General features: G+C 51.3%; 54 protein-coding genes and 2 pseudogenes. 19 read left to right on the top strand and 37 right to left on the bottom strand.

All coding sequences use genetic code 11. The features are described from left to right. The 9 genes from FDW92_RS23215 to yceD form a co-directional block, all read right to left on the bottom strand. Positions 1–266, bottom strand: a 266-nt coding sequence (locus FDW92_RS23215) for an aminotransferase class IV (RefSeq protein WP_249357168.1), incomplete at its 3' end; no start/stop codon positions are given. A 136-nt stretch (positions 267–402) separates the two neighbouring features. After that, on the bottom strand, positions 403–1644 hold the full coding sequence (gene fabF, locus FDW92_RS11120; RefSeq protein WP_003036260.1) for a beta-ketoacyl-ACP synthase II: 1242 nt from the start codon (positions 1642–1644) through the stop codon (positions 403–405). 85 nt (positions 1645–1729) lie between these two features. Continuing rightward, entirely contained in the window at positions 1730–1966 is a 237-nt protein-coding gene (gene acpP / locus FDW92_RS11115; protein ID WP_000103754.1) for an acyl carrier protein, read from the bottom strand. Between the two features lie 155 nt (positions 1967–2121). Continuing rightward, positions 2122–2856, bottom strand: a complete 735-nt coding sequence (gene fabG / locus FDW92_RS11110) for a 3-oxoacyl-ACP reductase FabG (protein ID WP_042309180.1) — start codon at positions 2854–2856, stop codon at positions 2122–2124. Between the two features lie 12 nt (positions 2857–2868). Further along, positions 2869–3798 carry an ACP S-malonyltransferase gene (gene fabD / locus FDW92_RS11105; protein WP_042309182.1) on the bottom strand — a complete coding sequence of 310 codons (930 nt, stop codon included), beginning with the start codon at positions 3796–3798 and terminating at the stop codon, positions 2869–2871. A gap of 15 nt (positions 3799–3813) precedes the next feature. Further along, entirely contained in the window at positions 3814–4767 is a 954-nt protein-coding gene (locus FDW92_RS11100) for a beta-ketoacyl-ACP synthase III (protein WP_006685075.1), read from the bottom strand. 77 nt (positions 4768–4844) lie between these two features. Next, entirely contained in the window at positions 4845–5924 is a 1080-nt protein-coding gene (gene plsX / locus FDW92_RS11095; RefSeq protein ID WP_072014758.1) for a phosphate acyltransferase PlsX, read from the bottom strand. A gap of 122 nt (positions 5925–6046) precedes the next feature. Further along, positions 6047–6220, bottom strand: a complete 174-nt coding sequence (gene rpmF, locus FDW92_RS11090; protein WP_003036242.1) for a 50S ribosomal protein L32 — start codon at positions 6218–6220, stop codon at positions 6047–6049. 16 nt (positions 6221–6236) lie between these two features. Continuing rightward, positions 6237–6758: a 23S rRNA accumulation protein YceD gene (gene yceD / locus FDW92_RS11085; protein ID WP_042309187.1), complete on the bottom strand. Its 522-nt coding sequence runs from the start codon at positions 6756–6758 to the stop codon at positions 6237–6239. 197 nt (positions 6759–6955) lie between these two features. Here yceD and FDW92_RS11080 point away from each other — a divergent pair, with 197 nt between their 5' ends. Beyond that, positions 6956–7540 carry a nucleoside triphosphate pyrophosphatase gene (locus tag FDW92_RS11080; RefSeq protein WP_042309189.1) on the top strand — a complete coding sequence of 195 codons (585 nt, stop codon included), beginning with the start codon at positions 6956–6958 and terminating at the stop codon, positions 7538–7540. Positions 7541–7622: 82 nt separating this feature from the next. Here the strand turns inward: FDW92_RS11080 and rluC are convergent, their stop codons facing one another. Further along, positions 7623–8576, bottom strand: a complete 954-nt coding sequence (gene rluC / locus FDW92_RS11075) for a 23S rRNA pseudouridine(955/2504/2580) synthase RluC (RefSeq protein ID WP_169742015.1) — start codon at positions 8574–8576, stop codon at positions 7623–7625. A gap of 574 nt (positions 8577–9150) precedes the next feature. Here rluC and rne point away from each other — a divergent pair. After that, positions 9151–12375: a ribonuclease E gene (gene rne, locus FDW92_RS11070; RefSeq protein ID WP_042309192.1), complete on the top strand. Its 3225-nt coding sequence runs from the start codon at positions 9151–9153 to the stop codon at positions 12373–12375. Positions 12376–12415: 40 nt separating this feature from the next. Here rne and FDW92_RS11065 read toward each other — a convergent pair whose 3' ends face one another. Then, a complete protein-coding gene (locus FDW92_RS11065; protein ID WP_042309194.1) occupies positions 12416–13351 on the bottom strand; it encodes a LysR family transcriptional regulator in 936 nt (311 codons plus the stop codon). 110 nt (positions 13352–13461) lie between these two features. Here FDW92_RS11065 and FDW92_RS11060 point away from each other — a divergent pair, with 110 nt between their 5' ends. Then, entirely contained in the window at positions 13462–14661 is a 1200-nt protein-coding gene (locus tag FDW92_RS11060; RefSeq protein ID WP_042309195.1) for an MFS transporter, read from the top strand. A gap of 77 nt (positions 14662–14738) precedes the next feature. Here the strand turns inward: FDW92_RS11060 and flgL are convergent, their stop codons facing one another. The 11 genes from flgL to flgB form a co-directional block, all read right to left on the bottom strand. Then, on the bottom strand, positions 14739–15692 hold the full coding sequence (gene flgL / locus FDW92_RS11055; RefSeq protein WP_042309196.1) for a flagellar hook-associated protein FlgL: 954 nt from the start codon (positions 15690–15692) through the stop codon (positions 14739–14741). A gap of 14 nt (positions 15693–15706) precedes the next feature. Then, positions 15707–17359 carry a flagellar hook-associated protein FlgK gene (gene flgK / locus FDW92_RS11050; RefSeq protein WP_042309197.1) on the bottom strand — a complete coding sequence of 551 codons (1653 nt, stop codon included), beginning with the start codon at positions 17357–17359 and terminating at the stop codon, positions 15707–15709. A gap of 64 nt (positions 17360–17423) precedes the next feature. Then, entirely contained in the window at positions 17424–18374 is a 951-nt protein-coding gene (gene flgJ, locus FDW92_RS11045; protein WP_137400624.1) for a flagellar assembly peptidoglycan hydrolase FlgJ, read from the bottom strand. Then, positions 18374–19450, bottom strand: coding sequence for a flagellar basal body P-ring protein FlgI (locus FDW92_RS11040; RefSeq protein ID WP_087857787.1), 1077 nt, complete (start codon positions 19448–19450; stop codon positions 18374–18376). The genes flgJ and FDW92_RS11040 overlap by 1 nt, the downstream gene beginning before the upstream one ends. A gap of 33 nt (positions 19451–19483) precedes the next feature. Next, a complete protein-coding gene (gene flgH / locus FDW92_RS11035) occupies positions 19484–20182 on the bottom strand; it encodes a flagellar basal body L-ring protein FlgH (RefSeq protein WP_016152630.1) in 699 nt (232 codons plus the stop codon). A 57-nt stretch (positions 20183–20239) separates the two neighbouring features. Next, the gene (gene flgG, locus FDW92_RS11030) at positions 20240–21022 is read right to left on the bottom strand and encodes a flagellar basal-body rod protein FlgG (protein ID WP_006685087.1); all 783 of its coding nucleotides are present in this window, start codon (positions 21020–21022) and stop codon (positions 20240–20242) included. Between the two features lie 13 nt (positions 21023–21035). Next, a complete protein-coding gene (locus tag FDW92_RS11025; RefSeq protein ID WP_042309200.1) occupies positions 21036–21791 on the bottom strand; it encodes a flagellar basal body rod protein FlgF in 756 nt (251 codons plus the stop codon). Between the two features lie 20 nt (positions 21792–21811). Continuing rightward, positions 21812–23047 (bottom strand): flagellar hook protein FlgE, encoded by a 1236-nt coding sequence (flgE, locus tag FDW92_RS11020; protein ID WP_042309201.1) that lies wholly within the window; start codon positions 23045–23047, stop codon positions 21812–21814. 26 nt (positions 23048–23073) lie between these two features. Further along, positions 23074–23772 carry a flagellar hook assembly protein FlgD gene (gene flgD, locus FDW92_RS11015; protein ID WP_042309204.1) on the bottom strand — a complete coding sequence of 233 codons (699 nt, stop codon included), beginning with the start codon at positions 23770–23772 and terminating at the stop codon, positions 23074–23076. An 11-nt stretch (positions 23773–23783) separates the two neighbouring features. Continuing rightward, complete coding sequence (gene flgC / locus FDW92_RS11010; RefSeq protein WP_006685091.1) at positions 23784–24188, bottom strand: flagellar basal body rod protein FlgC; 405 nt, start codon at positions 24186–24188, stop codon at positions 23784–23786. A 3-nt stretch (positions 24189–24191) separates the two neighbouring features. Further along, a complete protein-coding gene (gene flgB / locus FDW92_RS11005; protein WP_038639692.1) occupies positions 24192–24608 on the bottom strand; it encodes a flagellar basal body rod protein FlgB in 417 nt (138 codons plus the stop codon). A 157-nt stretch (positions 24609–24765) separates the two neighbouring features. Here flgB and flgA point away from each other — a divergent pair, with 157 nt between their 5' ends. From flgA to flgN, 3 genes are all read left to right on the top strand, one after another. Next, positions 24766–25425, top strand: coding sequence for a flagellar basal body P-ring formation chaperone FlgA (gene flgA / locus FDW92_RS11000; protein ID WP_042309340.1), 660 nt, complete (start codon positions 24766–24768; stop codon positions 25423–25425). 93 nt (positions 25426–25518) lie between these two features. Continuing rightward, positions 25519–25812: a flagellar biosynthesis anti-sigma factor FlgM gene (flgM, locus tag FDW92_RS10995; protein WP_042309206.1), complete on the top strand. Its 294-nt coding sequence runs from the start codon at positions 25519–25521 to the stop codon at positions 25810–25812. Positions 25813–25815: 3 nt separating this feature from the next. Continuing rightward, positions 25816–26238 carry a flagella biosynthesis chaperone FlgN gene (flgN, locus tag FDW92_RS10990; protein WP_069323314.1) on the top strand — a complete coding sequence of 141 codons (423 nt, stop codon included), beginning with the start codon at positions 25816–25818 and terminating at the stop codon, positions 26236–26238. 83 nt (positions 26239–26321) lie between these two features. On the opposite strand, the gene murJ is transcribed toward flgN, so the two are convergent. The 4 genes from murJ to rimJ form a co-directional block, all read right to left on the bottom strand. After that, positions 26322–27857 (bottom strand): murein biosynthesis integral membrane protein MurJ, encoded by a 1536-nt coding sequence (murJ, locus tag FDW92_RS10985; RefSeq protein ID WP_038639684.1) that lies wholly within the window; start codon positions 27855–27857, stop codon positions 26322–26324. Positions 27858–28055: 198 nt separating this feature from the next. Continuing rightward, a complete protein-coding gene (locus tag FDW92_RS10980) occupies positions 28056–28979 on the bottom strand; it encodes a Gfo/Idh/MocA family oxidoreductase (RefSeq protein ID WP_042309210.1) in 924 nt (307 codons plus the stop codon). Between the two features lies 1 nt (position 28980). Next, positions 28981–29628 carry a YceH family protein gene (locus FDW92_RS10975; protein WP_042309211.1) on the bottom strand — a complete coding sequence of 216 codons (648 nt, stop codon included), beginning with the start codon at positions 29626–29628 and terminating at the stop codon, positions 28981–28983. A 32-nt stretch (positions 29629–29660) separates the two neighbouring features. Further along, positions 29661–30245, bottom strand: coding sequence for a ribosomal protein S5-alanine N-acetyltransferase (gene rimJ / locus FDW92_RS10970; RefSeq protein WP_006685101.1), 585 nt, complete (start codon positions 30243–30245; stop codon positions 29661–29663). Positions 30246–30504: 259 nt separating this feature from the next. Here rimJ and mdtH point away from each other — a divergent pair, with 259 nt between their 5' ends. From mdtH to FDW92_RS10925, 9 genes are all read left to right on the top strand, one after another. After that, positions 30505–31713 (top strand): multidrug efflux MFS transporter MdtH, encoded by a 1209-nt coding sequence (mdtH, locus tag FDW92_RS10965; RefSeq protein WP_042309213.1) that lies wholly within the window; start codon positions 30505–30507, stop codon positions 31711–31713. A gap of 114 nt (positions 31714–31827) precedes the next feature. Next, positions 31828–32388 (top strand): lipoprotein, encoded by a 561-nt coding sequence (locus FDW92_RS10960; RefSeq protein WP_042309216.1) that lies wholly within the window; start codon positions 31828–31830, stop codon positions 32386–32388. Between the two features lie 105 nt (positions 32389–32493). Next, a complete protein-coding gene (gene pyrC / locus FDW92_RS10955; RefSeq protein ID WP_042309218.1) occupies positions 32494–33540 on the top strand; it encodes a dihydroorotase in 1047 nt (348 codons plus the stop codon). A 65-nt stretch (positions 33541–33605) separates the two neighbouring features. Next, positions 33606–33851 (top strand): DNA damage-inducible protein I, encoded by a 246-nt coding sequence (gene dinI / locus FDW92_RS10950; protein ID WP_006685106.1) that lies wholly within the window; start codon positions 33606–33608, stop codon positions 33849–33851. 341 nt (positions 33852–34192) lie between these two features. Next, entirely contained in the window at positions 34193–34447 is a 255-nt protein-coding gene (gene bssS, locus FDW92_RS10945; RefSeq protein ID WP_003036154.1) for a biofilm formation regulator BssS, read from the top strand. A gap of 114 nt (positions 34448–34561) precedes the next feature. After that, the gene (gene solA / locus FDW92_RS10940; protein ID WP_042309220.1) at positions 34562–35677 is read left to right on the top strand and encodes an N-methyl-L-tryptophan oxidase; all 1116 of its coding nucleotides are present in this window, start codon (positions 34562–34564) and stop codon (positions 35675–35677) included. Positions 35678–35731: 54 nt separating this feature from the next. Beyond that, positions 35732–35845 carry a YceO family protein gene (locus FDW92_RS10935; RefSeq protein ID WP_003036148.1) on the top strand — a complete coding sequence of 38 codons (114 nt, stop codon included), beginning with the start codon at positions 35732–35734 and terminating at the stop codon, positions 35843–35845. Positions 35846–36107: 262 nt separating this feature from the next. Continuing rightward, entirely contained in the window at positions 36108–36674 is a 567-nt protein-coding gene (locus FDW92_RS10930; RefSeq protein ID WP_042309222.1) for a cytochrome b, read from the top strand. 1 nt (position 36675) lies between these two features. Then, the gene (locus FDW92_RS10925; RefSeq protein ID WP_042309224.1) at positions 36676–37251 is read left to right on the top strand and encodes a YceI family protein; all 576 of its coding nucleotides are present in this window, start codon (positions 36676–36678) and stop codon (positions 37249–37251) included. 47 nt (positions 37252–37298) lie between these two features. Here the strand turns inward: FDW92_RS10925 and FDW92_RS10920 are convergent, their stop codons facing one another. Further along, positions 37299–38351 (bottom strand): rhodanese-related sulfurtransferase, encoded by a 1053-nt coding sequence (locus tag FDW92_RS10920; protein WP_042309226.1) that lies wholly within the window; start codon positions 38349–38351, stop codon positions 37299–37301. A 220-nt stretch (positions 38352–38571) separates the two neighbouring features. Between FDW92_RS10920 and FDW92_RS10915 the strand changes: the two genes are divergently transcribed. Together FDW92_RS10915 and mdtG are read left to right on the top strand one after the other, a co-directional pair. After that, the gene (locus FDW92_RS10915; RefSeq protein WP_038639653.1) at positions 38572–39492 is read left to right on the top strand and encodes a Kdo(2)-lipid IV(A) acyltransferase; all 921 of its coding nucleotides are present in this window, start codon (positions 38572–38574) and stop codon (positions 39490–39492) included. Positions 39493–39646: 154 nt separating this feature from the next. Continuing rightward, positions 39647–40867: a multidrug efflux MFS transporter MdtG gene (gene mdtG, locus FDW92_RS10910; protein ID WP_042309229.1), complete on the top strand. Its 1221-nt coding sequence runs from the start codon at positions 39647–39649 to the stop codon at positions 40865–40867. Between the two features lie 64 nt (positions 40868–40931). Here mdtG and FDW92_RS10905 read toward each other — a convergent pair whose 3' ends face one another. After that, complete coding sequence (locus FDW92_RS10905) at positions 40932–42263, bottom strand: sensor domain-containing diguanylate cyclase (RefSeq protein WP_042309341.1); 1332 nt, start codon at positions 42261–42263, stop codon at positions 40932–40934. A 689-nt stretch (positions 42264–42952) separates the two neighbouring features. Here FDW92_RS10905 and FDW92_RS10900 point away from each other — a divergent pair. Then, positions 42953–43330, top strand: coding sequence for a MysB family protein (locus tag FDW92_RS10900; RefSeq protein ID WP_038643106.1), 378 nt, complete (start codon positions 42953–42955; stop codon positions 43328–43330). Here the strand turns inward: FDW92_RS10900 and FDW92_RS10895 are convergent, their stop codons facing one another. The 3 genes from FDW92_RS10895 to mdoG form a co-directional block, all read right to left on the bottom strand. Further along, on the bottom strand, positions 43331–43558 hold the full coding sequence (locus tag FDW92_RS10895; RefSeq protein WP_042309230.1) for a YceK/YidQ family lipoprotein: 228 nt from the start codon (positions 43556–43558) through the stop codon (positions 43331–43333). 76 nt (positions 43559–43634) lie between these two features. Beyond that, entirely contained in the window at positions 43635–46163 is a 2529-nt protein-coding gene (mdoH, locus tag FDW92_RS10890; RefSeq protein ID WP_042309231.1) for a glucans biosynthesis glucosyltransferase MdoH, read from the bottom strand. Continuing rightward, entirely contained in the window at positions 46156–47691 is a 1536-nt protein-coding gene (gene mdoG, locus FDW92_RS10885; protein WP_087857802.1) for a glucans biosynthesis protein MdoG, read from the bottom strand. Before mdoG ends, mdoH begins: the two co-directional genes overlap by 8 nt. Before the next feature lie 270 nt (positions 47692–47961). Between mdoG and mdoC the strand changes: the two genes are divergently transcribed. Then, positions 47962–49122: a glucans biosynthesis protein MdoC gene (gene mdoC, locus FDW92_RS10880; RefSeq protein WP_042309234.1), complete on the top strand. Its 1161-nt coding sequence runs from the start codon at positions 47962–47964 to the stop codon at positions 49120–49122. 20 nt (positions 49123–49142) lie between these two features. Here mdoC and FDW92_RS10875 read toward each other — a convergent pair. The 6 genes and pseudogenes from FDW92_RS10875 to csgB all read right to left on the bottom strand — a co-directional run bounded on the left by FDW92_RS10875 (position 49143) and on the right by csgB (position 53014). Continuing rightward, positions 49143–50631: pseudogene (locus tag FDW92_RS10875) on the bottom strand (phospholipase D family protein). Between the two features lie 4 nt (positions 50632–50635). Further along, a pseudogene (ymdB, locus tag FDW92_RS10870) lies at positions 50636–51106 on the bottom strand (O-acetyl-ADP-ribose deacetylase); the annotation flags it as partial. Between the two features lie 100 nt (positions 51107–51206). Continuing rightward, positions 51207–51527 carry a type 1 fimbrial protein gene (locus tag FDW92_RS10865; RefSeq protein WP_042309240.1) on the bottom strand — a complete coding sequence of 107 codons (321 nt, stop codon included), beginning with the start codon at positions 51525–51527 and terminating at the stop codon, positions 51207–51209. Between the two features lie 148 nt (positions 51528–51675). After that, a complete protein-coding gene (csgC, locus tag FDW92_RS10860) occupies positions 51676–52008 on the bottom strand; it encodes a curli assembly chaperone CsgC (protein ID WP_042309242.1) in 333 nt (110 codons plus the stop codon). Between the two features lie 60 nt (positions 52009–52068). Continuing rightward, positions 52069–52518: a curli major subunit CsgA gene (csgA, locus tag FDW92_RS10855; RefSeq protein WP_042309244.1), complete on the bottom strand. Its 450-nt coding sequence runs from the start codon at positions 52516–52518 to the stop codon at positions 52069–52071. Between the two features lie 40 nt (positions 52519–52558). Next, the gene (csgB, locus tag FDW92_RS10850; protein WP_042309246.1) at positions 52559–53014 is read right to left on the bottom strand and encodes a curli minor subunit CsgB; all 456 of its coding nucleotides are present in this window, start codon (positions 53012–53014) and stop codon (positions 52559–52561) included. Positions 53015–53472 lie beyond the last annotated feature (458 nt).

The raw sequence follows: 53472 nt of genomic DNA, 5'->3' as shown, positions 1-53472 counted from the left end.
CCGCCGCTACCGCGGCTAATAATGACTTTCAAGACGCCACGCGCGTGTCCTTGCGCCAGGATTTTCATTTCATCTTGCAGCTCTGGCCATTGTTCGAAAGGGATCAGCAACTTTTGGCAAGCGTCTTGTAAACGCGCAAGATGCGCTGCAAAGAGGCAAATTTCACCGTCGATAATTCGCGCGGTAGTAAAACAACCATCACCAAATTGAGTCGCTCGATCGCTTGCGGCCAGCAGATTTTGCTCGCGGCCATTAATTAAGAACATGGAGGCTCCTTATATCTGGTCCGCTAGTTTGGCAGGATGAGTAACACAGGACAAGGGCGAAAAACCGAATAAAAAAAGGCCCGACAAGCGGACCTTTTCAGTTTTATTTCGTTGCTAACGCATCACCTGACGGGACTTAAATCTTTTTAAAGATCAAAGAACCGTTGGTACCACCGAAGCCGAAGGAGTTACACAGAGCATATTCCAAACCACTCACCTGACGCGCTTCGTGAGGAACGAAGTCCAGGTCACAACCTTCATCCGGGTTATCCAGGTTGATGGTTGGCGGAATAGCCTGATCGCGCAGCGCCAGGATAGAGAAAATAGACTCTACCGCGCCCGCAGCGCCTAACAGGTGCCCGGTCATGGATTTGGTTGAGCTTACCATCACACGGCTCGCTGCATCGCCAAAGACAGATTTCACTGCCTGGGTTTCAGCTTTATCGCCTGCAGGAGTAGACGTACCATGCGCGTTGACATAGCCGATCTGACCCGCTTCGATAGCCGCATCACGCAGTGCGTTGACCATTGCCAGCGCAGCGCCTGCACCGTTTTCCGGTGGTGACGTCATGTGGTAAGCATCGCTGCTCATACCAAAGCCAACAACTTCAGCATAGATTTTTGCGCCGCGCGCTTTCGCATGCTCGTACTCTTCCAGTACCACCATGCCTGCGCCGTCGCCAAGCACAAAGCCATCACGCTCTTTATCCCATGGGCGGCTTGCCGCTTGCGGGTTATCATTACGCGTAGACAGCGCACGTGCCGCGCCAAAGCCACCCACGCCCAGCGGCGTACTGGCTTTTTCAGCACCACCCGCAACCATCGCGTCTGCATCACCGTATGCAATGATACGTGCGGCATGACCGATGTTATGTACGCCTGAAGTACAGGCAGTCGCGATGGAGATGCTTGGCCCTTGCAGGCCGTACATGATGGTCAGGTGACCTGCCACCATGTTAACAATCGTCGACGGAACGAAGAACGGGCTGATCTTACGCGGTCCACCGTTTACCAAAGAGGTATGGTTTTCTTCGATCAGACCGAGGCCGCCAATACCGGAGCCAATAGCGGCGCCAATACGGTGGGCGTTCTCTTCCGTAATTTCGAGGCCAGAATCCTGCATGGCCTGAACGCCAGCGACAATTCCATATTGAATGAAAGCATCCATCTTGCGCTGTTCTTTGCGCGAGATAATGTCTTCACAGTTAAAATCCTTTACTAAGCCAGCAAATTTCGTTGCATAGGCGCTAGTATCGAAATGGTCGATCAGGCTGATGCCACTCTGACCGGCAAGGAGAGCTTTCCAGGTAGACTCTACGGTATTGCCGACAGGAGACAACATGCCCAGTCCGGTCACAACTACACGACGCTTAGACACGGTTGTCCTCCAGGGAGGGAAAATAATTCAAGTGGGATAAAAAGATAAAACTCAGGCGGTCGAATGACCGCCTGGAGATGTTCACTTACGCCTGGTGGCCGTTGATGTAATCAATGGCAGCCTGAACGGTAGTGATTTTCTCAGCTTCTTCGTCCGGAATCTCAGTATCAAACTCTTCTTCCAGAGCCATTACCAGCTCAACGGTGTCAAGAGAATCTGCGCCCAGGTCTTCAACGAAGGAAGCATTGTTGGTAACTTCTTCCTGCTTAACGCCCAGCTGTTCGCCGATAATTTTCTTAACGCGTTCTTCGATAGTGCTCATACTCTTAAATTTCCTATCAAAACTCGCTTTCGCGATGGTTTTCGTAGTGTATAAAATGTTGAAAAATTTGCAACTAAATCCCGGCAGGTCTTACCACGATTTTACGTTATTTTGAGGCCATTCCCACTAATAACGCAAATATTTTTCAATCGTGGTTAAACCATGTACATCCCGCCGTTGACGTGCAAAGTCTCACCTGTGATGTAACTTGCTTCGTCAGAAGCTAAAAATGCAACCGCACTGGCGATTTCCTGAGCGCCACCAAGGCGACCCGCAGGAACCTGCGCCAGGATACCCGCACGCTGATCGTCAGACAGCGCACGCGTCATGTCCGTTTCAATAAAGCCCGGAGCAACAACGTTTACAGTAATACCACGGGACGCAACTTCGCGCGCCAGTGATTTACTGAAGCCGATCAGACCTGCTTTCGCCGCAGCGTAGTTAGCCTGACCCGCATTTCCCATGGTACCAACCACAGAACCGATAGTGATAATACGCCCATGACGCTTTTTCATCATAGCTCGCATTACCGCTTTTGACAGACGGAAAACAGATGACAGGTTGGTTTCGATGATATCGTTCCACTCGTCATCTTTCATGCGCATTAACAGGTTATCACGAGTAATCCCGGCATTATTGACCAGAATATCGACTTCACCAAATTCTGCGCGAATATTTTCCAGAACAGATTCGATAGATGCCGGATCGGTCACATTCAACATCAGACCTTTACCATTTGCACCTAAGTAATCGCTAATGGCCTGCGCGCCGTTTTCACTGGTTGCAGTACCGATAACTTTCGCGCCACGGGCAACGAGTGTCTCAGCAATTGCGCGGCCAATTCCACGGCTTGCACCGGTTACCAGCGCGATTTTTCCTTCAAAATTCATGGGCTTCCTCTTTTATTGCTCTAGCGCCGCAGACAGCGCTGTCGGCTCATTCAGTGCCGAAGCGGTCAGGGTGTCAACAATACGTTTCGTCAAACCGGTGAGAACTTTACCTGGCCCCACTTCATACAGGTGCTCTACGCCCTGCGATGCCATAAATTCAACGGTTTTGGTCCACTGAACCGGGCTGTACAGTTGACGAACCAGCGCATCGCGAATCGCGTCTGCGGTAGTTTCACACTTCACGTCGACGTTGTTCACAACTGGAACAGTCGGCGCGTTGAAAGTGATTTTTTGCAATTCAACGGCCAGTTTCTCAGCGGCAGGCTTCATCAGCGCGCAGTGAGAAGGCACGCTGACCGGCAACGGCAGCGCACGCTTGGCGCCAGCGGCTTTACAGGCAGCCCCTGCACGTTCTACGGCTTCTTTATGCCCGGCGATAACCACCTGGCCCGGCGAGTTGAAGTTAACCGGAGAAACGACCTGCCCTTCGGCAGACTCTTCACACGCTTTAGCGATAGATGCATCGTCCAGACCAATAATCGCAGACATGCCGCCAGTACCTTCCGGTACGGCTTCCTGCATGAATTTGCCGCGCAGTTCAACCAGACGGACGGCATCGGCAAAACCCATTACGCCCGCACATACCAGCGCAGAGTATTCGCCCAGGCTGTGACCTGCCATCAGCGCAGGTGTTTTACCCCCCTGCTGCTGCCATACGCGATACAGTGCGACAGACGCAGCCAATAGCGCTGGCTGCGTCTGCCAGGTTTTATTCAGTTCTTCTGCCGGACCTTGCTGAGTCAGCGCCCACAGATCATAGCCCAGCGCAGCTGATGCTTCAGCAAAAGTTTCTTCAACAATTGGGTAGCTTGCTGCCATTTCAGACAACATCCCAACGGTCTGGGAACCCTGCCCCGGAAACACAAATGCAAATTGCGTCATGTTAAAATCCTTATACTAGAAACGAACCAGCGCGGAGCCCCAGGTGAATCCACCCCCGAAGGCTTCAAGCAATATCAACTGCCCGGCTTTGATACGCCCGTCGCGGACGGCTTCGTCCAGTGCGCACGGTACGGAAGCCGCGGACGTATTGCCATGTCTGTCCAGTGTAACGACGACATTATCCATCGACATGCCCAGCTTTTTCGCTGTCGCGCTGATAATGCGCAGGTTTGCCTGATGCGGCACCAGCCAGTCCAGCGCAGAACGGTCGAGATTATTGGCTTCCAGCGTTTCATCAACGATGTGGGCAAGCTCGGTCACCGCGACTTTAAATACTTCGTTACCCGCCATCGTCAGGTGAATCGGGTTATCCGGATTTACGCGATCGGCGTTAGGAAGCGTCAACAACTCACCGTAGCGACCATCAGCGTGCAGATGCGTGGAGAGAATGCCCGGCTCTTCGGATGCGCTCAGTACCACCGCGCCCGCGCCGTCACCAAAGATAATGATCGTTCCACGATCGGTTGGATCACAGGTACGAGCCAGGACATCAGACCCCACGACCAGCGCATGCTTCACTGCGCCAGACTTAACGTACTGGTCAGCAACACTCAGGGCATAGGTAAAACCCGCACAAGCGGCCGCAACGTCAAACGCCGGACAGCCTTTGATCCCCAGCATACTTTGGATCTGGCATGCCGCGCTTGGAAATGCGTGTGTGGATGATGTGGTGGCAACCACAATCAGACCAATTTCTTCTTTGTCGATGCCTGCCATTTCCAGTGCACGGTTTGCGGCGGCAAAGCCCATCGTCGCAACTGTTTCATTTGGCGCTGCAATGTGGCGTTCACGGATACCTGTACGAGTGACGATCCACTCATCAGATGTCTCGACCATTTTTTCCAAATCGGCGTTAGTACGCACTTGTTCAGGCAGATAGCTGCCGGTACCAATAATCTTCGTATACATGTACGCTCAGTCACTTTTTGGTTATATACCGCCACGAGCAAAACGCCGGTACGCTGGCAGCATTCACAAACGCACTGTTATCTGTGCGCCCGTGAGTTTGCGCTTTCGCCATCGTCCAGCAGTTCGAATCCAGCTGGGTATACAGATTCCAGGCGAGCGGCAATTCGCTGAGGAACTTGTCGCTGCACCGCCTGCACTGCCTGTTCAATCGCGACCTCAAATGCTCGCTGATTAGCCGCACCATGACTCTTAATCACCGTGCCGCGCAATCCTAACAGACAGGCGCCATTATACTGGTCGGGGTTGAGGTGACTAAATCGCCTTGTCAGGCTTTTTTGTAACCAACGTTTTAATAAAAGCAGCCACCACGACCGTTTTTTGCTCTCACCCTGAGATTTCAGCAGTGAAAGGAACATTCTGACAACCCCTTCCATCGTCTTTAATGTGACATTGCCGGTAAAGCCGTCACAGACCAGCACATCGGTTTTGCCAGTCAGTAACTCATTGGCTTCAAGATAGCCTATATAGTTAATGGAAGGGATTGTTTTTAGCACTGCAGAAGCATCCCGAATACTGTCGAGACCTTTAGTTTCTTCTTCGCCGATGTTGAGCAACGCAACGCGAGGATTAGCAATCCCAACGACTTCTTCTGCCAGGACGGAACCCATGACGGCAAATTGCACCAACATCGTGCTATCACAATCCACGTTAGCGCCTAAATCCAGCACCACCGTTTTGCCCTTTTGTTGATGCGGTAAAACCGTCACCAGCGCAGGACGCTCAATACCCTCAAGAGGTTTGAGCAATAACTTCGCAAGTCCCATTAGCGCGCCCGTATTACCGGCGCTCACACAGGCTTGCGCTCGACCTTCTTTCACGAGCTCCAGGGCAACACGCATTGAGCTTCCACGACTGGCGCGAATAGCTTGCGAGGGCCGGGCATCACTGGCAATAACTGACTGAGCAGGGATAATCTGCAGACGTGAACGTTGTTCGAAGTCAGCTTTGGCAAGTAATGGCGTGATTGTATCGGGATCCCCGACTAAAAGAAGTGTGAGTTGCGAATTAGAATTCAGTGCCTGCAATGCTGCAGGCACTGTCACGGTAGGGCCAAAATCTCCCCCCATGACATCTAACGCCAGGGTTAGACGTGTCAAGGTATCGTCGCTGCCCGGTTAGGTGTTTCCCCAGTTACCCGGGGAAAGCCTCACTAAGCTTCATCACGCTTGCGCTCTCTGTCTTTCTCACCGAAGCGGGAAATCCATTGAGTCATGCGTGATTACTTAGCGATTACCTTACGGCCACGGTAGAAACCGTCGGCAGTGATGTGGTGACGCAGGTGTTGTTCACCAGAAGTTTTGTCTACAGACAGGCTGGTGACTGCGGTCAGAGCGTCATGAGAACGACGCATGCCACGTTTGGAACGGGTTGGTTTATTCTGTTGTACGGCCATGGACCTTACTCCTCAATTACTTACGCTTTAAGCTGGCTAATACGGCAAATGGGTTTGGTTTTTGCGCTTCATCAGGCAATTCACCAAAGACCATGTCCGCCTCGGACACTTCACAGTGTTCAGAATCATGCACCGGAACTACCGGCAAGGAGAGGATAATCTCATCTTCAACCATTGCAAGCAGATCGATTTCACCGAACTCGTTAACCTCAATCGGCTCATACGCTTCCGGGAGTGCTTCAGCCTGCTCGTCAGAACGGACAGGACTAAAACAATATGTTGTGTGAACATGAAGTGGGAACGGTTTCCCGCAACGCTGACATTCGAGCGTAACCGACACTTTTGCATCGCCGGTTATAACGGCAAGGCGCTGGTTATCGATAGCGAACGACATGGAGCATTCCACATCACTGTCCACACTGACTACAGAATCGGCGACGCGCTCAACCAGATCAGAAGCATAGATACCTTCATAATCGAGGCGTTTTTGAGCCGTACGAACCGGATCAAGAGTCAGGGGTAATTTTACCTTTTGCATAGGGCGCGCATATTAACTTTGTAACGTCATATAGTCAAAGAAAAAGGCAGCCTGAGGTTGCCTTTTGCCAATAATTCGCACACATTGCGGGTCATCGACTTAAAATCGCTCAAGACAAGCCAATACAGCCAGCTTGTAGGACGAAGTCCATAGTTTAAAATGGCTCTCATCAATACGCTATATGCGAGGGGAAAAATATGCCTCAACTTATACTTGCCTCGACCTCTCCCTGGCGTCGCGCTTTACTTGAAAAACTGGCAATTCCGTTCGAATGCGCGGCTCCCGAGGTGGATGAAACGCCGTTACCCGGCGAAGCGCCACGCCATTTAGTCTCGCGACTGGCGCAACAAAAAGCGCAATCTCTCGCTCACCGTTATCCAGCGCATCTGATTATTGGCTCCGATCAAATTTGTGTTCTTGATGGTGAAATAACCGGCAAACCATTAACAGAAGAAAATGCGCGCCAACAATTACTCAAAGCCCGAGGCAATATTGTGACGTTTTACACCGGACTGGCGCTTTATAATTCAGCTACCGGACATTTACAAACTGAGGTCGAGCCGTTCGATGTTCATTTTCGGCATTTAAGCGAAGCGGAAATTGATGATTACCTGCGCAAAGAACGCCCGCTACATTGTGCCGGTAGTTTTAAAAGTGAGGGGTTAGGTATTGCTCTCTTTGAGCGTCTTGAGGGCCGCGACCCAAATACGCTGATCGGCCTGCCGCTGATCGCATTGTGTCAAATGCTGCGCCGGGAAGAGATGAACCCGCTGAACGCCTAGTTAATCTGCCTGATGGCGACGCGATGCGTCTTGTCAGGCCTACAGCACATAACGCGATTGTAGGCCTGATAAGCAACGCGCATCAGGCTTTGCTGCGTAACACCTCAAGGCAGCGCTTCAACTGCTTATCCAGCGGCGCTTCAACACGCATCACTTCGCCCGTCCCCGGATGGGTGAATTTTAACGCCGCGGCGTGAAGGAACAGCCTGTTCAGTCCGGTATCCGCGAGTTGCTTATCGAACTCGCGGTCGCCATAGCGATCGTCAAAGGCTATCGGATGCCCGGCATATTGGGTATGCACACGAATCTGGTGCGTACGCCCTGTCACCGGACTACAGCGCACGAGCGTGGCAAACGCATAGCGCTCCTCTACCTTAAAGCGTGTTTCCGACGGCTTGCCTTCCTGATTCACCCGCACGATACGCTCGCCGCTTTGCAGAATATTCTTCAACAGCGGCGCCTGCACGGTTTTGACATGTGACTGCCACTGGCCTCTCACCAGCGCCAGATAGTCTTTCTGCATCCCTTTTTCACGCAACTGCTCATGCAACGAACGTAAAGCTGAGCGTTTTTTAGCAACCAGCAGCACACCGGAGGTATCCCGGTCCAGGCGATGCACCAGTTCGAGGAAACGCGCTTCCGGACGTAACGCGCGTAAGCCTTCAATAACACCAAAGCTTAATCCGCTTCCGCCATGTACGGCCGTTCCTGAAGGTTTGTTAAGCACCAGAATATGATCATCTTCATACAAAATGACATCAGTCAGCGCCGCAACCTTCTGCAGATTTGGGGAAATAGCCTCTTCTTCACGTTCGGCGACACGCACAGGTGGAATACGCACGATGTCCCCATCTTCGAGTTTGTACTCGGGTTTAATGCGTTTTTTATTCACCCGCACTTCGCCTTTACGCAAAATGCGATAAATCATACTTTTCGGCACACCCTTGAGTTGAGTACGCAAAAAGTTGTCGATGCGTTGCCCTGCTTCGTCGGCAGTAATGGCAACTGTTTTTACGGCTGGAGTCTCTGTTTTCATGGGGGCCGATTTTAAATAGCCATCAAGATTCGCGCCACACATTTTTCTATGCTTATATTAACTGCTATACCCTATTACTTAAGTTTGACATAGCCGATTTGGTGGTTATTAAACCAATCACTACGCGGAAGTGAAAAAACTGTGAGTAACCGGGTGATAAATGGCAAAAGTCATCTTGCTATAACAAGGTTAGCAGTGGAATAATGAGGTTGTTTCCGTGTTGAATCTTGTTAAAACAAGACCTTTTCCGGAATGACCCAATTTTGCCCGACCGATCATCAACGCAGCAATGGCGTAAGACGTATTGATCTTTCAGGCAGTTAGCGGGCTGCGGGTTGCAGTCCTTACCGGTAATAAGGAAGCTTTTCTGGAGAGTAACACCCAGACTGTTCCCCTGATAATTGCGCTGTGTTTCCGTATGAAATACAGGCAACCGACACTCTGCGCCTCTTTGAGCTGACGATAACCGTGAGGTTGGCGACGCGAATAGACACGAGGCCATCGGTTCACACCCGGAAAGGCATTACTCTGCCCGCAGCTTAGTCGTCAATGTAAGAATAATGAGTAAGTTACGATGAAAAGAATGTTAATTAACGCGACTCAGCAGGAAGAGTTGCGTGTAGCCCTTGTAGATGGGCAACGTCTGTACGATCTGGATATCGAAAGTCCTGGACACGAACAGAAAAAAGCCAACATCTATAAAGGTAAAATTACCCGTATTGAACCGAGTCTGGAAGCTGCTTTTGTTGATTACGGCGCTGAACGTCACGGTTTCCTTCCGTTAAAAGAAATTGCCCGCGAATACTTCCCCGCTAACTACAACTCCCATGGTCGTCCCAACATTAAAGATGTGTTGCGTGAAGGTCAGGAAGTCATCGTTCAGATCGATAAAGAAGAACGCGGCAATAAAGGCGCTGCGCTGACCACCTTTATCAGCCTGGCGGGTAGTTATCTGGTTCTGATGCCGAACAACCCGCGCGCGGGCGGCATCTCCCGTCGTATTGAAGGCGACGATCGTACCGAATTAAAAGAAGCGCTGGCAAGCCTGGAATTGCCTGATGGCATGGGGCTTATCGTGCGTACCGCAGGCGTCGGCAAATCCGCCGAAGCGCTGCAGTGGGACCTGAGCTTCCGCCTGAAACACTGGGAAGCCATTCAAAAAGCCGCTGACAGCCGCCCTGCTCCATTCCTGATCCACCAGGAAAGCAACGTCATCGTTCGCGCGTTCCGTGACTATTTACGTCAGGACATCGGCGAAATTCTCATCGATAACCCAAAAGTCATGGAGATGGCGCGTCAGCACATCGCCGCGCTGGGTCGTCCAGATTTCAGCAGCAAAATCAAACTGTACACCGGTGAAATCCCGCTGTTCAGCCACTATCAAATTGAATCTCAGATTGAGTCTGCGTTCCAGCGCGAAGTGCGTCTGCCGTCCGGCGGCTCCATCGTCATCGACAGCACTGAAGCCCTTACAGCTATCGATATCAACTCCGCACGCGCTACGCGCGGTGGCGACATCGAAGAAACCGCATTCAACACCAACCTGGAAGCAGCCGATGAAATTGCTCGTCAGCTGCGTCTGCGCGACCTCGGCGGCCTGATTGTTATCGACTTTATCGATATGACACCGGTTCGCCACCAGCGTGCGGTGGAAAACCGTCTCCGTGAGGCCGTGCGTCAGGACCGAGCGCGTATTCAGATCAGCCATATTTCTCGTTTCGGCCTGCTGGAAATGTCCCGTCAGCGTCTGAGCCCGTCGCTGGGTGAATCCAGCCATCACGTCTGCCCGCGCTGCTCCGGCACCGGTACCGTACGTGATAACGAATCGCTGTCGCTGTCTATTCTGCGTCTGATTGAAGAAGAAGCGCTAAAAGAGAATACCCAGGAAGTTCACGCGATCGTTCCTGTGCCGATTGCCTCTTATCTGCTCAACGAAAAGCGTACTGCGGTCAACGCTATAGAAACGCGTCAGAATGGCGTACGCTGTGTGATCGTGCCAAACGATCAGATGGAAACCCCGCACTATTCCGTGCTGCGCGTCCGCAAAGGCGAAGAAACGCCAACCCTGAGCTACTTGCTGCCGAAGTTGCACGAAGAAGCAATGGAACTGCCGTCAGAACAAGAGTATGTCGAGCGTAAACAGCCAGAGCAACCGGCACTCGCGACCTTTGCTATGCCAGACGTGCCACCAGCACCAACCGTGCAAGAGCCCGCAGTGAAAGCCGCCGCGCCTAAAGCTACCGCCACCGTAGCAACAGCCTCTCAGCCAGGTTTGATTAGCCGTTTCTTCAGCGCACTGAAGTCTATCTTCGGCGGTAACGAAGAAGCGAAGCCGGTTGAACAACCCGCACCGAAAGCTGAAGAGAAGACGGAACGTCAGCAGGACCGCCGTAAACCGCGTCAAAATAATCGCCGCGACCGTAACGATCGTCGTGATAACCGCGATAGCCGTGGCGATCGTGATAACCGTAACGAACGTGCAGAAAACGGCGAAAACCGCGATGACAATCGTCGTAACCGTCGTCAGGCCCAACAGCAAAATGCGGAAGCACGCGATAATCGCCAGCAGTCCAGTGATGTCGCAGACAAAGCGAAATCAGGTGATGAGCAGCAGACTCCACGTCGTGAGCGCAACCGCCGCCGCAACGATGACAAGCGTCAGGCGCAGCAGGAAGTTAAAGAGCTGAACCTGGCTGAGCAGCCAGCGCAGGATACCGAGCAGGAAGAGCGCGTACGTCAGCCTCAGACCCGTCGTAAACAGCGTCAGTTGAACCAGAAAGTTCGTTACACGGACAGCGCGGCGGTTGAAGCCGAAGTGGCAACTGCCGCGGTGGCAGCTGAGGTCGTTGTCGCTCAACCCGTTGAGCAGCCCGTACCGGCTCCGCGTACTGAACTGGCGAAAGTTGATCTGCCAGCCGTTGTCGCACCTGAGCAGGAAGACAACAGCGAAGCGCGTGACTCCAACGGTATGCCGCGTCGTTCCCGCCGTTCCCCTCGCCATCTGCGCGTAAGTGGACAGCGTCGTCGTCGTTATCGTGACGAGCGTTATCCGGTTCAGTCGCCAATGCCGCTGACCGTCGCCTGTGCTTCTCCTGAATTAGCGTCCGGTAAAGTATGGATCAGCTACCCTGTCGTTCGTCCGCAGGATCAGCAGGCTGAAGAACAACGCGAGCAGGAAATTCACCAGGAGCAAACTGCCTCTGTCGCAGTAGAGCCTCAGGTTGCTGCGGCTGCCGTTGAGCACATTGTGGACACTCCTGCGCCGGTTGAAGCCGTGCAGCCAGAGGAAGTTGTAACGGAACCTCAGATTGCCGTTGTTGAAACCACGCATCCGGAAGTCATTGCGACCCCGGTTGAAGAACAACCGCAAATTATCGCTGAATCTGACGCGCCTGTAGCTGAAGAAATCGCCGCTGAAGCTGAACCTGTAGCTGAAGTCGCGGTTGAAGAGCCTGCGGAAATCGTCGTCTCCCAGCGGGAGGTGGTTGAAGAAGTTGCGGAAGTAGCGCCGACTGTGGAAGAAGTCGCTGCGCCGCAGGAAGTTGTTGCGGCGCCGGTTGCAGAAGCTGAGGTCGTTAAGGCTGAAGTTGTCGCAACAAGCGTTGACGCCGAACACCTTCACAGCCATGCGACTGCGCCGATGACCCGCGCTCCGGCGCCGGAATATGTGCCAGAAGCGCCGCGTCATAGCGACTGGCAGCGCCCGGCGTTCACCTTTGAAGGTAAAGGCGCTGCGGGTGGACACAGCGCCACGCATCAGGCCACTGCGCCAGCAACACGCCCGCAGCCGGTTGAATAAGCCATAATCAACCTCAAAGCCGACCTTAGGGTCGGCTTTTTTATATCGGCTCTACGCGTTTCATCCCGGTTAATTGCGGCATAACATCCTTCATTAACGCTAAAAATTTGCGCAACCGTGTCGGATAGTAACGCGCCCAGGGATAAACCAGATGCACCGGCAACGATGCCGCCCGCCACTCGGGTAGCAGCATAACTAAACGTCCGTTGGCGATATCTTCTTCAACCATCCAGCTTGAAACAATCGTCACTCCCAGCCCGGCCAGCGCGGCATTTCTTGCCACATAAATACTGTCAGTACTTAATCTGGGTGAAATAGTCAGCGTGACAGGTTCATTACGCGCCTGGTGTAGCAACGAAACGCTATGCTGAAAAAATGTGTTCACTGCAATCCACGGCAGCACGGATAACTGCTCAAGGTGCGAAATTTCACCATATTGCTCCAGCAATACAGGACTCGCCACCATGCTACGGGGAACTTCAGCCAGTAAAACAGAAACCGTGGCCGGATCGACTTCCGCACCAACCCGAATCGCGCAATCAATATTATCGCTGAGAAAATCAACGGTTTTGTCGTTAAGCATCCACTCCACCGATAACTGTGGATAGCGTGAAAGAAACTGCAAAAGCGGCTCAAGGAGCTGTTGCTGTCCAAACGCATGCGGCGCTCGTACGCGCAACGTCCCCACCGGTTCATCTTCCGTGACATTAAGTCCATCTTCCAGCGCCAGCCAGGCATCGATGATATTTTTGGCGTGCTGGTAACCACGCTCTCCATCGTCGGTTAATTTCATCGCATGCGTGGTACGCATGATCAGTTTCACTCCCAGCAGAGTTTCCAGGGATTGTAACCGTCGGCTTACGGTCGCTTGCGTTGTTCCCATCTGTTTTGCCGCTGCCGAAAGCGATCCTGCTTCAACGATGCGCACAAACGTGCGCATTAGCTCCACCCTATCTATACGTTCAGTTTTTATCATATCAGTTTCTTCATACGCCCAGCGTATAACTGTTTTACCACTGCGCTCGCTACCGCACCACCCGCAGAAGGATAAAAATAGCCGCACATCCTGTGATTGAGGAATCATTTGTGAACACACACACCGCACTTTCCCGTTGGGTCATTTTCGTTCTGGCATCAGGTGCCGGATTCAGTGTCGCTGCTATCTACTATGCCCAGCCCCTTCTGCCTTTAATGGGTCAGGATCTGAACTTAAGTATCACCGGCATGGGACTGGTTCCAACACTGACCCAGGCGGGATACGCGCTGGGTATTTTGTTTTTATTGCCATTGGGCGATCGTTATGACCGCCGGACATTAATCCTGCTGAAAAGTATCTCTCTTGCCGTACTGCTTCTGGCATGCAGTTTTACCGGGCAGTTGCATTCACTGCTAATAGTGAGCCTGTTGATGGGCATGGCGGCAACGATGGCGCAGGATATCGTTCCCGCGGCAGCTATTCTGGCGCCGGAAGGCAAACAAGGAAAAACGGTGGGCACGGTGATGACAGGCCTGCTGTTGGGGATTTTACTCTCGCGTACCGTCAGCGGATTGGTGGGTGAAGCGTTTGGCTGGCGTGAGATGTACCAACTTGCCGCCGCCAGTATTGCCATTATTACCGTAATTATGTGGAAGGCGCTGCCTCGTTTTACGGCCCATTCCACGCTGAGCTATCCATCATTGATGCTCTCTATGGCTCAGCTCTGGCAACGGTATCCCGCATTGCGCCGCGCGGCGCTGGCACAGGGCTTTCTGTCCATAGCTTTTAGCGCTTTTTGGTCCACGCTGGCGGTGATGTTAGCTGAACATTACCACATGGGTAGCGCTATGGCGGGCGCGTTTGGTATCGCGGGAGCCGCCGGTGCGCTTGCCGCACCGCTGGCAGGTCATCTTGCCGATAAAGTGGGCGCAGCAAAAGTGACGCAGTTAGGTGCTTTGCTGGTAACTGTCTCCTTCGCACTGATGTTCTTGTTACCTGCTCTACCAGTACAGGGACAATGGCTGCTGATTGCTCTTTCGGCGGTCGGTTTTGATCTCGGATTGCAATCCAGCCTGGTTGCTCACCAGAACCTGGTTTATGGCCTGGAGCCTCTGGCCCGGGGTCGTCTGAATGCGCTGCTGTTTACTATGGTGTTCATTGGTATGGCGCTGGGTTCGGTTCTCGGGAGTCAGGTCTATGCGCTGGCAAACTGGGAAGGTGTGGTGACGCTGGCAACCATCAGCGGTGCGCTGGCGCTGGTAATAAGGCTGACGGGAAATCTGTCGCTTAGCAAAACAACGGTAGCCTAAAAAAATGCCCGCTCCGGGGTGTTAAGGGAGCGGGCAGACAAACATACCCAGTTTCAAGATATGTTCAAAAAGGGTTATTACCGATTAAGCTGGAACAACGACATTCCCTGCATATCGGTAAATGCTTTATAAGAAGCCTGAAGTGCGGCCTGTTGCATGACGTAGGACGAAATCGCCGCATTCCAGTCGACATCCACCAGGTTGCTCATCTGTTGGGTTTGGCCTAACGCACGATCGGCGCCCAGTGAATCCAGCGAGCTTAGTTCACTAAGCTGAGTACCTAATTCTGCGCGAACGGAAAGCACGTTATTCAGTGAGTTTTTCAGGCCACGATTGGTTTTATCGATAGCTGCTGCGGCTTTCTCCTTTGCCACATCATCACCCGCAATAGGAATTTTTAGCTCTGCAATCGCGCTATCCAGCATTTTGAACAGGTTCTTTTCCTGAGTGCTACCCGGTGGTTCCGGTACGGCGTTGCTGGTCAGGTTGGCGAAGATTTTATCGCCCGTGTGACCAATGACCATGGTACGGGAAGCATCAACCTGCTGGGTCACATTTGTGGTACCGCCACTGTAGGAACCATCAGCTTGCGCAAACGGCGCGGATTCTGTTTTGTAGCCGCCAAAAATATAGCGACCATTGCCATCGGTGCTGTTCGCCAGGTTCATCAGTTGATCGCGGATCCCCTGTAAATCAGTGGCCAACGATGCACGGTCATCATCACTTAATGTACCATTCCCGGCATAAACAATTTTCTCCTGCGCAGCCTGAATAGCCGTTGTTACCTGGCTCAGTACGTTCTCTTCCAGCGAGACTTTCTGCGTAGCGAATGTGCGCGCCAGCGTATACTGGCTGTTCTGCGCCTGAGCCTGAGAAAGCACGACGGCCTGCGACGCGGCAATCGGATCGTCAGACGGGCTGATCACGCGTTTGCCGGTCGACATCTGCTCGCCGAACTTCATCCATTCAGCCTGAGAGTTAGTGATGCCACGCATATTCTGCTGGTACATCATCTGGGTGCTGATACGCATTGTGTCCCTCTCCCTTAGCGAATATTAATCAATGCATCAAACAGCGCATTCGCAGTTTGCAATACCTGTGCGTTGGCCAGGTAATACTGCTGATAACGCTGCAAATTACCGTATTCTTCGTCGAGGTTTACCCCGGAAATCGACTGCTGCTGGTTATAAAGCTGCTTGACCACATTGTTTTGCGTGGTACTGCTGGTTTTCAGCGTCGCCGTTTTGTTGCCCACGTCGCTCACCAGGGTGGCGTAAGCGTCGTTAAAGGTTTTATTACCAACAGTTTCTTTGGTTTGCAGATCCAGCAGTTTCTGACCGTTACGGTTATCGCTTGCACCTGTATCTGCAGTAGGATCCGTATTTTTCTCTGACGCCATGGCGATTTTCGACTCGTCTGTCACCTTGACTTTCATTTCTATAATGGCGTCGCTCACCGGTTTCACGGTGAAACTGTCATTCGCTTTCGCACCAGCATTAACGGTGATCTCCATCCCGTCAAAAGACATTTTCCCACCGGTGACGGTGGCTTTAAAACTGGTGTTGTCGGCAAGTCGAGTCACCTGCCAGTCTTTGCCATCAAACACAATTTTATAATCTGTTGCCTGCACGGCAGAGCTGTCCGTCATTTTGACATCAAGCGAACCAGTCCCTTTATTCTTCGTGTTGCTGAGCACTACCGGGCTGCCGATATCGAAGAAATTCTCGCCCTTATCGCCGTTGGCATCAAAACCTGCTTTATGCTGGGTGTTAAACGCATCGGCAAATGCCAGCGCCAGTTGGCCCAGCGTGTTACGCGTTTGATCCAGCTCCTGCGAACGGAAGGTGAGCAGTCCACCCAATGAACCGGTATTCAGCAATTTCTCAGGGATCTCAACCGCTCCGGCAACGCCATCTACATACGCAACGGTGGTACGCGAAGGATCGTCACTGGAGGGCACTGCCGCCAGTTGGCGCGCATTGCTGCCCTGTACCAGTGAATAACCATTCGCCATGGTTACGTTGTAAGTGCCGCCGTCCTGAACGCTGACTTCCACGCCGACAATCTGGTTCAGTTCACTGACCAGTTGGTCGCGCTGATCGAGCAAATCATTAGGGGATGCGCCAGCCCCGACACCAGTCATACGAGAAATCTGGTCGTTAAGGCTGGCGATTTGTTTCGCGTAGTTGTTGATCTGATCGACGCTGGCTTTGATAGCGGTATTAACCTGCTTATCCTGATCGCGTAGATACTGATCGGTCGTTTTAAACTGATTCACCAAACCATCAGCTTTACCAATCAGCGCCTGGCGTGCCGCCGGGTCTTCAGCATTACTGACCAGCGTTTGCAGACTGGTAAAAAAATCCTGCATTGAGGTTGAAATCGAACTGGTTTTGCTGGACAGCAGGTTGTCGATTTTCGACATTTGCTCATAACGCGTCGTCAGACCGCTGCTCTGGTTTTGCGCTGCCCGCAGCTGATTGGTGATAAACGAGTCATACTCGCGCTGTACGCCAGAAACATAGACGCCATTGCCTACCCAGCCCCCCGCACCCAGCGTGCTGTTCGCTTGCGCCATAATTGTCGTTTGCCGTGTATATCCGGCGACGTTATAGCTGGAGATGTTATTACTGGCAGTGTTCAACGCGGCCTGCGCTGCGCTGAGTCCACTCATCGCGTTATTAATCAAGCTGGACATGGAGGTTCCTTGTAATCCTTCAATACTCGTTATTATCGGCAGCAGATCGGTAGACTTGAGCTATTTAAAAGAGATTATCGATGTTGGTGCTGTAAGTTTTGCTCACCTTTTCACTCATCGATTTCAACTGCTGGATCATGCTGGTTAATTTCTTCGCACAGTTAGGGTCGGTAGCGTAACCGGCATTTTGCAGTGCCTGCGCCCCTTGCTCAGCGGTTGCGGCTACGGTCACCGCCGCATAGCGCGGGTTACGGGAAATCAGCCCGACATAATCCGACAGCGCCTCAAGGTAAGAGCTATAGACGCGGAATCTGGCTTTCACCTTTTTCGCCTCGCCGTTTTCATATTCGGTGGTGGTGATTTCGGTCGTTGGTCCCTTCCAGCTTCCCGAAGCCTTCACGCCAAAAATGTTGAAGCTCGGTTCGCCGTTTTCCCGGCGAATTTGCCGCTGGCCCCATCCGGACTCCAGCGCCGCCTGCGCCAGAATCAGATGATGCGGAACGCCGCTTTGCTGACTCGCCAGTTTTGCCGGCAGCGACAGCTGAGCGAGGAAGTCTTTACTGTCGCCCGATAGCGGCTCATCATTACTTTCCGTCGCCCTCGGGATGGCTTTGCGTACCAGTTGCGTCAGCGCCTGGTTTTGATAACTGGTCACCGTTTCCAGCGGGAACTTCATCGGCACCTGTGGCACATCATCAGCAGGTTGCGCTTGCCCTTGCGTCATCTGCTTAACCATCATTTCAGCCAGTCCCAGACCTTTACCTGCGGTCATCTGCTGCGCAATTTGTTGGTCATACATGCTGGTATACAAACGTGTCGAATCGCTGCTAAACACGCCATCTTTCGGCAACGCTTCACGCATGCTTTTCAGCATCATCTGTACGAACATCCCTTCAACCTGACGGGCCACGGGGCGAATATTCGCCGCCGGATCCTGACCCGCTTTCGCTTTCAGTTCGTTCAGTGCTTGCGCATCCCAGGCGGCGCTGGTCAGCAGTTTGCTGTCACCAATCATCAGATGATTTCCAGTTTGGCGCGTAAGCAACCCGCGCTCTGCATCGATTGCAGAATGGACATCAGATCCATCGGCGTCGCCCCCAGCGCATTCAGCGCGCGCACGACGTTGTTCAGATTGGCGCTGGAACGTACGCTTTGCAGCGAGCCGCCGCTCTGGCGCAGATCGATCTGCGTTTGTGGCGTCACCACGGTCTGTCCGCCGCCAAACGGCGTATCCGGCTGGCTGACGTTTGCCTGGCGGTTTACCGTAATCGACAAGTTACCCTGCGCCACGGCACAGCTATCCAGCGTGACTTCACGGTTCATGACCACAGATCCCGTACGCGAGTTGATAATGACTTTCGCGTCCTGCGGCGTGACGTTCACCTCCATATTCTGGATGTCGGCAAGGAAACGTACCTGCGAACTGTTGCCGCTTGGCACACGCACTTGTATGGTCCGGGCATCCAGCGCCGTTGCACTACCAAAGCCACGCGAGCGGTTGATTGTGTCGGTGATCTGCTGCGCCATAGTAAAATCTTCATTATTGAGCTGCAGATTAATGGTGTTGCCACCGCCGAACTGGCTGGGCAACTCACGTTCGATGGTCGCGCCATTGGTGATGCGTCCACCATTGAGCTGGTTAACCTGCACGCTACTGCCACCCGCAGCCGCGCCCGCACCGCCAACCAGAATATTCCCCTGCGCCAAGGCATATACCTGACTATCGACCCCTTTCAGCGGGGTCATCAGCAGCGTGCCGCCGCGCAGGCTTTTGGCGTTACCCATGGAAGAGACCACCACGTCAATGGTTTGCCCCTGGCGACCAAAAGCTGGGAACTGCGCGGTAACCATCACCGCCGCCACGTTTTTCAGCTGCATATTGGTGCCGGTTGGTACGGTGATCCCCAACTGCGACAGCATGTTATTGAGCGTTTGCGTCGTAAACGGCGTCTGTGTGGTCTGGTCACCAGTACCATCCAGCCCGACCACCAGCCCGTAACCTATCAACGAGTTTTCCCGCACGCCCTGCACGCTGGTCAGGTCACGAATACGGTCGGCATGCGCAAAGGCGGTTGCCAGTACCAGTACCATTCCAACAAGAGATTTAAACACCAGGTACCTCGCTTACATCGGCGACAAGTTAAGGAAGAAACGCTGCAACCAGCCCATATTTTGCGCTTCATTGATGTAGCCGTTGCCGACGTACTCAATACGCGCATCCGCAACCTGAGTTGACGGTACGGAGTTGCTGCCACTGATGGTGCGTGGGTTAACAACCCCGGAGAAGCGAATGAACTCAGTGCCCTGATTAATGGCGATCTGTTTTTCACCCACGACATGTAAATTGCCATTCACCAGTACCTGATCGACCGTCACGGTCAACGTACCGCTGAAGGTATTGCTGGCGTTCGCGCCGCCTTTACCGTTAAAGGTGTTCCCACCGGAGGCTTCTACGTCGGCACGTTCGTTACCAAACAGCCCTTGCAGGTAGCGCGGTACGGTATCAAAACCAAAGTTGGTCTTGCCGTCGCGGCTGGCGTTTGCTGAGGAACTTTTGCTCGCGCTGACGTTTTCCTGCAATACGATGGTCAGCGTATCGCCAATATTGCGCGGACGGCGGTCTTCGAAGAGCGGCTGATAACCGTAGTTAATCGGCTGCGCCGACTGGAAGATTGAGCCATTCGCCACCGGCGTCGGGCCTGGAACGGGTTGAGCAGACGTCGCGCCCTGCACGAGCGGCGTGGCTGGGATCCAGGCGCACCCTGTCAGTGAAACCACCAGCAGGGCTAAAATTGGGTATGGGTGAAGCGCGTATTTTCGCATTGCGGTCATCTTCAAAATCCGTGTGCCGGTGAGGCTCTCACCCCACCGGACCCCACTTTAGAGTTGCGTCAGTTTTTGCAGCATCTGATCGGTAGTCGATACCGCTTTACTGTTGATTTCGTAAGCGCGCTGAACCTGGATCATGTTTACCAGCTCTTCCGCCACGTTGACGTTAGAGGTTTCAACATACCCCTGGTACAGCAGACCCGCGCCGTTCAGCCCCGGTGTACTCTCATTTGGCGCGCCGGATGACTGCGTTTCGGTGTACAGATTCTCACCAATACTTTCCAGGCCGGTGTCGTTCATAAAGGTGGTCAGGTTAAGCTGCCCGACCTGAACAGGCGCAGCCTGACCCTGTTGGGTCACACTGACAATACCGTCACGTCCAATGGTGATGCTGAGCGCATTAGCCGGGATGGTGATGGCAGGCTGAACCTGGAAACCACCCGCGGTCACCAGTTGACCGTTCTGATCCACCTGGAAAGAACCGTCACGGGTATAAGCTGACGTACCATCAGGCAGCATGACCTGGAAAAAGCCCTGGCCTTTAATCGCCACATCTTTACTGTTATTGGTTTGCGACAGGTTACCCTGGCTGTGTAAACGCTCGGTTGCCACCGGACGCACACCGGTACCAATCTGCAAACCGGAAGGCAGTGTGGTTTGTTCAGAAGACTGGGCGCCAGGCTGGCGAATCGTCTGATACAACAGATCTTCAAACACCGCACGTTGGCGCTTAAATCCGTTGGTGCTGACGTTTGCCAGGTTGTTGGCAATCACATCCATGTTGGTTTGCTGCGCATCCAGGCCGGTTTTGGCGATCCATAATGAACTGATCATAAAATGTCCTGTGTTAACTCATCGACAGCAGTTGGTTGGCGCGGCCCGCGTTATCATCCACGCTACTGATAATCTTCATTTGCATTTCGAAACGGCGAGCGTTGGCGATCATGTCGCTCATCGCGGCAACCGGCTTGACGTTGCTACCTTCCAGCACGCCCGACATAACGCGAATGCTGGGGTCGGCCTGTAACGTCGCCCCACGGGTAGCCTGCGCGGCCTGGGTCAGACGAAACATACCGTCATCACCACGTTGCACTTCATTCCCCATCGCCTTGACCAGTTTCAGACGCCCAACGGGCGCAACCGTATTGGCCGGATCGCCAGGGTTAAGCGCCGAGATCGTCCCGTCAGCCGCAATGGTGACTTCGGAACCTTCCGGTACGGCTATCGGCCCGGCTTCACCGATTACCGGATGCCCCTGAATAGTCAGTTCACCCGTAGGGCTTACCTGAATGGCACCATTACGGGTATACCCTTCGCTACCGTCCGCGGTTTGCACAGCCAACCAGCCATCTTGTTGCAGCGCCACGTCCAGCGGGCGGGAGGTATAGTCCATCTGGCCCGGCGTCATGTCGGCCCCTGGCGTGGAGGCCACTACCAGCGTACGCGTCGGTAAAGACAATCCTTCTACAGGAACCGCACGCAGCGCATTGAGCTGCGCACGAAACCCTGGCGTGGAGGCGTTTGCCAGGTTGCTGGCCGTCACCGCCTGTTGATTCAGCGTCTGACTGGCCGCGCCCATAGCGGTATAAATTGCGTGATCCATTAAGCCATCCCGTCAGGCGCTTAGCGCAGGTTGACCAGCGTGTTGAGGATCTGATCCTGGGTTTTGATAGTCTGCGCGTTCGACTGATAGTTACGCTGAGCGACGATCATATTCACCAGTTCTTTACTCAAATCCACGTTTGATGCTTCCAGCGCACCGTTGGTCAGTTTGCCGAAGTTACCTTCGCCTGCGGTACCCAGCAGCGCCACGCCAGAAGCCTGTGTAGCAGCCCAGACGTTGTCGCCCTGAGACGCCAGCCCCTCGTTGTTGGCAAAGTTTGCCAGCACGATCTGGCCCAGTACCTGTTGCTGTTCGTTGGAGTAATTACCGACCACGGTACCGTCATTGTTAATCTGATAGCTGACCAGATCGCCCGGCTTGTAGCCGTTCTGATTCGTGGCGACGATGTTGTTGGCGCCGGTGTTCTGCTGCATGGAGTTCAGGAAGCTCAGGGAGAATTTTGCGGTATCTGCACCGTTAATCTGCCCTGTTTCGATGTTGATGTCCGTTGCTCCTGGCGTACCAGTTGCCGTGGCGCTAATCCCTAAAAACGCACCATTGTTGTTAAACTTCATAAACCCGGCTGGTTTTGCAGCTTCGCCAGTTGAAGCATCCTGAGTATGAATTTCCCAGGTGTTGCTCTCTGCGTTTTTGACATAAAAAATGTTCATGTCATGGGCGTTACCCTGGCTATCGAAAACGGTAACGGTGCCTTTTTTGTTGTAGGAGTCCGCGTCGCTTGGACTAAACGGAGTTTTGGTTGGCACCTTGTCAGTGGAATTCAGGTTGATCTGCATTGACGCGGTAGTCGTGGTTTTCGCCGCCATCAGCGTATTCGGAATAGTGATCGGCGCCGGGTTAGCACCTTGCTGTATTGTCGGCGGTGTACCGGTAGCAGGATAACCTGTCAGTTGCAGCCCCTGCATGTTGACGATATTGCGGTTTTCATCGAGCTTGAACTGACCGTTACGGCTGTAGAATACAGAGCCGTTGCTGTCTACCATGCGGAAAAATCCGTTCTGGCTGATAGCCACATCCAGTCCGCGTCCGGTGTTGGTGGTAGTACCATCGGTAAAATCCTGGGTAATACCCGCAACTTTAACCCCCAGTCCCACTTTAGAACCGGCGAACATATCGGCAAAAGAAGCCGTACCAGATTTAAAACCGTAGGTAGCGGAGTTGGCGATGTTATTACCAATGACATCGAGGTTGGTCGCTGCAGCGTTCAGACCGCTGACCGCTTGAGAAAAGGCCATGACTTACTCCTGATAAGTGTGTGGGCTTAGATTATTTGCCGTACTTCGTCGAGGGTGGTGGTTCCATAGGTGCCCAGGTCCAGCGTATTACCGCCGTTACTGCGAATAACACCCTGCACCAGCGCAAACTGAAGCGGCTGCGCCACCAGTTGCGTTCCGCCATTGCTGGCAGCAATTGAGACGTTATAAGAACCGCTTGGCGCATCCGTGCCATCGGTCATGGTGCCGTCCCAGGTAAAGGTATGAACACCGGCTTTCAAGCCGCCGATATCAATAGTGCGTATCACTTTGCCGTCTTTATCGGTAATCGTTGCGGTGACCTTATCTGCCGGCTGTTGCAGCTCAACGCCAAACGGCGTCGTGGTCGTTTTCGCACCCTCTTCCGTACCTTTACCGGTCAGGATGGTGGTGCCGGGGATCATGACACCATGGCCAATCAGCGTACTGGCCTGCAGCGACTGACTGTTATCGATCTGCCCGGAAATAGACCCCAGCGTGGTGTTCAGTTTCTCAATCCCACTTACGGTACTGATTTGCGCCAGTTGGGTGGTCAGTTCGTTGTTTTGCAGCGGATTGGTTGGGTCCTGGTTTTTCAACTGTGCGACCAGCAGCGTCAGAAAACTGCTTTGCAGGTCAGCGGCATTACTGCCCGTCAGGGAGCTATTCCCGGTGGCGGCTTTAACGCCTGTATTGCTCGGGTCATTCATGGTTACAGCAATAGACATATGCGCCTCCTTTACTGGCCTAACGTAAGCGTTTTGAGCATCAAGCTTTTCACGGTGTTGAGCACTTCGACGTTTGCCTGGTAGCTACGCGAGGCTGACATGGTGTTAACCATCTCGCCGACGACGTCCACATTCGGCATTTTTACGTAGCCGTTCGCATCGGCCAGCGGGTTACCCGGCTCATAGACCAGCTTATCCGGCGCCTGGCTTTCAATAACGTCAGCCACTTTTACGCCGCCTGTAGCTGCACCTGGCGCGGCATCAACCTGAAAAACAACCTGCTTGGCGCGATACGGCTGACCGTCGGGTCCGGTAACGCTATCCGCATTCGCCATGTTGCTGGCCGCCACGTTCAGGCGCTTAGACTGCGCCGTCAGCGCAGAGCCTGCGATATCAAAAATATTTAACAGCGCCACGAATTAGTTCCCTCCTTGCAGCACATTCATCATGCCTTTGATTTGTCCACCCAGCGCGGTCAGCCCCATTTGATATTTGAGACTGTTGTCGGCAAATTGCGTACGCTCCCGGTCCATATCCACCGTATTGCCATCCAGAGACGGCTGGTCAGGAATGCGATAGAGCAATTCCGTAGCGGGAGCAGAAGCGGTTTGGGCCGGAATATGTTGTGCAGAGGTCAGCGTCAACGAGACGCCGCCGGTTTGTTCCCGTCCACGCACCATGACTTTTTTCAATTCACTGGCGAAATCCAGGTCGCGCGCCTGATACCCCGGCGTGTCGGCATTGGCAATGTTGGCGGCCAATATTTCCTGGCGCTGGGCGCGCAAATTCAGCGCTTCCTGTTGAAAACGTAAGGCGGCGTCGAGCTTATCGAGCATATCTCCTCCGCAAATGACAAAATTCAGCCGACAGCTTAAATCCCATTACGCGCGCGTTATCGCCGGAATAAACGCAAAATGCGTCGCTATTTGTTGCGTTGATGACTGCGTCACACAGGTAAAATCCTGTCACTACCTGAAAAAGCGCGAGGTTTTGATGCAAACGTTTAAACGTGGAATAGTTGTGGCAGCACTGCTGTTCAGCCCTATGACGCTGGCGCAAGACCTGAATTCACAGCTGACGACATGGTTTTCCCAACGTCTGGCCGGATTTAGCGATGAGGTGGTCGTCACTATCCGTACGTCGCCTAACCTACTGCCCAGCTGCGAACAACCCGCATTAAGCGTGTCAGGCAACGCGAAACTGTGGGGCAATGTGAACGTGCTGGCCCGCTGCGCCAACGAGAAACGTTATCTGCAGGTGAATGTGCAGGCCACGGGAAACTATGTGGTTGCCGCCGCGCCCGTCGCTCGGGGCAGCGCGCTAACCTCGGCCAGCGTGACGTTAAAGCGAGGTCGGCTGGACCAACTGCCGCCGCGCGCCGTGTTAGATTTGAATCAGGTGCAGGACGCGGTGAGTCTACGCGATCTCGTTCCAGGTCAGCCGATACAGCTTTCAATGTTGCGCCAGGCCTGGCGGATCAAAGCCGGTCAACGCGTACTGGTTATCGCCAACGGCGATGGTTTTCGGGTGAATGCCGAAGGTAAAGCGCTGAATAATGCCGCCGTCGCACAGAATGCGCGAGTGCGGATGATTTCAGGCCAGGTGGTGAGCGGCATCGTCGATTCTGATGGGAATATTCTTATTAACCTATAATAGGTTAAAGATTTTTTAGCGTGTGCCGATAGATAAACAACCAATGATTACAGCGGGCCGCTATAGCGTAACCCCTCGATGAGGATAAACAAAATGAGCATTGATCGTACCTCACCATTGAAGCCAGTCAGTACCGTTCAGCCACGTGAAACCAGCGATGCGCCGGTACAAAAAGCGCGGAAGGAAAAAACCACCGCGACAAACAGCACCAGCGTCATGCTGAGCGACGCCCAGGCCAAACTGATGCAGCCCGGCACCAATGACATCAATATGGAACGCGTCGAAGCATTGAAAACTGCGATCCGTAACGGTGAGTTGAAAATGGATACTGGAAAAATTGCCGACTCGCTTATTCGCGAGGCACAGAGCTACTTACAGAGTAAATAAAGTATGACTCGTTTGTCAGAAATACTTGATCAGATGACAACCGTCCTCAATGACCTGAAAACGGTAATGGATGCTGAGCAGCAGCAGCTCTCCGCAGGATATATCAACGGTAGCCAGCTACAGCGTATTACAGAAGAAAAAAGCTCTTTGCTGGCAACCCTTGATTATCTGGAGCAGCAACGCCGTCTGGAGCATGACGCCACGCGTAGCGCCAACGATGAGATTGCTGAACGCTGGCAGACGATCACCCAAAAAACGCAGCATTTGCGTGACCTCAACCAGCACAACGGTTGGCTGCTGGAAGGGCAGATTGAGCGTAATCAGCAAGCGATTCAAGTGCTGAAACCGCACCAGGAACCGGCGCTGTATGGCGCAAACGGTCAAACCTCTGCTGCGCACCGCGGCGGGAAAAAATTCTCTATTTAATGCCAGCCTGATCGCTCACAGTTTTCAGGCCAGCGCGTTCTGCAGGCCGGATACGGCGTAACGCCGCCATCCGGCAATGTCTGTTACGCCGTCCGGCGCACAAACTCTTTCACTTTAAAGCCCAGCACAGCAAGTGCGGCGAAGTAAGCTGCGATCCCAGCCACCACAACGGCCATCAGACGCAGTAAACGCCATAACATCGTTCCCTGTGACCAGTCCGGCATGATATAGAGCATCCCGAACAGCACCGCTGACATCACCACCACGGAAATTACCAGACGCGCCAGGAACCAGGCCCAGCCCGGTTGCGGGGTAAAGATTTTCTGTTTACGCAACTGCCAGTAAAGCAGCGAAGCGTTCAGACATGCCGCCAGACCAATCGACAGCGACAGCCCGGCATGCTTCAGCGGCCCGATAAACGCCAGGTTCATCACCTGAGTCATAATCAGCGTCACAATCGCAATTTTCACCGGCGTTTTAATATCCTGGCGCGAGTAAAAACCAGGGGCCAGAACTTTCACCACGATCAAACCAATCAAACCGACCGAGTATGCCACCAGCGCGCGCTGGGTCATGGCGGCATCAAAGGCGGTAAATTTACCGTACTGGAACAGAGAAACCGTCAGCGGTTTAGCCAAAATGCCCAACGCCACGGCGCTGGGTAATGCCAGCAGAAAACACAGACGCAGCCCCCAGTCCATCAGACGACAATACTCATCATGATTCCCGCTGGAAAAGCTTTTGGACAGCGATGGCAGCAGAATGGTCCCCAGCGCCACGCCAAGCACGCCGGACGGAAACTCCATCAGACGATCGGCATAGTACATCCAGGAAACCGAGCCGGAGGCCAGAAACGAGGCGAATATGGTATTGATGATCAGTGAAATCTGGCTGACGGAAACCCCGAGTATCGCCGGCCCCATTTGCTTGACGACGCGCATCGCCCCCGCATCGCGGAAGTTCACGCGGGGCAGCACCAGCATGCCAATTTTCTTCAGATGTGGCAGTTGATAAACCAGCTGCAGCACGCCACCGACGGTCACGGCCCACGCCAGCGCCAGCACTGGAGGATTAAAATAAGGCGCGGCAAACAGCGCAAAACCGATCATGCTGATATTCAAAAAGGTCGGCGCAAACGCCGGAATAGAAAAGCGGTTCCAGGTGTTAAGGATTGCGCCGACCAGCGAGGCCAGTGAAATCAGCAGGATATAAGGAAAGGTGATCCGCAGCAGTTGGGTAGTCAACGCAAATTTGTCGGCGGTGTCGGCAAACCCAGGTGCAGTGACTAAAATCACCCACGGCGCAGCCAGCATCCCGGCAACCGTCACCACGGCCAGCGCCAGCGTCAGCAGCCCGGATACATAGGCAACAAACACGCGGGTAGCATCTTCACCCTGCTTACTTTTGTATTCAGCCAGAATAGGCACAAACGCCTGAGAAAATGCGCCTTCAGCAAAAATTCGGCGCAGCAGGTTTGGAAGTTTGAAGGCCACAAAAAAGGCATCGGTCGCCATCCCTGCGCCAAAGATTCTGGCGACAATCGCATCACGCGCAAAACCCAGCACACGTGAAAACATCGTCATCGAGCTGACGGCTGCCAGCGACTTTAATAAATTCATCTATGTTGTATTCCAGACCCTGAGGCAAATCCCCGTATAACCAACATCGCCATCCGGCAATGTCACTGTGCCTGATGGCGACGCCGCAGCGTCTTATCAGGCCTACAAGCCAGCCTATGGTTGAAAAGAGGTGTTATTTTGAGTTGGCATATAGTACCTGGATTACAATGAATTACTACCGCCAGTTGTTACAGGGGGTTATTCAGCCATCGCCTCCCGCCATAGCTTTTCGACAACACGCTGGGCCAGTAGCGCCTGCTCGCCTGTCGTCTGAGGAACCGTCTGATTTTGCACACACTCAATGAAATGCCGCGCACATCCGGCAAAACCTCGCTGTTCTAAGGTCGTTTGCCAGCCTGCTATCGGCTTGTGTACAACACCTTGCCCGCGTTCTTCCCGCCATTCCCGCATATCCGTGACGTCAATCAGGCCCCCATCGGTCACCGCCTGAACGCTCTCACGCTGGCTACCGGCCCGGCGATGCATGCTGGTTGTAATCTGTAGATGATCGACAGAAAAATGGTGCTCGGCATAAAGCATTGCGCCAGAGTCATTAGTCAGCAGAGTGCCGCTATTTAACTGCGCGTTCCCGCCCGCCAGCCACAGCGCGGTATCGACCACGTGCAGATAATCGTCCAGCAGGGTGAAACGCAGGTCATGCGGTCCCACGCTGTCCGAACGATGCTTATCCATACGTACAGACGCTGCATTGCCCAGATGCGCCTTAAGATCCTGATACAGTGGCGCAAATCGGCGGTTAAAGCCGACCATCAACGTCAGTTTTTTCCGCGCGGCCAGCTCGACCAGTTGTTCAGCCTCACGCAGGTTTTCTGCCAGCGGTTTATCCACACACACATGGACCCCGGCATTCAGGAGTTCACTGACTACCGCAAAGTGCGTCGCGGTGCTGGAATGGACGAAAACCGCGTCGCAGGTTTTCGCCAGATTCACCAGGGAGTCAACGTAGGGTATGCGCCAGGTCTCACAGACACGCAGCGCTTTTTCCTGCGAAGGCGAAAACGCGCCTTGCAGCGTCCAGTCAGCGGAACTGCCCAGTACGGGCAGCCAGGCTTTTTGTGCAATGCCACCCAGACCGACAACGCCGATACGTAATTTATTCACGTTAGTCTCCCAGGTGCGCCAACAAAGAATCCAGCCGCTGCTTAAGTTCCGCGACTTCTGTTTCCAGGGCTTCAACGCGCGCCTGCAGATCGCCAGACGCAACCGGGAGTTCATCTGCCGCAGCGATGGGCTCATCAACATCACCGCAAAACAGGTGCATATAGCGACTTTCACGTTTACCCGGCTCGCGCGCCAGACGGATCACATAAGGACCATCTTCACGGGTCGCCAGTTTTTCCAGCGTCGACTCCACTTCAGCCATATCGCTGAATTCGTACATTCGCGATGCACGGCTTCGCAGTTCGCCCGGCGTTTGCGCGCCACGCAGCAACAGCGTGGTAACCAGCGCCACCTCGCCCGCACTGAGTTTCAGATTGCCAAATTCAGAGTTGCAGAAACGCTGCTCATATTTCGTGACGCGATTTCCAAAGCCGCTCACCGTACGCAGAAAATGCCGCTTCACCAGGTTATCAAGCTGATCCTGCACTTCCGATTCCGATAGATTCATCACCGGTTCACGATTCGTTTTTTGATTGCAGGCGGTGACGACGCCATTGACAGAAAGCGGATATTGTTCCGGCGTGGTGACCTGTTTCTCTAACAAACAGCCAATCACGCGAGCTTCGGTGGCGGTTAATTCGTATTTCATCGTTTTCTCCATTACTCAGGCTAACCTGAAACTTAGCGGCCAGGGGTCCATTCTGATGTGGTCAACGCCGTCAGCACGTGATCGCGCCACTGCCCGTCAATCAGCAGGTAATCTTTGGCATACCCTTCTTTTTCAAAACCCAGTCGGGCCAGCAAGTCACCACTACGTTTATTGTGTGGCATATAGTTCGCCATAATGCGGTGAATATGCTGCGTGCGCTGCATATAACGAATGGCCGAGGTTAAGGCTTCGTACATCAGCCCCTGCCCCTGCCACTTTTGCGCAATGGAATAGCCGAGATAACAGGCGTGGAAAGATCCCCGCACTACGTTCGAGAAATTCGCGACGCCGATAATCTCTTTTTCTTCCGGATCGAGCAGCGCAAAATAATACGCGGTGCCTTGTTTATGAAACTCAGAGATCATACTCAGACGCGCCTGCCAGCCGGAGGGATAACAGTGGCTTTCATCGCGAATAGGTTCCCAGGGTTTTAAGAAATGACGATTTTCTGCGTAATAATCTGCCAGACGCCAGGCATCACGCTCGTGCACCAAACGCACGACCAGGCGGTCCGTGGTTAAGCGCACTTTTGGCACGTTACTGCGATAGCCAAACATTCTATACCTACTCCTTCCCGTAACGTCTTCAATACGCTATTCGCGATACTATACCTGTGCAAATATGCCCTTTGAAAAGAGCAAATTGCCATTTTTTGAATTATTCACACATTTTGATGAAAACTCTCTATCAAGACGGACTTTTGATAAAAAAATATTGTCCCGCCAAGGGTGGGAAAAGCGATGACGACACCGCAGAATAGGAGGTGCTTATCTTTTAAACTCTAACCAGAGTGACGAGTTTTTCCCGGGAGGGGAAATGTCGCAAGTCTCGCAGGCAAGGAACCTGGGTAAATACTTCCTTCTCATCGATAATATGCTGGTCGTGCTGGGTTTCTTCGTCGTTTTCCCGCTGATCTCAATTCGCTTCGTCGACCAAATGGGCTGGGCTGCCGTTATGGTCGGGATCGCGTTAGGATTGCGTCAATTTATTCAGCAGGGTCTGGGTATTTTTGGCGGCGCTATTGCTGACCGTTTCGGCGCAAAACCAATGATCGTCACCGGTATGCTGATGCGCGCCGCCGGGTTCGCCACCATGGGTATTGCCCACGAGCCGTGGCTGCTATGGTTTTCCTGTTTTCTCTCCGGATTGGGCGGCACGCTGTTCGACCCTCCCCGCTCGGCGCTAGTGGTCAAACTGATCCGCCCGGAAAAGCGCGGGCGTTTTTTCTCTATCTTGATGATGCAGGATAGCGCAGGCGCCGTGGTTGGCGCGTTACTTGGCAGTTGGCTGTTACAGTACGATTTTCGCCTGGTCTGCGCGACAGGAGCCATTTTGTTTGTTCTGTGCGCGGCGTTTAACGCCTGGCTACTCCCGGCATGGAAATTGTCGACGGTGAAAATTCCGGTGCGTGAAGGGATGGGCCACGTGATGCATGACAAACGTTTTGTCACCTATGTTCTGACGCTGGCGGGTTATTACATGCTGGCGGTACAGGTGATGTTAATGCTGCCAATCATGGTGAACGACATCGCTGGCTCGCCTGCCGCGGTGAAATGGATGTATGCCATCGAAGCATGCCTCTCGTTAACGCTGCTCTACCCGATTGCCCGCTGGAGTGAAAAACGTTTTCGCCTTGAACATCGCCTGATGGCCGGTCTGCTGGTAATGTCTCTCAGCATGATGCCCATCGGTCTGGTCGGCAATCTACAGCAGCTATTCACGCTGATCTGCACCTTCTATATTGGCTCGATCATCGCCGAACCGGCGCGTGAGACCCTGAGCGCCTCGCTGGCCAATGCACGGGCTCGAGGAAGTTACATGGGCTTCAGCCGACTGGGCCTCGCCATCGGCGGCGCAATTGGTTATGTCGGCGGCGGCTGGCTGTTTGATATGGGCAAAGCCCTGGCGCAGCCTGAATTGCCATGGATGATGCTCGGTATTATCGGCTTCATCACCTTCCTGGCTTTGGGCTGGCAATTCAGCCACAAACGCCCAACGCGCGGCATACTGGAACCCGACGCCTGATAGCTAATCCGACGCTCGGGCACTTTTCAGTTTTTTCTGCTGGTGCCCGGGGCGCTGGTACTCGATGATGCTTTGTGTCACGATTACGCCACAAGCATCATGTTGAGGAACCCCATGAAAAAGCTTTTTTTTGCCGCTGCACTGATTGTCGGCGGCCTGTTGGTTGGTTGTAATCAACTTACGCAATACACGGTTAGCGAGCAAGAGATTAATCAGGCGCTGGCGAAGCATAATAACTTTTCAAAAGATATCGGTTTGCCCGGCGTTGCTGAAGCACACATCGTACTGAGCAATCTGGCCAGTCAGATAGGGCGTGAAGAGCCTAATAAAGTGACTCTGACGGGTGATGCCAACCTGGACATGAATTCCCTGTTTGGCAGTCAGAAAGCCACCATGAAGCTGAAGCTCAAAGCCTTACCGGTCTTCAATAAAGAGAAAGGCGCGATTTTTTTGCAAGAGATGGAAGTCGTGGACGCGACCGTGACACCAGAAAAAATGCAGTCGGTACTGCAAACGCTGATGCCGTATTTAAACCAATCGCTGCGTAATTACTTTAACCAACAACCTGCCTACATTCTGCAGGATGACAGCAGCCAGGGTGAAGCGCTGGCGAAAAAACTGGCGAAAGGTATAGAAGTGAAACCGGGCGAAATCATTATCCCCTTCACCGACTAATAAACCAGAGGGCGCTGATGCGCCCTTTTTTTTCGTGCAAACGAAAACGTTTCCGCTTATCCTTTGTTTCCGGCAAAAAAGACAATCCTCAGCCGGAGCATATTGATGACTGCACCATCCCAGGTTTTAAAGATCCGCCGCCCAGACGACTGGCATCTTCACTTTCGCGATGGCGACATGTTAAAAACTGTCGTGCCCTATACCAGTGAAATTTACGGCCGCGCCATTGTCATGCCGAACCTGGCACCGCCCGTCACCACAGTAGATGCAGCTATCGCTTATCGCCAACGCATTCTTGACGCGGTACCTGCCGGACACGACTTCACACCTTTAATGACCTGCTACTTAACGGATACGCTGGATCCCAATGAGCTGGAGCGTGGTTTCAACGAAGGCGTGTTCACCGCCGCGAAACTCTACCCGGCTAATGCCACCACCAACTCAACGCATGGCGTAACCTCTATTGACGCCATCATGCCGGTGCTGGAACGGATGGAAAAATTGGGTATGCCGCTGTTGGTGCATGGTGAAGTGACGCATGCGGATATTGATATTTTCGATCGCGAAGCACGCTTTATTGAGACAGTGATGGAACCGCTGCGTCAGCGTTTGACTGCGCTGAAAGTGGTGTTTGAACATATCACCACTAAAGATGCTGCCGAATATGTGCGCGACGGTAACGAGCTTCTCGCCGCTACTATTACGCCACAGCATTTAATGTTTAACCGCAACCACATGCTGGTCGGCGGCATTCGCCCGCACCTGTATTGTCTGCCAATCCTTAAACGTAACGTCCACCAACAGGCGCTGCGTGAACTGGTCGCCAGCGGATTTAGCCGTGCATTCCTTGGTACCGACTCAGCGCCACATGCGCGTCATCGCAAAGAATCCAGTTGCGGCTGTGCCGGGTGTTTTAACGCCCCGACCGCGCTGGGCAGCTATGCCACCGTATTTGAAGAGATGAATGCGCTGAGCCATTTTGAAGCCTTCTGCTCACTCAATGGCCCGCAATTCTATGGTCTGCCGGTGAATGAGACTTTTATTGAGCTTGAACGCGTGGAGCACCATGTCCCGGAGAGCATTGCGCTGGCAGATGACACACTGGTGCCTTTCCTGGGTGGCGAAACGGTACACTGGTCAGTAAAAAGCTAAAAAAAGTGTAGCCAACTGATTTGAATAACTGTATAAACAAACAGTATATTCAACAGGGGGCTATTATGCGTATTGAAGTCACTATTGCCAAAACTTCACCTTTGCCTGCCGGTGCGATTGACGCACTGGCAGGTGAACTCTCCCGTCGTATTCATCATCATTTTCCGGATAACGAAGGTAACGTTACTGTCCGTTATGCCGGGGCTAACAATCTGTCGGTAATTGGCGCGACCAAAGAGGATAAAGAACGCATCAGCGAGATCCTGCAGGAGACCTGGGAAAGCGCGGATGACTGGTTTATCAACGAATAAATAATGATATGCAGTGATGTTTGTTTGCCGGGTCGCCCCGGCTTTTTTATACGCACAGTTTTTAAAACAAATGCAGATTCAACCTTGCCGGCATTTAATTTAATATTAATTTCCTGGTCATCTTTTAACCAGAACAACAAAATAATTGTGCAACTTGCTAAAAAAAAATGAATGACATGTTGTTTTATTAGTCAGATAACGCTGAAAACCAAAAATTTATGCGCAGCCCTCTTTAAATTTTCAATGAATACCCTTATTTATTGATATACTGAAGTTGCTTCAGAAAAAAAATGCATTGAACCTCGAAAACCGTTGTCTAGTAACACGAATTAGGGGGCATGATGGAAAAGAATAATGAAGTCATTCAGACTCATCCGCTTGTAGGATGGGACATCAGCACCGTTGATAGCTACGATGCGCTGATGCTGCGTTTGCACTACCAGACCCCGAATCGACCGGACCCGGATGGGACTGAAGTTGGACAAACGCTCTGGTTAACCACTGATGTTGCCAGGCAATTTATTTCGATATTAGAAGCAGGAATCGCCAAAATTGAATCCGGCGATTACCAGGTAAATGAGTATCAGCGCCATTAAATCTGATACATCCAACCATCAAAAGGCACCTTAACGGTGCCTTTCTTATTTCCAGGTTGAATATTCCGGGTCAGTTATTTACCCTGCTACTATCGCGATTGCAGAGAGAAGCGGATGAAATACGACTTAATCATTATTGGCAGCGGTTCCGTGGGTGCCGCAGCCGGATACTATGCCACTCGCGCCGGTCTGAACGTTCTGATGATCGATGCACATATGCCACCGCATCAACAGGGTAGCCACCACGGCGACACACGATTAATTCGTCATGCATATGGCGAAGGTGAAAAATACGTTCCGCTAGTGCTGCGCGCGCAGACATTGTGGGATGAACTTTCGACCCAAAATGAAGAACCGATTTTTGTTCGCTCCGGTGTGATCAACCTAGGTCCGGCTGATTCAACCTTCTTAGCTACCGCAGCGCAAAGCGCGAAACAGTGGCAACTCAACGTCGAACATCTTGATGCCGCCGCCATCATGGCTCGCTGGCCCGAGATTCGCGTACCTGAAAATTATATTGGTCTGTTTGAAGCTGAGTCAGGCTTTTTGCGTAGTGAGTTAGCGATTAAAACCTGGATCCGCCTGGCTGAAGAAGCGGGCTGCGCACAGCTGTTTAAATGCCCGGTCACGGCTATTCATCATAGTGATGATGGCGTCACGGTAGAAACCGCCGACGGTGACTACCACGCCAAAAAAGCCCTGGTCAGTGCCGGGACATGGGTGCAGGCATTAGTACCGGAACTGCCGATACAGCCAGTGCGCAAAGTGTTCGCATGGTATCAGGCCGATGGGCGCTACAGCGTTAAAAATAACTTCCCGGCCTTTACCGGCGAATTACCAAATGGCGATCAGTTCTACGGTTTTCCGGCAGAAAACGATGAACTAAAAATTGGTAAGCACAACGGCGGACAGGCAATTCACGCTGCCGAAGAGCGCAAGCCGTTTGCTGCTGTGGCCAGCGATGGCTCCGAAGCCTTCCCATTCCTGCTTACAGTTCTGCCAGGCATTGGCTGTTGTCTGCACGGTGCATCCTGCACTTACGATAATTCGCCGGATGAAGACTTTATCATTGATACGCTACCTGAGCATGACAATACCCTGATCATCACCGGTCTGAGCGGGCATGGTTTTAAGTTTGCCTCCGTACTGGGGGAAATCGCAGCAGATTTTGCGCAGGACAAAGCGCCAGCCTTTGACCTGACGCCATTCAGGTTGAGTCGCTTTAAGTAATAATGCATTAATGGCCTCATGGTGAGGCCATTTTTAATGACAGGAATAACATTGATGCGGCGCATCTTTCATTATCTGGTAAATAATATTCGTGAGCATCTTATGCTTTACATTATTTTATGGTCGCTGCTGGCAATTATGGATGTGATATATATTATGTTTTTCTGATCGTATCTGGCTGACATTAATTGACAAAAACTGATAATTACTTAATTTTCATTGCAATAAACTGAACAAGAAAAACCCCATTCGCACCGTGTAATAAAGCCATCCCCTCGCACATTCCCTCTAATCATTTGATGATTATGTTCATACTCAATCAATTTAATTGATTTAAAAATAAATATCATCACCATTGTTATTTATTAGTTGCATTAATGTCTTTTACACGCCATTTTTATTCACTCCTGAAATATCTCGCGGTGTTCTTATGCAATACACTAATAGTCCACAGCGCTATGGCGTGGTGTCAGTCGCGTTACATTGGCTGGTTGCGATTGCTGTATATGGCATGTTTGCGTTGGGTTTATGGATGGTCACGCTCAGCTATTACGATGGCTGGTATCACCAGGCCCCTGAACTGCATAAAAGCATCGGAATCCTGCTCATGATGGGACTGGTCATCCGCGTTGCCTGGCGGTTGTTCTCCCCTCCTCCTCCTGCGCTGACAAGCTATTCCCGTTTAACCCGCATCGCAGCGGCAATGGGCCACCTTACACTGTACGCCCTGCTCTTTTCGATTGTTATCAGCGGTTATCTGATCTCGACCGCAGATGGCAAAGCGATAAGCGTATTTGGTTGGTTCGATATTCCCGCCACTCTTGCCAACGCGGGCGCTCAGGCCGACCTTGCCGGCAGCTTGCACCTGTGGCTTGCATGGAGCGTGGTGGTTTTATCGCTTCTTCATGGGCTTATAGCCCTGAAACATCACTTTATCGATCACGACGATACCCTGAAGCGCATGTTGGGAAAATCGTCATCTGACTATGGAGCTTAAAATGAAAAAAAACCTGCTGGGATTGACACTCGCCTCTCTGTTATTCACGACCGGCTCAGCCATGGCGGCAGATTACAAAATTGACAAAGAGGGACAGCATGCCTTTGTTAATTTCCGTATTCAGCACCTGGGTTACAGCTGGTTGTATGGCACGTTTAAAGATTTCGACGGTACATTCACCTTTGATGAAAAAAATCCTGCTGCCGATAAGGTCAACGTCACCATCAACACCAACAGTGTTGACACCAATCACGCCGAACGTGACAAACACCTGCGCAGCGCAGAGTTCCTTAACGTGGCCAAATTCCCGCAGGCGACCTTTAGCTCCACCAGCGTGAAGAAAGAGGGGAACGACCTCGATATCACCGGTAATCTGACCCTGAACGGCGTCACCAAACCGGTTACACTGGATGCGAAACTGATCGGTCAGGGTGGCGATCCATGGGGTGGCACGCGCGCCGGTTTTGAAGCGCAAGGCAAAATTAAGCTGAAGGACTTCAACATCACCACCGATCTCGGCCCTGCTTCGCAGGAAGTCGATTTAATCATCTCAGTGGAAGGTGTGCAGCAGAAGTAACGTATGAGTGTTGCCGGATGAGGTGACAGCCATCATCCGGCAAAATTTTATTGCGCGGGATCCGGAATACCCAGTTTGGTATTCAGACGACCGCGGGATTTATTAAAGATTTTGTTGCTATTTTCACGCCCGGCGCGACGACGTCGTTGCTCTTCTTCTGGCAACTCACTCTCTTCGCAGCACAGCTCACTGCAGCAGCCTTTATACTGCTGCGCGCAAGCCGGGCACTGAATAAACAGCAGATGGCAGCCATCATTTTTACAATTAGTGTGGCTGTCGCATGCGGTTCCGCACTGGTGACAATGCGCGATAACATCCTCAGATATCCTTTCTCCCATACGCTCATCAAAAACAAAATTTTTGCCGATGAAGCGTACCGGAAGCCCCTGTTCACGCGCCTTGCGGGCATATTCAATAATACCCCCCTCAATGTGCCAGACTTTGCTAAATCCGTTGTGCTTCATCCAGGCGCTGGCCTTCTCACAGCGGATCCCGCCCGTGCAGTACATAACGATCTTTTTATCTTTATGCTCCTGCATCATTTCAACCGCTTTCGGCAACTGGTCACGGAACGTATCTGCCGGGATCTCCAGCGCATTCTCGAAGTGCCCCACTTCATATTCATAGTGGTTGCGCATATCAATGAATACCGCGTCAGGGTCGTCCAACATGGCGTTCACTTCAGCCGCCTTCAGGTAGTCACCCACGTCGCTGGCGTTAAAGTCAGGATCATCAATCCCATCCGCCACAATGCGTTCGCGAACTTTCATGCGTAGCACCCAGAATGATTTTCCGTCATCGTCCAGGGCGATATTAAGGCGTAATCCATCCAGGGCAGGATCGAACGCATACAGCTGTTGGCGGAATGCATCCACATTGCTTTGCGGCACGCTAATTTGCGCGTTAATGCCTTCATGGGCAAGATATACACGCCCGAACACATTCAACGCAGTGAATAGTTGGTACAGCGCATCACGCGTATGTTGCGGGTCATCGATGGTGAAATATTTATAAAACGAGATCGTCGTGCGCGGCTCAGTCTCGGCCAGCATTTTGGCTTTGAGCGCGTCGTTTGAAATGCGGTTGTGTAACACTGGCATGGTGTACGTATCCTGCAAATTGGGAGTAAATGAAAATCGGCGGCATAATAAAGCAAACATCGCCAATTTACATCCACACATTTTACGCTACATTTCATACTTCACGATAAAAACACAACAACAATTGCCGATTTAATCACCGTTCTCCCGTCACAAATTTTTGATACGCGCGAAAAAATGCGACAATACAGGGAATTGGTCGTTTGAAGACAGGATAGACATGACGAATTTACCCAAGTTTTCGGCTGCACTACTGCATCCACGTTATTGGTTAACCTGGCTGGGTATTGGCATCCTTTGGTTAATCGTGCAGTTACCCTACCCGGTACTTTATAAGTTGGGCTGTGCATTAGGTCGTCTGGCGTTACGTTTGATGAAACGCCGGGCAAAAATCGTTTCACGTAATCTGGAGCTGTGCTTCCCGCAGATGAGTGAGCAGGAACGCCAGCAGATGGTCGTCAGGAACTTCGAGTCCGTCGGCATGGGCGTGATGGAAACCGGGATGGCCTGGTTTTGGTCCGATAAGCGCATTTCACGCTGGACAGAAGTGATTGGTATGGAACATATCCGTGACGTTCAGGCGCAAAAGCGGGGGATCCTGTTAGTCGGCCTACACTTTCTGACCCTGGAACTGGGTGCGCGTCAGTTTGGTTTGCAGGAGCCAGGTATCGGTGTGTATCGTCCTAATGACAACCCACTGCTCGACTGGTTACAGACCTGGGGCCGCATGCGCTCTAATAAATCAATGCTTGATCGTAAAGACCTGAAAGGAATGATTAAAGCGTTGAAAAAAGGCGAAGTGGTCTGGTATGCACCGGATCATGACTACGGCCCTCGCGCCAGCGTGTTTGTACCGCTGTTTGCCGTTGAACAGGCCGCTACGACCTCCGGGACCTGGATGCTTTCACGCATGTCGAATGCCTGCCTGGTGCCATTTGTTCCTCGCCGTAAGCCCGACGGTAAAGGGTATCAACTGATTATGCTACCGCCAGAGTGTTCACCGCCGTTAGACGACGCGGAAACCACGGCTGCATGGATGAATAAGATCGTTGAACAATGCATCATGATGGCCCCAGAACAGTATATGTGGCTGCATCGTCGCTTCAAGACTCGTCCTGAAGGCGCCCCTTCCCTGTACTAACACGCGGTTGCAGTCCAGTGGGCTGCAACCCCTCCTTACTCGCTTTAGGTTTAACTGCTATCCGCATTGCAGCAACTATCAACCGGGCGCATAATTAGTCTGCTTACTTATATTCAATCGATAGCGCATACAGCGCCTCACACTGCGGATCGTTATGTCACCCTCAGATGCCCCCATAAACTGGAAACGCAACCTCACCGTTGCCTGGTTGGGTTGTTTTTTAACCGGCGCAGCATTTAGCCTGGTCATGCCCTTTTTGCCCTTGTACGTTGAGAGTCTCGGCGTCACGGGCCATAGCGCCCTGAACATGTGGTCAGGTCTGGTGTTCAGCATCACCTTTTTGTTTTCAGCTATCGCCTCCCCTTTCTGGGGTGGCCTTGCCGACCGCAAAGGGCGAAAAATCATGCTGCTGCGTTCCGCGTTGGGTATGGCTATTGTGATGCTGCTGATGGGGCTGGCGCAAAATATCTGGCAGTTCCTGGTTTTGCGCGCGCTGTTGGGTCTGCTCGGCGGTTTCATTCCCAACGCCAATGCGTTGATCGCCACCCAGGTTCCACGCAATAAAAGCGGCTGGGCGCTGGGAACGCTCTCTACCGGCGGCGTCAGTGGCGCACTGCTCGGGCCGCTGGCAGGTGGACTACTCGCTGACCAGTATGGATTGCGTCCCGTATTCTTCATTACCGCCAGCGTACTGCTGGTCTGTTTTATCCTGACGCTATTTTTTATCCGCGAGCGTTTTCAGCCGGTAAGCAAGAAAGAGATGCTGCACATACGTGAAGTCGTGGCCTCGTTAAAAAATCCCAAACTGGTGCTGAGCCTGTTTGTCACCACCTTAATCATTCAGGTGGCGACCGGTTCCATTGCGCCAATCCTGACGTTATACGTGCGGGAATTAGCCGGAAACGTCAGTAATATCGCGTTCATTAGTGGGATGATTGCCTCCGTACCCGGCGTAGCGGCGTTAATCAGTGCCCCAAGGCTTGGCAAACTCGGTGACCGGATTGGCCCGGAGAAGATCCTGATCGTCGCACTGATTATTTCCGTGCTATTGCTGATTCCAATGTCATTTGTACATACGCCCTGGCAATTGGGCGTTCTGCGTTTTTTATTGGGTGCTGCCGATGGCGCTCTGCTCCCGGCGGTGCAAACGCTGCTGGTCTATAACTCAACCAATCAAGTTGCCGGGCGTATTTTCAGTTACAACCAGTCATTTCGCGACATCGGTAACGTAACGGGACCATTAATGGGGGCGGCAATATCCGCCAATTACGGCTTTCGCGCGGTTTTCTGCGTGACCGCGGGGGTTGTACTGTTTAACGCGATCTACTCGTGGAATAGCCTGCGCCGTCGCCGAAGCGTTGAGCTCGCTGGATGATTTGTCTATATTGCCTGAATCCGAAGAGTAAACTTTGCGTTTTCAGGCAGTATTCATTTTACTTTTAATGATAATAGTAACACACCTTATTCCTGCCAGAGTTTTTGGCGTCATACAACGCAGCATCGGCATAAGAAACAACTTTATCCGCCGAATCATCATCAGCTTTGCTACAATATACACCGATGCTGATCGTCATCTTTTCTTTTAAATCATAGGCATTGGGTATGGTCGTTCCATGCTCAACATTTCTTCTGATTCGTTCTGCAACGACAAGAACTTCATCTTTATCCTTGCACTTAAGAAGAATAGCAAACTCTTCACCGCCAATGCGTGCAAAGATATCCGAGTCTCTAATTGACTTGTTGATTATATCAACAATACTTATTATTACCCGATCCCCCTCCTGATGCCCATAGGTATCGTTAATTCGTTTAAATTTGTCGATATCCAGGACCATTACGCAAACCACGCCTTTCGCTAGCGATGTTTTTAACGATCTATAGAACAGCTTTCGGTTGTATATTTTGGTCATGGCATCTTTGATAGCCGAATCCGTTTCTTTTTTTAGAATAATAAAAGTGTTATACATTAATATCGATATTATACAAAGGGTACTGATCACCTCAATCCCTCTGCTGATATACCAAATATACATACTATATTCATCTAAGCTTAATAGCAGTACATTAGTTAATATTCCTGAGCAACACAGTAAGCCGATACTTTTCCATAAGATATTATGTGTTTTAGTTTTGATGACCAAATACAGCAGAACCAACCCCCAGGCAACAATCAGTGAATAAATGTAGCCAATATGCCAGTGTACAGTTACGTTGTCGGGTTTTAAGCTCGTAATCTCAAGGGTCATGCCCGGATTATAACTGGCCAGGCTATGCGCCAGTACAGCGATAGCCAACATGATTAAAAACGCCACCGCTATATAGCATGGTTCTCTTTCTTTAGTTTCAATTATTGTCGAAGATGCTTTATAAGATTTCAAGGATACAAATAACAAGGCAATAAAACTAAGTTGGCGAAAATAATAGAATATAGCGATATCGTTAGTTCTTTTTTCTATCGAAGTGTGATCATTAATTAAATCCTGAACGATATAAATAGTTTCCACAAAGAAAATATTATTGCTAAGAAACGCCATGCCTAAGATCATAAGACACGTTAGATCTTTCCTGCATAAATACTGAAACAACATAAAAAGGAAAATAATTCCATATAAAAAGAACAAGCCTACTATGATAATCAAATATATTGTTTGCGGAACGCTCTGTATTGTTAATTTAAACTGCGTAAGACATAACCCACCAAGAATATAGCTGATTAAGCAAGTTATATAGAACGCCATCAACTTCCTGTTATTTGAATTACTGTTTTCCATAACATCCTTAGGAGTATTCTTGAGTTGGCATTTTATATAATAAAGCATAAGCATTTGCAATCTATATAGCCGTACAACTTCAGTGATATTTATTCATTTATTATTTAATGATTTTTTATCCATTTATAACATCTGGTATTAATCATCTATTATTAAGTATCTTTTTTTAAAACGCCTCACGCCATTAACAGATGTTGCACATGGCGGATACTTAGTCATTACTTTTACGCTTCTTGAGTTCAGTATCCCTCAATAATTACCTCTGTGATTTTTTCACATTAATATATATTTTTTCCTTTATTTTAATAAGGTTAGACATCCTCTCATCAGAACAATGGGCATTGGCACAATCAAAAACTCGAATAAATACGTATTAAATCTGAAGATTCATTTATATAACAGTATCGTTTATTTATTTGATTTTCATTACGCCACAGCTAACCACACACATTACCTTTTTTTCTCAAATTCGCGGTCGTCCATTACGCCAACTTCAGTATCTCGCATTGTAAATTTTTCCATACCAATCGAAGACGTCATCATAAAACCTTGTCGTCGCTACCAACGGCTGGCATTCATTTAGGTTAGCTCTGCAGTCAATGGGTTTGACGCTCCGCGGATCGAGGTCTATAGATTGAATCATCACCATTTATTGTTCACCTTAGGAGAAGATTATGGCAAAGAATGACATGTATTTTTATGCCACGCTGGAAGAGGCTATTGATGCTGCTCGTGAAGTGTTTCTGGCAGATAACCCGGGTCTGGAGGCTGACGATGCCAGTGTTCAGCAGCTAAGCGTACAAAAATACGTGCTACAGGATGGCGACATTATGTGGCAAGCAGAATTCTTTGCCGATGAGGATGATGTCGATGGTGAATGTCTGCCAATGCTAAGCGGTGAAGCGGCGCAAAGCGTTTTTGATGGTGATTATGATGAGATTGAAATTCGTCAGGAGTGGCAGGAAGAAAACACGCTTCACGAATGGGATGAAGGTGAATTTCAGCTGGAGCCTCCCCTTGATACCGAAGAGGGTCAGACCGCAGCCGATGAATGGGATGAGCGATAATTACTCGTAAGGTCCATGGTGAATGTCGAGCGGTAACAGCAGCGTATCAAACACCAGCGAAAACGGCAGGCCGAGGATGGTGACGTAGCGCCATGCGGAATCCCGGACATCCCACTGTACGCCTGGATAGTATTGGTTGCCGTGCCCTTGTCCTGGGATGGTCCGGCTAATAATGCTGCCGCATCCGCTCAGGAACAAGACCATTATCGCCACTGCCACTATTCGCATCTGGTACCCCATGACTCTTTTTATTAAGTATAAAAAAATACCGGCACCAGGCCGGTATTTTCACATTACAGAACGCTTATTTTTTCCTGAGCGCTAACGGATTCAGGGTCAGACCCTGATAGTAATTCACCCACGAAGAATACTTATCAGGTGAATTCCAGACGCGATAATGTAAACGCGCCATGGTCACCGGATCGCTTAACAGCACAAGGCGACGATCGCGATTCAGTTTCTCCGGCGTTTCGTTCAGCGCCTGCTCCACATGACGGTCGCGTGCAATCTCAAGAACGTTACTGGCGCGGTGGCGCGCAGTCGCCATTGCCGTCGCCAGCGCGTTAAACGACGGGTTAAACACCGCATGCATAAAGCCGTCGTCCAGCGTACGATTACGGTTCATCACCAGGTAGTTATCTGTATCCACCAACACCTGTGGCGGAGAGTACTCTTCCGGGATCAGGAACAGCTTCCAACGTTTGGTTCGTAACCCAACCGTAGAACGACTGGAAATTACGGAAACAAACGGCGAGAGGATCAGCGAGAAGACAATCGGCGCCAGCCAGAACAGAAAACGCAGATCCAGCCAGGCCATACCCACAGCCCACACCAGCCCCAGCAGTAGCTGAGAACCGTGACGCATAAACGCTTCCCCCCACGGGGTTGAATCGTCATCACGCTGCGGCGAATTCCACACCACTTCCCAACCGAGGAATGCGCTCACCACGAAAACGGTATGGAACAGCATACGCACCGGCGCCAGCAGCACAGAGAACAGAACCTCCAGCAGCAGCGACAGCGTGACGCGAATAAATCCACCGTACTCTTTCGTCCCTTTACACCAGATAAGCAAAATGCTCAGCAGCTTCGGCAGGAACAGCAGCACCATGGTGGAGGCAAACAGCGCGATCGCCAGTTCAGGTCGCCATTGCGGCCATACCGGGAATAGCTGCCGCGGTTGCAGGAAATACTGCGGCTCCGTCAACGCATGGACTACCTGCAAGGCGGTAGACAGCGCGAGGAACATGAACCATAACGGCGCTGACAGATAGGACATAACGCCGGTCAGGAACACCGCGCGGTGAACCGGGTGCATCCCCTTGACCAGGAACAGACGGAAGTTCATCAGGTTACCGTGGCACCAGCGACGGTCACGCTTGAGTTCATCCAACAGGTTTGGCGGCAGCTCTTCATAAGAACCCGGCAGATCGTAAGCGATCCACACGCCCCAGCCGGCACGACGCATTAATGCCGCTTCCACGAAGTCATGGGAGAGGATCGAACCGGCAAATGAGCCTTCACCTGGTAACGGCGCCAGCGCACAGTGTTCAATAAACGGCTTCACGCGAATGATGGCGTTATGACCCCAGTAGTGCGATTCACCCAACTGCCAGAAGTGAAGCCCGGCGGTAAACAACGGGCCATAAACACGGGTCGCGAACTGCTGGCAACGCGCATACAGCGTATCCATACCGGAAGCCTTCGGCGAAGACTGGATAATCCCGGCGTTCGGATTTGCTTCCATCAGACGTACCAGACCGCTGAGACAGTCTCCGCTCATCACGGAGTCAGCGTCGAGCACTACCATATAGCTGTACTGATTCCCCCAACGGCGGCAGAAGTCATCGATGTTGCCGCTTTTGCGCTTCACACGACGACGACGACGACGGTAGAAAATCTGCCCTTCGCCCTGCACTTCAGCAATCAGTTCCATCCACGCTTTTTGTTCCGCTACGCAGATATCTGGGTTGTAGCTGTCGCTCAGGATGTAAACATCAAAATGCTCAGCGTTGCCCGTTGCTTTAACCGACTCCCACGTGGCGCGCAGCCCCGCGAATACGCGGTCAACGTCCTCGTTACAGATAGGCATAATCAGTGCGGTACGGTGTTCAGGATTCAGTGGTTCATCCCCTACCGTTGAGGCGGAGATACTGTACTTATCTCGCCCAATCAGCAGTTGCAGGAAGCCCATCAGCGCGGTCCAGAACCCCGCAGAGACCCAACAGAAAAGTACGGCAAACAAAATCAGAATGCCGGTCTGTAGCATGTAGGGCAGCAGTTGCATAAAGGACACCCACAGGTCCTGCCCCATCATGTCGACCGGATTTATGAATGCCCAACCCTGGTACGGAAGGATTGTCTTCATATACCAGGTTGCTACGACCGTTTGCGCCAGCGTTAAGATCAACAGCGTATAGCGGCGGATTGTGCCAACGGTACGCCATTTTTGCTCGCTCTCTTGTTCTTCTTTCGTCAAACGCGAAAGATAACGCGGAGTCACATCACGTCCACGCAGACGATCCCAAAAACGACCAACCGGGTTGGTACGCCAGGGATCGGGGAACATCGAAGTACGCGTTGCTTTTGGCATCGCCTGAAGCTGATCGCGTCCTTCATCGTCCTTAACCAACTGTTCTTTCGCCAGAGAATCTGGCCATGCTTGCTCAAGGCGAGCTTTCACTGAACCCTGCGGTGAATCATCTTCGCGCGAGTAAGTACGATGCTCGGCATCCAGCGCCTGATGAACGGCGCGGATGTCAGTTTTCGGCAGTGCCGCTTTTTCGATATCCGAAAGCGGCATTGCGTCAATATACTCAGTTGTCTTATTCATTGGCAGGTAACTGGTAGCTCCAGGTTTCACTCAACGTCTGATCGGCATTGACCAGAGCTGCTCGCATTTCAGTGGTTTTCTTCACGTCTTTCACCTTCACGCGCAGCATCAAACGCCAACCTTTAGTGACCGGGTTGTAACGCACGGTGTTTTCAACGATCTCGCCGTTGTCGCCAATGCTGGTTTGTGCGGTAACCGGGGTATCCTGCGGCAGCTTTTTCATGTCTGCGCCGGTAAAATCCACCACAAACGCGATAGTACCGTCTGGCTGACGAATCAGATTGGATTGTTTAACATCACCCGTAGAACGACGAGTCTGCTGTACCCAGGCATTTTCCGGCGCATGAAGCTTGTCTTCATCACGCGTGAACGTCAGGGAGTACTTGAAGTTCATCTCTTTGCCCGCTTCAGGCAGTTGATCCGGCGTCCAGTACGCGACGATATTATCGTTCGTTTCATCGTTAGTCGGAATTTCAACTAACTCAATCTTACCTTTGCCCCAGTCACCTTTTGGCGTGATCCAGGCGCTCGGACGCAGGTCGTAACGATCGTCAATATCTTCAAAACGCGAGAACTGACGACCACGCTGCAACAGACCGAAACCTTGCGGGTTTTCCATGGCAAAGCTGCTCACCGCGAGATGTTTCGGGTTGTTCAGCGGACGCCAAATCCACTCGCCGTTGCCAGCGTGAATAGACAAACCATTAGAGTCATGCAGTTCCGGACGATAGTTCGTTGCCGGAGATGGCTGGTTTGGGCCGAACAGGAACATACTGGTTAACGGCGCCACGCCCAGCTTGCCCACTTTGTCGCGCAGGTAAACTTTGGACTGAACATCAACAACCGTGTCGCGCCCCGGAATAATGACAAAGCGATACGCTCCGGTTGCGCGCGGAGAATCCAGCAAGGCGTAGATGGTTAAACGTTTGTCAGTCGGTTTCGGACGTTCGATCCAAAACTCACGGAAGCGGGGAAATTCTTCACCAGAAGGCAGAGCGGTATCGATCGCGAGACCGCGCGCAGAAAGACCGTAGACCTGGCCTGCGCCGAGAACACGGAAATAGCTGGCACCGAGCATGCTGACGATTTCATCGTTTTTATCTTTGCTGTTGATCGGATACAGCACCTTGAACCCGGCGAAACCGAGATCTTTTACCGTGTCTTTATCATGCTGAACATCGCCAAAATTAAAGTAATCCGGGCTATATTTGATTCTTTTCACCGCAGTGGCGGTAACTTCGTTGATTTTGACCGGCGTGTCGAAGTACATACCCTGGTGGTAGAATTCGAGCTTAAATGGGGTCTTGAGATTGCTCCAGTAGGCTTTATCGCGATTAAACTGGATCTGCTGATAATCCGCATATTTCATGTCGCGGAAAACGGAGGGCAAGTTACTTTTTGGCGCCTCATAGCCTTTACCGGCTAAGGATTGAGCTTGTTTTGCAACATCATCAATGCTGAACGCCCAGCTCGATGATGTGTACAGCGTTAACATGACTGCTGCACCCAACCAACGCATTTTCATCATTTGTAGTTTATGTTTCATAATTAGTAAGCACTTCCCCCTTTGTGTGCTTATATTGATCCGATCCATTTTAATGGATAATCGGGCATTCCGACAACTGAATCCCTGTATTGTTCGCGCGCTGGCTCATGCTTTAAGCAGCTTTGTCTGCTGTTTTCACTTTGCGTGCTTATCCTGGAGACAGGTTGTTGGACTTCGTGTAGGGTTGGCCTCGAATGTAACCATTATTCGTCTTAGGGATAAGACGAAAAGTCTGAGAATACGTAACTGTCTATGAGCTCTGTATCACCACCACGTGAATATTTTCTTGACTCCATCCGTGCCTGGCTAATGTTGTTAGGGATCCCCTTCCATATTTCTCTGATCTATTCCACCCATACCTGGCACGTGAACAGCGCAGAGCCATCGTGGTGGTTGACCCTTTTTAACGATTTTATCCATGCATTTCGCATGCAGGTCTTCTTTGTTATTTCGGGTTACTTTTCGTACATGTTATTTTTGCGCTATCCGCTAAAGCGGTGGTGGAAAGTACGTGTAGAACGCGTGGGAATCCCCATGCTGACGGCGATTCCATTGCTGACGCTGCCGCAATTTATCATGCTGCAATACGTGAAGGGCAAAGCAGACAGCTGGCATACTCTCAGCGGGTACGAAAAGTACAACACGCTGGCCTGGGAGCTTATTTCCCATCTGTGGTTTTTACTGGTTCTGGTGGTTTTAACGACCGTAAGCATGTGGGTATTTACCCAGATGAAAAATAAGACAATGCGTAGCGAAGGGGCTAACCCCTCTTCTGTGTCGATGAGCAAATTAACGCTGATTTTTATTTTATTGGGTATCGGTTATGCCGCCGTCAGGAGGGCGATTTTCATCCTCTACCCTTCAATTCTCAGCGATGGCATGTTTAATTTTATTGTTATGCAAACGCTGTTCTATGTGCCTTTCTTTATGCTCGGCGCACTGGCGTTTATCAATCCTACTCTGAAAGCGCTGTTTACCACGCCATCGCGCGGCTGCACGATAGGCGCAGCATTGGCGTTTGTCGCGTACCTGCTTAATCAACGTTATGGCAATGGCGATGCGTGGATGTATGAAACCGAATACGTCATCACCATGGTCATGGGGCTGTGGATGGTGAACGTCGTCTTTTCGCTTGGTCACCGTTTGTTGAATTTCCAGTCGGCTCGCGTGACCTATTTTGTCAACGCATCGCTGTTTATCTATTTAGTGCATCACCCTTTGACGCTGTTTTTTGGCGCGTATATCACACCGCATATCTCATCGAATCTGCTGGGCTTTTTCTGCGGCCTGCTGTTTGTGGTCGGGATTGCGGTGATACTGTACGAAATCCATTTACGCATACCGGTGCTGAAGTTTCTCTTCTCGGGTAAACCGCCCGTTAAGCAAGATAAAAATAAAGCTGTGGCCGGTTAATTTTTCTCTCATTACGTGGTTCAGAGCAGCCACTCAATGGGTAACACAGATGCAAGCTTCACCAGAACCCGCTTCCAGAATCCTGTGGCGGGTTCTTTTTTCAGTACCTGTTCGCTGCCGGAAGCGCGATCCACCCAATTAATTCTGCCCCAGCGGTCGAGGCGTAGTTGCCAGGCCATGTCACGCTGGCTCTGCATAAAACGTTTATGGATCACTTCAGCCAGCACTTCACTCTCAATCACAAACCCCATTTCCGTATTAAGCAGCGTTGAACGGGGATCAAAATTAAGCGAGCCGATAAATACTTTTCGGCCGTCAATACTGAAGGTTTTTGCATGCAGGCTGGACCCTGAATTACCGGTTAATCCGCGGTCGTGGACCACTGAAACGTGTTCGCGGGTAGGTTTAAGTTCGTATAATTCTACGCCGTAGCGCAGCAGTTTCTTTCGCCATCGCGCATAGCCCGCATGAACAATAGCCACATCATTCGCCGCCAGCGAATTGGTTAAAATAGCAATCTTGACGCCTTTCCTTACCATTCTCAAAAGCTGTGCTACCCCGGCGCGAGTTGGCACAAAGTAGGCGGAAATAATATCAATTCGCTCGCCAGGCGACCCCATCACATCAAACAAACGCTGCGGTAATAACGAATGGCGCGGCGCTTTCCCTTCACCTTTGGCTGGATCATCACTCAGCAAACGCGTTTTCGCCCAAATCAGCGGCAGCGACTGTTGATCAAGACTGGTCATAAACTGGCTGGTCTCCAGCTTGTGCAGATAGCGGCGAGTAATATCATCGTTATACCAGGATTCAGGCAGTTCGATACGCTGCAAGGAATCTGACTCCGACATCTCAAGTACGTTTTGTAACGTTGAAACAGAACGGCAGTGCCAGTAACGCTCAAAATCATCCGCAACATCTTTGACAACTGGCCCAATAGCCATGACGTCCAGATCGGAAAACAGCGGTTGCTCACCCGCCCCAAAATAGGCATCACCAATATTACGCCCGCCCACGATGGTCACCACACCGTCAGCGGTATAACTTTTATTGTGCATACGCCGATTAAGCCGGGCAAAATCGGTCAAATAGCCGAGGGCGCGCAGGATACGAAAGGAAAAGGGATTAAACAGACGAACTTGTATATTAGGATGGCTGTCCAGTAGCCGCAGCGTGTCATCAAGACCCGGCGTGTTGTTGTCATCCAACAGCAAGCGGACCTTCACTCCACGTTTCGCCGCCGCCAACAGAACTGAAAACAGCAATAGCCCGGACATATCGTTCTCCCAGATGTAGTACTGCACATCCAGTGTACGTTCCGCCATTTCTGTTAGCCGATAACGAGCAGCAAAGGCATCCAGGCTGTCACCCAACGTAAGAATGCCACAGTCTCCAGGGTGGTTAGCGCAAAGTGGCGTGATAGCCCGCTCAAGTCGTGTCATATCAGTCCGTTATTGTCACCTTGCTGGGCAAGTAGTCTCTTGTAGAGTTGAGCGTTTTCTTCGTCAAAACAAACAAAGTATATTTGATCTGGAAGCGTACGACGGGTAATAAATTTCAACACCGTGTTTACCGCGATTTCTGCCGCTGCTGCGCGGGGATATCCGTAGGCTCCGGTACTGATTGCCGGAAATGCAATGGATTGATACCCATTGGCCAGGGCCAGTTGCAGCGTATTCAGATAGGCCTCTTCGAGACGTTCAGCCTCATGATGCTCTCCACCTTGCCAGACGGGTCCTACGGTATGAATAACCGCTTTTGCAGGAAGTGCCCCCGCCAGCGTGATAACGGCATGCCCGGTCGGGCATTGTCCCTGTTGCTGAATAACCTGTTTACACGCCTCCAACAATGCAGGTCCGGCAGCGCGGTGGATCGCGCCATCAACACCACCACCTCCCAGTAGAGTTGAATTCGCCGCGTTGACAATCACATCAACTGCGATCGTCGTAATATCGCCGTGTAACACATGCACGCGTGATTGCATAACTTCCCCCTGACAAAACACGATTCGTTAAGTGTACAGCAGGGTTTTCCTTGAAATCTCACTTTTTAACCACAAGTTTGCATGTCTAAGCCAGAATGGTTCATTTATATTCAATGTTCAGAATTGCCATGTTTTTCTGTTCATTGAGGTAATGCATTTTCACAGTGGCAATTTGCTGCACATTCTGAGGGGCTGTCGTGACCTGTTGATGATTGTAGAGGGTATTACGGGTAGAGCCATTACGTATACAAGACAATTCGATCTGTTGTTGTCGAGTGCTAACGTCGCAGGGCGCTTCAACTATTGCACCGCGAAAATGAATAACCCCGCCAGACGAGATTTGCTGTGCCACTGCGGGGAGAGTAAAAAAAGATAACGTACAAAAACTGGCGCTAAAAATACGTTTAAAAAATGTACACATAAAGGTTCCTCAATGATTAGTCATCCTTGAGGGATCTGAATGATCCTTCACCGCTGCGAGCTACGATCAAATAAAACGTTGTACGTTTCTATATTCATAGAACAGCACCGCATTCCCAGCCACACCCTTAATGCAAATACAGCAAAAATTATGGCTGACTGGTTGAGTCAGGCCATTGTTGTGACAGATGCAGAGACTGCCCATCCGAAACGGTAACGATAATTTTGACCGAATCCCCAGGTGAAATATTAAAGCTCAGTTTAGTTAGTTCAATCGGCCGATTAGCGGGGACCGAAAGGCTTGTTTTCTGCTGCGATTGGCTTTGTCCCCCCTCCCCCTTACGAACGGCAAGAACTTGTACCTCACATACGCAGGGTTGAGTTAACGTCACCTGTGGAATAATGGTGTACATATCGCCTTGCTGGGTCGTATTGAATGTTATTTGATTTGCCAGCGCGGCAATGAGTAATAACGTATGCATCATATTCTCCCGAAAAAAAACAGGGCTCACGCCCTGTTTATTATCAGTCAGAAAACTGAATTAGTGTTGGTTAGCTGTGGCGTTGTTGCCAAAGCCAACTTGACGAATCAGCACATTGGAATCAGAAGCGGTCTGATTAACCAACGCACCGTTACGGCCACCGAACTGGGTCACGCTAATATCAGCATTTTTTGCATTCCACTGATCGATAGTGGCGCTGTTCTGGAAGCCAGTCTGTTTCAGGTTAATGGTACTGTCATCAGCACCTTGACCTACAACAGCCCCGTTTCCACGCCCGTGTTGTGTGATGGTGACATCTGATTTACGCGCATCACTTTGCAGAGCATTCGCTACGTTGCCTGTCCCATATTGGTAGATGCTCATTGAAGAATCAGGGCCATAGTTATTACCGCCGCCATGATGATTGCCGCCCCATTGCGGAACAACACCAGCCAGAGCACTGCCAGAAACTACGATTGCTGCGAATGCTGCCACTTTTAAAAGTTTCATGGTAAACCCCCATCGGATTGATTTAAAAGTCGTTAATGGATTAGCGTTGAGTTACGCGAATTGCCATATGCGACTGTCTCTGCACCACAACTGCTGTTTTTTGTGTACCATACTGGGTAATATTTGCTTTATTACCAGAGCCTTTCTGGATAATTACCGCTGTATTACCATAAGAACCTTGTTTAATACTCGCGTCATTGGAACTACCCACCTGATCAATATATGCAAAGTTATATGATCCCGTCTGGTCTGTTTTCGCCCGGTTACCAGAACCTTCTTGCGAAATGACCGACAGTAGCTTCGAGCCGCCCTGACGAGTATTTGCACTGTTCGCAGTGCCGACCTGACCAATAATGGCTGCCTGATTAAATGAAGACTTACTTAATTCATTTACCGCAAAGTTATATTCTGAATTAGCTAAATCATAACTTGCTGCGGATGCAATCCCAGGCACACCCAGTATTGTAAACATCATAAATAACAACTTGTTTTTCATGTTGTCACCCTGGACCTGGTCGTACATGAAGTTAAATTAGTTACCACTCAAATTGTTGTTAACATGACTTACATTTGTTAACGCCACGTTACGATGAAGAGTATGTCCGCTGAAACATTTTAAATAACTCACCCGCCAGTGGTATTTTTATATTTGGATTCACCCCAAAGTATTAATTAACAACAAACAATACCGTTACCGCCTTGAATTTAATTTCTTTTAAAGCCTTAAGAGTGAATTTCTATGCAGAGGCAGAAAAAGCGCATCCCCCTCCATTTCCGGGCTTCGTAGCATCGTGCTGCGATAGACATCGGTACAAGTCGTGACAAGCGTCATTTTTTTCAATCTAAAATTGTCCAACTTAAACTCAGGCGAGACAACCTGAATTCATCAGGAATTCAAAGCCGAAAAATTTTAATTTTTTTTATTTTAAATCAATGATATATTATAATTTGTAT

Origin of the sequence: Citrobacter sp. wls706 (genome assembly GCF_005281305.1) — a bacterium.
Classification (GTDB): Bacteria; Pseudomonadota; Gammaproteobacteria; order Enterobacterales; family Enterobacteriaceae; genus Citrobacter; species Citrobacter werkmanii.
This window is presented reverse-complemented; position numbering and strand designations above follow the sequence as displayed.

Bases quoted from the DNA above. Each gene is read 5' to 3' on its own strand.
- acpP (WP_000103754.1), bottom strand. From the start codon at position 1,966: ATGAGCACTATCGAAGAACGCGTTAAGAAAATTATCGGCGAACAGCTG.
- fabG (WP_042309180.1), bottom strand. From the start codon at position 2,856: ATGAATTTTGAAGGAAAAATCGCGCTGGTAACCGGTGCAAGCCGTGGA.
- fabD (WP_042309182.1), bottom strand. From the start codon at position 3,798: ATGACGCAATTTGCATTTGTGTTTCCGGGGCAGGGTTCCCAGACCGTT.
- FDW92_RS11100 (WP_006685075.1), bottom strand. From the start codon at position 4,767: ATGTATACGAAGATTATTGGTACCGGCAGCTATCTGCCTGAACAAGTG.
- rpmF (WP_003036242.1), bottom strand. From the start codon at position 6,220: ATGGCCGTACAACAGAATAAACCAACCCGTTCCAAACGTGGCATGCGT.
- yceD (WP_042309187.1), bottom strand. From the start codon at position 6,758: ATGCAAAAGGTAAAATTACCCCTGACTCTTGATCCGGTTCGTACGGCT.
- FDW92_RS11080 (WP_042309189.1), top strand. From the start codon at position 6,956: ATGCCTCAACTTATACTTGCCTCGACCTCTCCCTGGCGTCGCGCTTTA.
- rluC (WP_169742015.1), bottom strand. From the start codon at position 8,576: ATGAAAACAGAGACTCCAGCCGTAAAAACAGTTGCCATTACTGCCGAC.
- rne (WP_042309192.1), top strand. From the start codon at position 9,151: ATGAAAAGAATGTTAATTAACGCGACTCAGCAGGAAGAGTTGCGTGTA.
- FDW92_RS11065 (WP_042309194.1), bottom strand. From the start codon at position 13,351: ATGATAAAAACTGAACGTATAGATAGGGTGGAGCTAATGCGCACGTTT.
- flgL (WP_042309196.1), bottom strand. From the start codon at position 15,692: ATGCGTATCAGCACCCAGATGATGTACCAGCAGAATATGCGTGGCATC.
- flgK (WP_042309197.1), bottom strand. From the start codon at position 17,359: ATGTCCAGCTTGATTAATAACGCGATGAGTGGACTCAGCGCAGCGCAG.
- flgJ (WP_137400624.1), bottom strand. From the start codon at position 18,374: ATGATTGGTGACAGCAAACTGCTGACCAGCGCCGCCTGGGATGCGCAA.
- FDW92_RS11040 (WP_087857787.1), bottom strand. From the start codon at position 19,450: ATGGTACTGGTACTGGCAACCGCCTTTGCGCATGCCGACCGTATTCGT.
- flgH (WP_016152630.1), bottom strand. From the start codon at position 20,182: ATGCGAAAATACGCGCTTCACCCATACCCAATTTTAGCCCTGCTGGTG.
- flgG (WP_006685087.1), bottom strand. From the start codon at position 21,022: ATGATCAGTTCATTATGGATCGCCAAAACCGGCCTGGATGCGCAGCAA.
- FDW92_RS11025 (WP_042309200.1), bottom strand. From the start codon at position 21,791: ATGGATCACGCAATTTATACCGCTATGGGCGCGGCCAGTCAGACGCTG.
- flgE (WP_042309201.1), bottom strand. From the start codon at position 23,047: ATGGCCTTTTCTCAAGCGGTCAGCGGTCTGAACGCTGCAGCGACCAAC.
- flgD (WP_042309204.1), bottom strand. From the start codon at position 23,772: ATGTCTATTGCTGTAACCATGAATGACCCGAGCAATACAGGCGTTAAA.
- flgB (WP_038639692.1), bottom strand. From the start codon at position 24,608: ATGCTCGATAAGCTCGACGCCGCCTTACGTTTTCAACAGGAAGCGCTG.
- flgA (WP_042309340.1), top strand. From the start codon at position 24,766: ATGCAAACGTTTAAACGTGGAATAGTTGTGGCAGCACTGCTGTTCAGC.
- flgM (WP_042309206.1), top strand. From the start codon at position 25,519: ATGAGCATTGATCGTACCTCACCATTGAAGCCAGTCAGTACCGTTCAG.
- flgN (WP_069323314.1), top strand. From the start codon at position 25,816: ATGACTCGTTTGTCAGAAATACTTGATCAGATGACAACCGTCCTCAAT.
- murJ (WP_038639684.1), bottom strand. From the start codon at position 27,857: ATGAATTTATTAAAGTCGCTGGCAGCCGTCAGCTCGATGACGATGTTT.
- FDW92_RS10975 (WP_042309211.1), bottom strand. From the start codon at position 29,628: ATGAAATACGAATTAACCGCCACCGAAGCTCGCGTGATTGGCTGTTTG.
- rimJ (WP_006685101.1), bottom strand. From the start codon at position 30,245: ATGTTTGGCTATCGCAGTAACGTGCCAAAAGTGCGCTTAACCACGGAC.
- mdtH (WP_042309213.1), top strand. From the start codon at position 30,505: ATGTCGCAAGTCTCGCAGGCAAGGAACCTGGGTAAATACTTCCTTCTC.
- FDW92_RS10960 (WP_042309216.1), top strand. From the start codon at position 31,828: ATGAAAAAGCTTTTTTTTGCCGCTGCACTGATTGTCGGCGGCCTGTTG.
- pyrC (WP_042309218.1), top strand. From the start codon at position 32,494: ATGACTGCACCATCCCAGGTTTTAAAGATCCGCCGCCCAGACGACTGG.
- dinI (WP_006685106.1), top strand. From the start codon at position 33,606: ATGCGTATTGAAGTCACTATTGCCAAAACTTCACCTTTGCCTGCCGGT.
- bssS (WP_003036154.1), top strand. From the start codon at position 34,193: ATGGAAAAGAATAATGAAGTCATTCAGACTCATCCGCTTGTAGGATGG.
- solA (WP_042309220.1), top strand. From the start codon at position 34,562: ATGAAATACGACTTAATCATTATTGGCAGCGGTTCCGTGGGTGCCGCA.
- FDW92_RS10935 (WP_003036148.1), top strand. From the start codon at position 35,732: ATGCGGCGCATCTTTCATTATCTGGTAAATAATATTCGTGAGCATCTT.
- FDW92_RS10930 (WP_042309222.1), top strand. From the start codon at position 36,108: ATGCAATACACTAATAGTCCACAGCGCTATGGCGTGGTGTCAGTCGCG.
- FDW92_RS10925 (WP_042309224.1), top strand. From the start codon at position 36,676: ATGAAAAAAAACCTGCTGGGATTGACACTCGCCTCTCTGTTATTCACG.
- FDW92_RS10920 (WP_042309226.1), bottom strand. From the start codon at position 38,351: ATGCCAGTGTTACACAACCGCATTTCAAACGACGCGCTCAAAGCCAAA.
- FDW92_RS10915 (WP_038639653.1), top strand. From the start codon at position 38,572: ATGACGAATTTACCCAAGTTTTCGGCTGCACTACTGCATCCACGTTAT.
- mdtG (WP_042309229.1), top strand. From the start codon at position 39,647: ATGTCACCCTCAGATGCCCCCATAAACTGGAAACGCAACCTCACCGTT.
- FDW92_RS10905 (WP_042309341.1), bottom strand. From the start codon at position 42,263: ATGGAAAACAGTAATTCAAATAACAGGAAGTTGATGGCGTTCTATATA.
- FDW92_RS10900 (WP_038643106.1), top strand. From the start codon at position 42,953: ATGTATTTTTATGCCACGCTGGAAGAGGCTATTGATGCTGCTCGTGAA.
- FDW92_RS10895 (WP_042309230.1), bottom strand. From the start codon at position 43,558: ATGCGAATAGTGGCAGTGGCGATAATGGTCTTGTTCCTGAGCGGATGC.
- mdoH (WP_042309231.1), bottom strand. From the start codon at position 46,163: ATGAATAAGACAACTGAGTATATTGACGCAATGCCGCTTTCGGATATC.
- mdoG (WP_087857802.1), bottom strand. From the start codon at position 47,691: ATGATGAAAATGCGTTGGTTGGGTGCAGCAGTCATGTTAACGCTGTAC.
- mdoC (WP_042309234.1), top strand. From the start codon at position 47,962: ATGAGCTCTGTATCACCACCACGTGAATATTTTCTTGACTCCATCCGT.
- FDW92_RS10865 (WP_042309240.1), bottom strand. From the start codon at position 51,527: ATGTGTACATTTTTTAAACGTATTTTTAGCGCCAGTTTTTGTACGTTA.
- csgC (WP_042309242.1), bottom strand. From the start codon at position 52,008: ATGCATACGTTATTACTCATTGCCGCGCTGGCAAATCAAATAACATTC.
- csgA (WP_042309244.1), bottom strand. From the start codon at position 52,518: ATGAAACTTTTAAAAGTGGCAGCATTCGCAGCAATCGTAGTTTCTGGC.
- csgB (WP_042309246.1), bottom strand. From the start codon at position 53,014: ATGAAAAACAAGTTGTTATTTATGATGTTTACAATACTGGGTGTGCCT.